This window comes from Mesorhizobium sp. Arg314 (assembly GCF_053714275.1).
In genome coordinates this window covers 1-53,763 of the sequence record NZ_JBSKBP010000018.1, presented here as the reverse complement: position 1 = coordinate 53,763, position 53,763 = coordinate 1, and the positions used below count along the sequence as shown (strand labels likewise).

Sequence of the window (53,763 nt, the reverse complement as noted above, 5' to 3'; positions counted from 1 at the left end):
CGAAGATCCCGCCCGGCTGGCATGGCTGGATCCATCATCGCGTCGACGCGGCCCCCTCCAGCGAAGGCTACAAGCCGCGTGAATGGCAGAAGCCGCATCAGGCGAATCCGACCGGAACACCGTCGGCCTATCGGCCGAAGGGTTCGATCCTGACCAACCAGCATCGCCCGCAGGTGACTGGCGATTACGACGCCTGGACGCCCGGATCGTAGTCCCCGGATCATAATCTAAGGCGCCGCTTCGGTCCTTTATCGCCACAATTGGCATTTAGCTGCTTGCTGACTGCGCAGCCATGATTAGCCTTGGGCATTGAAGAATCACCCGGGCACAACCACCGGTATTTGCATGAGTTCTTTTGGCCAAATTTCAAAGGCGTTGATCGCGGCGACATCCATTCTGGTTGCCTCGACAGCGGTCTTCGCCGCCGCGCAGGCGCCGGCCGCGCCTCCGGCCGCCGAACGCATCACCAATCCGGTGGCCGAGTTCGCCGGCATCGACAAGATCACCGGCCGCATCATCACCTTCGATGTCTATGTCGACGAGACCGTGCAGTTCGGCGCTCTGCAGGTAACGCCGCGCGTCTGCTATTCGCGGCCCGATACGGAACAGCCCAAGACCGATTCCTTCGTCGAGGTCGACGAGATCACGCTTGACCGCAAGATCCGCCGCATCTTCACCGGCTGGATGTTTGCCGAAAGTCCCGGCCTCAACGCCGTCGAGCACGCCGTCTATGACGTCTGGCTCAAGGGCTGCAAGCAGAAGTCGGATGTGCCGCCGCCGACCGCGGCCAAGGCCGATACGGCCAAGCCGAAGACCGATGCCGCCAAGCCCAAGGCTCCGGCGCAACCGGCCGACGCAGCGCCCGAGCCGAGCGGCGACGAGCCCGCCACCGCCAACTGATCTCGGAACCTGCCCGCCCCTGAGCCGTTCCAATCGGCAAGGCGAGGAGGATTCCGCGATGACCACCAAGAAGCCGATTACCGCCAACACGGAGGAGCTTCTCGATATCGAGAGAGGCTTCTGGACCGGCGATTCTGCCTATTATGAAGCCAACGCCGATACGGAATGCCTGGTTGCTTTTCCGCAGATGGCCAAGGCGATGACCAATGCCGAATTGGCGGAGACGGCCAGCAAGCCCAACCGCTGGCGTGGTCTCAACATCAAGCTGAAGGGCATGGTCGAACCCGGCAGCGACATTGTCGTGCTGACCTACGAGGCGCGTGCGACGCGCGAGAAGGGCGAGCCCTATGCGGCGTTGGTCAGCACGGGCTATGTCCATCGCGCCGACGGCTGGAAGATGATGTTCCATGCTCAGACGCCGTTGGAGACTGAGGCTCAAGGGTAGAAGACGGCCTCGCCCTTCAGCGCCTCGGCCAGCAGCTTCTCATACTGGCCGCGCGGCACGTCGACGGCGCCGAAGCGCTTCAAATGCTCGGTGGTGAACTGCGTGTCGAGCAGCGCGAAGCCACGCGCCTTCAGCCGTTCGACGAGATGGTAAAGACAGGTCTTCGAAGCGTCGGTCTCCCTGGCGAACATGCTTTCGCCGAAGAACACGCGTCCGAGCGAGACGCCGTAAAGGCCGCCGACCAGCCGGTCCTCGCGCCAGGCTTCGACCGAATGGCAATGGCCCAGGCGATAGAGCTCGACATAGGCTTCGCGGATCGGCGCGTTGATCCAGGTCGAGCGGCGCTCCTCGCGCGTTTCGGCGCAGCCGTCGATTGTCGCCTCGAAATCGAAATCGTAGCGGATGTCGAACGGATGCTTGCGGATCGTCTTCTTGAGGCTGCGCGGTGTGTGGAACCCGTCCAGCGGAATGATGCCGCGCGTTTCCGGCCGCACCCAGAACACTTCCGGGTCGTTGGCGCTCTCGGCCATCGGGAAGACGCCCGAAGCGTAAGCCCTGAGCAGCAGGTCGGTCGGTATGCGATAGCCTGGCGCGTAGGGGCGGGTCATCGCATCCCCGTGCTATTCACCCTTGGCCAGGTATTTTTCCAGCCAGTGGATATCGTAGTCGCCATTGGCGATGTCGGGATTGCCGACAAGGTCCCGGAACAGCGGCAGCGTTGTCTTGATGCCGTCGACGACGAATTCGTCAAGCGCGCGGCGCAGCCGCATCATGCATTCGACGCGGTTGCGACCGTGCACGATCAGCTTGCCGATCAGGCTGTCATAATAGGGCGGGATCCTGTAGCCCGAATAGACGCCGGAATCGACGCGGATGCCAAGGCCGCCGGGCGTGTGGAAATGCGTGATCGTGCCGGGCGAGGGCGTGAAGGTGCGCGGATCCTCGGCGTTGATGCGGCACTCGATGGCATGACCGTTGAACTTGATGTCTTCCTGCCTGACCGACAGCCCGCCGCCCGAAGCGACGCGGATCTGCTCATGCACGAGGTCGATGCCGGTGATCGCCTCGGTCACCGGATGCTCGACCTGCAGGCGCGTGTTCATTTCGATGAAATAGAACTCGCCATTCTCATAGAGGAATTCGATCGTGCCGGCACCCGAATAACCGAGATCGGCAATCGCCGTGGCGCAGATGCCGCCGATGCGCGAACGCTCCTCGGCATTGAGCGCTGGTGAATTGGCTTCCTCCCAGACCTTCTGGTGACGACGCTGCAGTGAGCAGTCGCGCTCGCCGAAATGCACGCCGCGACCGGCGCCGTCGCCGAACACCTGCACCTCGATATGGCGCGGCTTCTCCAGATACTTCTCGATATAGACGGCGTCGTCACCGAAGGCAGCGCCCGCTTCCGATTTGGCGGTCTGCAACGCGACTTCAAGATCGGCTTCGGTGCGCGCCACCTTCATGCCGCGGCCACCGCCGCCGGCGGAGGCCTTGATGATCACCGGATAGCCGATATCGGCGGCGACGCGCTTGGCTTCCTTCTCGTCGCTGATCGCGCCGTCGGATCCGGGCACCACGGGGATGCCGAGCCGCTTTGCCGTGCGCTTGGCCTCGATCTTGTCGCCCATGATGCGGATATGGTCACCCGACGGGCCGATGAAGGTGATGTTGTGGGCGGCGAGGATGTCGGCGAACTTGGCGTTTTCCGACAAGAAGCCGTAACCCGGATGCACGGCGTCGGCGCCGGTGATCTCGCAGGCAGCGACGATCTGGTGGATGTTGAGGTAGCTTTCACGCGAGGGCGGCGGGCCGATGCAGACGCTCTCGTCGGCAAGCCGCACATGCATGGCGTCGGAATCCGCCGTCGAATGGACCACCACCGTCTGGATGCCGAGCTCCTTGCAGGCGCGCAGCACCCTCAGGGCGATTTCGCCGCGATTGGCGATGAGGATCTTCTGGAACATCTCTTGGCTGTTACCGGCTTTACTCAAGGACCACCAGCGGCATGCCGTACTCGACCGGTTGGGCATCCTCGATGAGGATCGCCGTCACCGTGCCTGCGCGCGGCGAGGGGATCGGGTTCATCGTCTTCATCGCTTCGATGATGAGCAGCGTCTGGCCTTCCTTCACCTTCTGGCCGATCTCGACGAATGGCTTGGCGTCGGGCGAGGGCGCCAGATAGGCCGTGCCGACCATCGGCGAGGGCACGGCGTTCTTGGACGGATCGGCGGCCGCGGCCGGCTGAACCGCCGCGCCTACGGGACCGGCGGCGATCGCGGGCAGCGGCGCGGCAACCGCATGGATGGCCTGCGCCTGACGCGAGACGCGCACCTTGAGATCGCCGAGTTCGACCTCGATCTCGGTCAGGTTGGTGTCGTTCAGAATGCCCGCCAGGTCGCGGATCAACTGCTGGTCAACACCGGTCTTTTTTATCGACATTTTCGAGCCTTCTGTTTGGGGGCCGGTCACAGGCGTGCCGCCAGTGCCTGCAGCGCAAGCGTATAGCCTAGCGGCCCGAACCCGCAGATCATGCCGACAGCGACCGGCGAGACCATGGAGACGTGGCGAAAGGGCTCCCGCGCGTGGATGTTGGAAAGGTGGACTTCCGCGACGGGCAGCGGCGCGATGGCGCGGATGGCGTCATGGATGGCGATCGAGGTATGGCTGTAGGCACCGGGGTTGATGACGATGCCTGCCGCCTTGTCGCCGGCTTCCTGGATCCAGTCGACCAGGTCGCCCTCATGATTGGACTGGCGAAAATCGATCTCCAGCCCGAGCGCGGCGCCCGCCGCCTTGCAATCCTCGGCAATGGCCGCAAGCGTCTTGCCGCCATAAATCCCCGGCTCGCGCTTGCCGAGCGCATTGAGATTGGGACCGTTGAGGACGAAAATCGTTTTCAATATGCCGACCTTGTTCTACGCCGACCCCAAGCCGGCGCACTGGGCCTCTATAATGGGCATAGCCGCCCGCGAAAAGAGCGCAAGTGCGTTCTTTCGCTGTCCACAGCGGCCGGCTTTTGCACTCGCATTCGCCTAGAGCGCGCTCTTTGCCTCTTCGATCTTTTCCGCCAGGACCTGCTTGCCGAGCGCTCCGAAGATCACCTCGTTGCCGACCACATAGGACGGCGTGCCGGTGATCGACAGTTTCGTCGCAAGGTCATAGGTGCGCGAAAGCGTTTCGGCGATGCGGGGATCCTTCATCTTCTCGCGCAGCGTCGCTTCGTCGGCGCCCAGCGAGAGCGCTACCTTGATCGCGGTCGCTTCGGTGGCGCGGCCTTGGCCCCCGAGCAGCGCGGTATGGAATTCGCCGTATTTCTCCGGCTTCATCAGATGGAACGCCATGGAGACGACGCTGGCCTTCTGCGAATCCGGGCTGAGGATCGGGAATTCCTTGAGCACGAAGCGCAGGTCTGAGTCGGACTTGGTCAGCGCCTGCATGTCCTCGATGGCGCGTTTGCAGAAGCCGCAATTGTAGTCGTAGAACTCGACGATCGTGACCTTGCCCTTCGGATTTCCGACCACCCCGTCGAAGGTGGAGTTGAAGATCTCGTTCTTGGAATCCTTGATGACGCCGAGCGCGGCGAGCCGCTGCTCCTCTTTCTGCTTGGCCTCGAGCGCGTCCTGCACCTCGAGCAGAACTTCCGGATTCTTCAAGAGATAATCGCGGATGATGCCTTCGACCTCCTTTCGATCAATCTTGGTGTCGGCGGAGGCCTTGGTGTCGGTCGAGGACGTGACTTGAGCCACTTGCACGGTATCGGCCTTCGCTGCCTGCGGATTTCCCGCCACGAAACCGAAGGCCAACATGCCGAGCGCCACCGCCAGACCGCCAGCACTGCCAAGCAGGATTGCCTTGTTCATGATCGTCGTTCCTTTTGCCTGTTCCGGTCCGCCTTTGTCGCCGCCAACGTCCGGGAGGTTCATTTCAGTTTGTTCGATGGCGTGTAGTTTATGATATCCTGAGCGCGGACCCAGCGGGGTTCGCCGCGCTTCAATTTCTGTTGAGCGCGCATGGCAAAGATCTTCGCGTTCTTGTAGTCGCCCGCATAGTAATGGCCCTCGGCTGTGGCAAGATCGGCGGCCGGAATGTCGCCGAGTTCGCCATATGCCTGCGCCAGAAAGCGATAAGGTTCGGGATTCTCCTTGTCCCGCCCGACGCCATTGTTGAGCTGGACCACTGCCTTCTTGATCGAATCGGGCGTGCCCACCGCCATCAGAGCCTGGCCTAGAGAAACCAAAAGCAGTCCGGAGCGCGCGGAATCGAGGCTTGCCGCCTTGGCATAGGCGTCCGCGGCGTCCTTCGGCTTGTTGATCTTCATCAGGATATCGCCGCGCAACTCCTGGAAATAGGGGGTCTTCGGCTGCTCCTTGATCAGCGCCGCCGTCTTGATCAGCGCGGCGCCCGGATTGCCATAGAGATAGGTCTGCTGGGCGTCGCCATAGCGCGAGGCGAGGCTGGTCGGGTTCTTGCGCATCAGCCGCGCAACGGCCGCCTGGCCCTGCATATAGGCGGCGATCTTGATGCGCATCATGTCATGCCGCTGCTGCAGCGCCGGCGGGTCGACAGCGTTGACGAAGGGGCTTTGCTTGACGAGCACTTCGAGGTTGGCGATGCGCTCCTGCGGCATCGGATGGCTGATCCGGTAGGGGTCGACCTGGGTGCCGGCCAGCGACAACGCGCTCTGGAAGCGGGCGAAGGTCTTCAGCATGCCCATGCCGGACTGGCCGGTGGCGTTCAGATAGGCGATCGCCGAGCGGTCGGCGGTGATTTCTTCGGTACGCTGATAGGCGAGGATTGAGCGCTGCGCCATCTCGCCGCCGCCGGCGGCGACGCCCATGCCGGCACCTGCCAGGCTCCTGCTGTTGGTGGTGGCACCGGCGACCATGGCGCCGGCGCCGAGCAGCGTGGCGATGATGGCCATGGTCTTGGCGCGGTCGAGCTGGTCACGCAATTTCTGCTGGTGCCCGCCGGCGATATGGCCGGCCTCGTGCGCGATGACGCCGATGATCTCGTTCGGCGTTTCGGCGGTCACCAACGCCCCGGTGTTGATGAACAGGCGCCGTCCGGTGACGAAGGCGTTGAAACTCTGATCGTTGACCAGAACAATGTCGATGCCGTCATTGGCAAGCCCCGCCGCCTTGAAGATCGGCCGGGCATAGTCGCGCACCAGCGCCTCGATCTCGGCGTCGCGCACCACCGGCACGCTCTGCGCGAAGGCGCTGACCGAGCTTGAGACGGCAACGGTGGCGGCAAGCAGAAGCGTCGCGAAGCCGCGCGCGGTTCGGCCGAGGGAGGTCGATTCGCCAATCAATGGTCGGGGTCGGCTCAACATAAGGTCCACTGGTAGACGAGCGGGCGAAAGATGAAAAGTCGGCGCCGGTAACTTCCTGCGCGCTTGTGGTCTCCACATCAATCGGGCATTTGTGCGGCGCTGTCCTCCAACCCGGACAGTTCACGGGCAGGTTTGAGACGGATTCGGTCCGGAACTTCGCCGGATAAGGGCAGAAGAGGTCAAATGGTCGTTTCGCTTTCGCGCCGAGGGGAAGTCGAGCCGTTCCACGCCATGGACATCCTGGCCGAAGCCAACCGGCTTAAGGCTACCGGCGTGTCCGTGGTGTCGATGGCCGTCGGCCAGCCGTCCGATCCCGCGCCGGCCGGCGTCCGCGAGGCCGCGGCCGCGGCTCTGAGGCATGGCCGCATCGGCTACACCGACGCTTTGGGTCTGGCCGATCTGCGCGAGGCGATCGCTGCCCATTATGGCGAGCATTACGGGATTGATGTCGCGCCGTCGCGCATCGCCGTCACGACCGGCTCGTCAGCCGCCTTCAACCTTGCCTTCCTGGCAATGTTCGATCCGGGCGACCGCGTCGCTATCGCCGCGCCCGGCTATCCCGCCTACCGCAACATCATGGCCGCGCTCGGCATCGAGGTCGTCGAAATCGAGCTCGGTTCGGATGCCTACCTGCATGCCGAGCATCTGAAGGCCGCGCATCGCGAGAAGGCGCTGAAGGGCGTGCTGTTCGCCAGCCCCGCCAATCCGACCGGCGCGGTCATTCCGGCGGCTGAACTTGCAGCGCTGGTGAAGACGGCCGAGGAACTCGGCATCGCCGTGATCTCGGACGAAATCTATCACAGGCTGGCCTATGCGGCGCCGGATGTAACCGCGCTGGCGCACGGCGCCGGCGTCACCGCGATCAACTCCTTCTCGAAATACTATTGCATGACCGGCTGGCGCATCGGCTGGATGGTGCTGCCCGAAGAACTGGTGCGGCCGGTCGAGCGCGTCGCCCAGAGCCTCTACATCTCGCCGCCGGAACTGTCGCAGATCGCCGCGATCGAGGCGTTCAAGGCGACCGAGGAACTGGAAAAGGTGAAGGCGCGCTATGCCTGGAACCGCGACCTTCTGATGAAGCGTCTGCCGGAGCTTGGTTTCGCGCTCGCAGCGCCGATGGACGGCGCCTTCTATGCCTTCTGCGACGTCACCCGCCACACCAATGACAGCATGGCTTTTGCGCGAAAAATGCTTGCCGAAGCGCATGTCGCGGCAACGCCCGGCCGCGATTTCGACCCGCTGCAGGGGCATCGCACCATGCGCTTTTCCTATGCCGGCAGCCATGACGACATGGTCGAGGCGCTGGCGCGCATCGAACGCTGGCTGAAATAGAAACCATGCCCGAACTCGAGCAAGCATTGGCCGAGGTGGCCGCCGAAATGGCCGAGCGCACAGATCGCGGCGAGGTGGCGACCTACATTCCGCAACTCGGCAAGGTCGATCCGGGGAAATTCGGCATCGCCGCCGTCACCAATGATGGCCGCGTCATCCTTGCCGGCGATGCGGATCAACCCTTTTCGATCCAGAGCGTCTCGAAAGTCTTCACGCTGACGCTGGCGCTGGGCAAGGTCGGCGATGCGCTTTGGCACCGCGTCGGCCGCGAGCCGTCCGGCAATCCGTTCAACTCGATCGTTCAGCTCGAGCATGAGAACGGCATCCCGCGCAATCCGTTCATCAATGCCGGCGCCATCGTCGTCTCCGATGTGTTGCTCGCCGGCCATCAGCCGCGCGAGGCGATCGGCGAAATCCTGCGCTTCATCCAGTTCCTCGCCGATGACGAGACGATCATCATCGACCGCGAAGTGGCGGCATCCGAGCGGGCCACTGGCTACCGCAACTTCGCCCTGGCCAACTACATGAAATCTTTCGGCAATCTCCATCACGCGCCGGAACTCGCGCTGGGTGTCTATTTCCATCATTGCGCGATTGCCATGAGTTGCCGCCAGCTTGCCATGGCGGGCCGGTTCCTCGCCAATGGCGGCAGGAACCCTGCGACGGGACATACCGTCGTATCGCCCGAGCGGGCGCGTCGCATCGGCGCGCTGATGCTGACTTGCGGCCACTATGACGGCTCTGGCGATTTCGCCTTCCGCGTCGGCATTCCCGGCAAAAGCGGTGTCGGTGGCGGCATTCTCGGCATCGTGCCTGGCGTGGCTTCGCTGGCGGTGTGGTCGCCCGGCCTCAACGAGAACGGCAACTCCAAACTGGGCTCCATCGCCCTGGAGAAGCTCGCCCGGATGATGAACTGGTCGATCTTCGCGCCTTAAAAGCAATTCCAGGAAAAGTGCGCAGCGGTTGAGCTCGGCGACTTCGCCGTAGCCTTCCGTCCGGAATTGCGGAGGCAAAAAAGCAATTCCAGGAAAAGTGCGCATCGGTTGAGCCCTGCGACCTCGCCGTCGCCTTCCGTCCGGAATTGCGGAGGCAAAAAAGCAATTCCAGGAAAAGTGCGCAGCGGTTTTCCGTTAAAGGCTGCCGACGGAATGAAAAATCCCGCGCCGGATCCGGCGCGGGATTTTTCTAAAAGGTCAGTCTAACGATCTGAAAGGTTTAGAAAAAACCCTTGCGCTGCCACCAGCCGGCGCGCTTCGGCTTGTCTTCGGCCTTGGCCTCGTCGCTTACAGTCGAAGATACGACGGGCACAGCCGGCGCATCGACCGACTGCGGCTTGCGCCGCGTCGGATGGGCGGCGGCGGACTCCGCCTCGGGCGCCCCGGCAGCAGCTGCCACGGGCTCGGGCTCGGCAGCCACGGATGCGACCTGGGCTTCCGCCACAGGTTCGGACACCGTCTCGGCCACGGTTTCCTCGGCCGCCTTCTTGGCCCTCGAACGGCGGGGCTTCTTCGGCTTCTCTACCGCCCCGGCATCGTCATTGGCCGCCGCCGGAGCGGAAGGTTCTTCAGCCGGGGCTGCGGCTGATGGCGCAATGGCAGCGTCCTCGCCTTGCGCCGCTTGGTCCTCGATGTCGCCGCCGGCTTCGCCGGCGACGGCGTCCGAAGCCTCGTCGTCGTGGCGGTTGCGCTTGCCGCCGCGCTTCCCGCGCCGGCGCTTCTTGCCGGAACCGTCCTCGGCAGCGGCCACCACGGCCTCGCCACCGGCGGTCACCTCCTCGCCACCGGCTGTCACCTCCTCGGCGGCCTCATCTGTTGCATCGTCATCGGCTTCGCCAGCTTCCGTCGATGCAGCCGCGGCATCTCCATTTTGCTCGCGGTCGCGATCCCTGCCGCCACGCCGCCGCCGGCGCTTGCGGCGCTTGCGATCCCGACCTTCGCCGTCCTCGGACCGCTGCTGCTGGCCCTGCTGCGGGTGGCGCGGCTGTTCGGCCTGGACCGAAACTTCCTCTTCCTCCTCGATGACGATCTCGTCCTCGGGCTCCTCCGGCTCGACATAGGCCGGCAGGCTGCGCACCTCGACAAAGCCCTCCGGCTTCTCGGCAACGGCACCGCGGAAGATCGCGTAGTGCTGGGTGCCGAGCGTTTCATCGGCCTCGATCGTGATCGTCAGGCCGAAGCGAGCTTCGAGCTCCACCAGGTTCGCGCGCTTGTGGTTGAGCACATAAAGCGCGGTCGCGGCCGGCGTGCGCACGATGATGTGGCTGCGCGAATCCTTGAGCAGGAATTCCTCGATCGCCCGCACCACCATCAGCGCCACGGAGGAATCGGAGCGCACATGGCCGGTGCCGCCGCAATGCGGGCAGGGCTTCATGGTCGATTCCAGCACGCTGGCGCGGATGCGCTGGCGCGACATTTCCATCAGGCCGAAATGCGAGATGCGGCCGACCTGGATACGGGCGCGGTCGTTCTTGAGGTGATCCTTCAGCCGCTTCTCGACGGAGCGGTTGTTGCGGTTCTCCTCCATGTCGATGAAGTCGATGACGATGAGGCCGGCAAGGTCGCGCAGTCGCAACTGGCGCGCGACTTCCTCGGCCGCTTCCAGATTGGTGTGGAGCGCGGTCTCCTCGATCGAATGCTCCTTGGTGGAGCGGCCGGAGTTGACGTCGATCGAAACCAGCGCCTCGGTCTGGTTGATGATGATGTAACCGCCGCTCTTCAGCGTCACCTGCGGTTGCAGCATGCGGTCGAGCTGTGCCTCGATGCCGTTGCGCACGAAAATCGGCGTGGTGTCGCGGAACGGCTGAACCACCTTGGCGTGGCTCGGCATCAGCATGCGCATGAAGTCCTTGGCCTCGCGGTAGCCGTCTTCGCCGGAGACCAGGATTTCGTCGATATCCTTGTTGTAGAGGTCGCGCACCGAGCGCTTGATCAGGCTGCCTTCCTCATAGACCAGGGCAGGCGCCGACGACTGGAGCGTCAGGTTGCGGACGTTTTCCCAAAGCCGCATCAGATATTCGTAGTCGCGCTTGATCTCGGCCTTGGTGCGGCTTTCGCCGGCGGTGCGCAGGATGACGCCCATGCCCTGCGGCACTTCGAGGTCGGCCACGACCTCCTTCAGGCGCTTGCGGTCCTGGGCGTTGGTGATCTTGCGCGAGATGCCGCCACCGCGCGCGGTGTTGGGCATCAGCACCGAATAGCGGCCGGCAAGCGAAAGATAGGTGGTGAGCGCCGCGCCCTTGTTGCCGCGCTCTTCCTTGACCACCTGCACCAGCAGGATTTGGCGGCGCTTGATGACTTCCTGGATCTTGTACTGACGACGAACCGGCTTGCGGCGGTTGCGGATCTCCTCGAGCGCGTCTTCGGCGCCGACCGATTCGACCTCGTGCTCGTCCGAATGCGAGGCCGAGACCTCCTCCAGCATGCCGCGATCATTGTCGCTGGCGGCGGCCTCGCCGGTCTGCTCGGGCTGATCCGCCTGCGCGACCGCCTCGGAAATCACATCGGCTCCGACGCTCGCGGCAATCGAGGTGGGGCCACCGTCGGATGGCTTGTCATCCTCGTCGTGCGTGGCGTCGTCGCCGCCAGTCTCGGCGGCGGGTTCTTCAGCCGTTTCCGATGCGGCCTCGACGGCCTCGGAGACTGTTTCGGTATTCTCTGCCGCGGCATCGGCCGTCTCGCCGCCGGCTTCCTCGGCAATCTCGGCGGCGGTTTCGGCTACGGCCTCGATCGGGCCTTCCTCATTTTCCGAGGCAGCGTGCTTGTGCTCGCCGCGGTCGCGGTTCTTGCCGCCGCGCCGACGGTTGCGCCGGCCGCCGCGATCGCGCGCCTGCTGCTCTTCGCCGCTCTCGGCTTCCTCGTCGTCTTCGTCCTCGGCCTCCTGCGCTTCGGCGCGCAGCAGAGCCTGACGGTCGGCAACCGGGATCTGGTAGTAGTCGGGGTGAATTTCACTGAAGGCGAGAAAACCGTGACGGTTGCCGCCATATTCGACAAAGGCTGCCTGGAGGGAAGGTTCGACCCGGGTTACCCGGGCCAGGTAGATGTTTCCTTTGAGCTGCTTCTTGTCCTGAGATTCAAAGTCGAATTCTTCGATGCGGTTACCGCGAACGACAACAACGCGTGTTTCCTCCGGGTGGGAGGCGTCTATCAGCATCTTGTTGGGCATTATTTTGTTTCCTTCCGGCAGCCGACAGCCGCAGCTGGCGTGGCAGAGCCCGCCGCTGTGCGCCTGTATGTGTGTGCATGCCGGATAATTGAATGTCCGCCGGCCGCCGCTTGAGCGCAATGGCGGTGCCGCCCGCAGCCATTATGGCGCGGTTTGATGCGGACCTTTCCATGATTGCGCTTGAAGCCATCGGCACCAGCAGAACCTTTTGAACCAAAGCCCGGGCAGAGCCGGACCAGCTTGTTTGCTCACAAAGAGCCGGCGCGGGGCAAACCCGGCCGTTTTCCTCACGCAAGCGATTCCCCCGCCACGAGGGCACGCCTGCGAAAATCGTCGCGACCACCTGAGCCCGGAACGGTAAGGAGCCGCCTTTGCATCCGACCTATGGCAGGAAACTGCTGAGGCGAGCGGTTCCAGGATTGCAGTGATCCAACGTCGCTTTTATGATTTGGCGGGATGGAAGGCAACCCCGATTTCGGATGCCGGCAAAAAGCGCTTCCGCAGGGGAAGGCGCCTCTCGTCTCGCTCGATGAAAGGCTTGGTTAACCTTCTCTGAATACCAATCGTTAATCGAATTGGCGGCCTGACAGGCACTCTGCGAGAAGACCGGGCGCAATGCGTCAAACCGGGAGCGACTGGAAAGAGATGGGACTGGCAGGCAGCGCAGACAAGAGGGGTGGGGCCGCGGCGCATTTCCCGCGCATGGCCTGGGCCGCCTTGCTGCTGGCGATCCTGTTCTGTTTCACGGCCGCCGCGCGCGCCGACGCCCCGCTTGGCGCGACCGGCTGCAAGATGGCCGGCGACGCCACCAAGATGCGCATCGTGGTGAATTTCGACCGCGAGCCGGACGTCAAATGGTTCCTGCTGCGCGGGCCCAATCGCCTGGTCGTCGACCTGCCGCGAACGCGATTCGCTCTTGACGCCAGGGATGTGAAGCCGCGCGGCCTAGTGCGGGCTGTCCGCTACGGCGATCAGGGACATGGTTCGCGTCTCATCCTCACCGGCAAGGGGCCCTTTACCGTCGACAAACTCGACGTGCTCAAGAACGACGACGGCAGCGGCTACCGCATCGCCATCGATATGTCGGCGGCCTCGGAGCGGGAGTTCGACAACGCTCTGGCCAACCAGTCGCTGACGACCGGTTCTACGGTTTCCACCGAAAAGGGCGAACGGGTCGGCACCGGACCGGTCTCGGCGCCCGGCCATCGCTTCACGGTGGTTATCGATCCGGGCCATGGCGGCGTCGACGGCGGCGCCGAAAGCAACGCCGGCACGGTCGAGAAGGACGTCACGCTCGCTTTTGCGAAGGGACTGCGCGACAAGCTGGCCGCGGTGGGCAAATACGATATCTACATGACACGCGAGAACGACGTGTACCTGCCGCTCGACGAGCGCGTGCGCATTGCCCGCCAGCACGAGGCCGACCTGCTGATCTCGATCCATGCCGATACGATCGCCGTCAAAGGTCTTCGCGGCGCCACCGTCTACACGCTGTCGGACAAGGCATCCGATCCGGAGGCCCAGGCGCTCGCCGATCGCGAAAACCTGTCCGACCAATTCGCCGGCATGAAGATCGAGGACGACAACAAGGAAGTCACCGACATCCTGATCGATCTGATCCGCCGTGAAACCCATGGTTTCTCGATGAGCTTCGCCCATACGCTGGTCGGCCAGTTGTCTACCAGCGTCGGCCTTATCAACAACCCGCAGCGCTCGGCCGGCTTCAGGGTGCTCAAGGCTCCGGACGTGCCGTCCGTCCTGGTCGAGCTTGGCTACCTCTCCAACGCCAAGGACGAGGCGCAACTGCTCAATGCCGACTGGCGCGGCAAGGCGGCGCAAAGCATAACCAACGCTGTTGCCCTGTTTGCCGCGGCCAAGGCCGGAACCGCGACGGGTGGCTGAGCGGCCGCGCCCGCTCACAACTGCCGAATGTCTGCAACCGCCAGCAGCGTTGCATGACGACAACACCCGGCGTTATTATCAAGGAACCGAGTCCTCAAATTTCGCGCTGCCGTATTTTGTCCACATGGTCGCGACATGGGTCTTTGATTGCGGATTGGGACCGCCTCGGGAAGCTTGCGCGACTGTCGGCTTCGTTTAGGAAATTCCCGAACCTCGGACTGGAGCGGGCATGATTCGTCTCATCGGCTATTTCTTTGGCATCGGCACGACGCTGGCGCTGCTGGTGGCTGCCGGTGTCGCCATCTATATCAGCCATGTGGCGAAGGACCTGCCCGACTATGAGGTGCTGGCCAAATACGAACCGCCGGTAACCACGCGCATTCACGCCTCGGACGGCTCGCTGATGGCCGAATATGCGCGCGAGCGGCGCCTCTATCTGCCGATCCAGGCGATCCCCGACCGCGTCAAGGCCGCTTTCATGTCGGCCGAGGACAAGAACTTCTACAACCACCCCGGCATCGACATCACCGGCCTCGGCCGCGCCATCATCGTCAACCTGCAGAATCTTGGCTCCGGCCGGCGCCAGGTCGGCGCTTCGACCATCACCCAGCAGGTGGCGAAGAACTTTCTGCTCACCTCGGACCAGACATATGAGCGCAAGATCAAGGAAATGATCCTGGCCTTCCGCATCGAGCAGGCCTATTCCAAGGACCGCATCCTCGAGCTCTATCTCAACGAAATCTTCTTCGGCTTCGGCGCCTATGGCGTCGCGGGTGCCGCGCTCACCTATTTCGACAAGTCGGTCAACGAGCTGACGGTCGCCGAAGCGGCCTATCTCGCCTCGCTGCCGAAGGGCCCGAACAATTATCATCCCTTCAAGCATGCCGACCGCGCGATCGAGCGCCGCAACTGGGTCATCGACCAGATGGTCGGGAATGGCTACGTCACGCGCGAGGAAGGCGACAAGGCCAAGGCCGAGCCGCTCGGCGTGACGCCGCGCCGCAACGGCTCCTACCTGTTCGCCGGCGAATACTTCACCGAGGAAGTCCGCCGTCAGATCATCGCCCGCTATGGCGAAAACGCGCTCTACGAGGGCGGCCTGTCGGTGCGCACCACGCTCGATCCGAATATCCAGCTTATTGCCCGCAAATCGTTGCAGAACGGACTGCTCAAATACGACATGCTGCGCGGCTATCGCGGGCCGGTGAAGCATATCGACGTCTCGGGAGACTGGGGCGTGCCGCTTGGCAATGTGAAGGGTCTCGAGGACGTGCCGGAATGGACGCTTGCCGTCGTGCTCGACAGCTCGGCTTCCGGCCTGACCATCGGCCTGCAGCCGGCGCGCCAGGCCTCTGGCGATCTCGTCAAGGAACGCGTCCAGGGCACCGTCAGCAAGGACGACATGGGCTTCGCCATGCGCCATTTCGTCAGCGGCAAGTCCGTCAGGGCAAAGTCTCCGGCGGAGGTGCTGGAGCCCGGCGACGTCGTCTTCGTGCAGAAGAATGACGGCTCCGACAACACCTATATGCTGCGCCAGGTGCCGGAGGTCGAGGGCGGCCTCGTCGCCATGGACCCGCATACCGGCCGCGTGCTCGCCATGGTCGGTGGCTTCTCCTACGCGCAGTCCGAATTCAACCGTGCGACCCAGGCGATGCGCCAGCCCGGCTCCTCGTTCAAGCCGATCGTCTATTCGGCGGCGCTCGACAACGGTTACACGCCGGCCTCGGTGATCATGGACGGCCCCATCACCATCCAGAGCGGCAACACCACCTGGACGCCGAAGAACTATGACGGCACGGTCGCGGGCCCGGCCACCCTGCGCTCCGGCATCGAGAAGTCGCGCAACCTGATGACGGTGCGGCTCGCCAACGACATGGGCATGAAGCTGGTCGTCGAATATGCCGAGCGCTTCGGCGTCTACGATCATCTGGCGCCCTATCTGCCGATGGCGCTGGGCTCCGGCGAAACGACCGTCATGCGCATGGTGTCGGCCTATTCGATCATGGCCAATGGCGGCAAGTCGATCAAACCGTCGCTCATCGACCGTATCCAGGACCGTTACGGCAAGACAGTGTTCAAGCAGGACGAGCGCGGCTGCGAAGGCTGCAACGCCACCGAATGGAAGAACCAGCCCGAGCCGGAGCTGGTCGACAATTCCGAGCAGGTGCTCGACCCGATGACGGCCTACCAGATCACCTCGATGATGGAAGGCGTCGTGCAGCGCGGCACCGGCGCCACCATCGGCGAGCTCGGCCGCCACATCGCCGGCAAGACCGGCACGACCAACGACGAGAAGGACGCGTGGTTCATCGGCTTCACCCCGAACCTCGTTGTCGGCCTCTATATGGGCTTCGACACGCCGAAGGGCCTTGGCAAGGGCGCCACTGGCGGCGGCCTGGCGGCCCCGATCTTCAAGGATTTCATGCGCGTTGCGCTTGACGGCAAGCCGAACACCGATTTCCAGGTTCCGGACGGCATGAAGCTGGTCGCGATCAACCGCAAGACCGGCATGCGCGCCGCCGAAGGCGATCCGAACACCATCATCGAAGCCTTCAAGCCTGGCACCGGCCCGGCCGACAGCTATTGGGTGATCGGCATGGGCGCGGATGGCTCGAACGGTTCCGGCGGGGCGCTGTCGCCGCAGGCCAACCAGGCCATCCAGGATGGCGGCGGCGGGCTTTACTGACGTCCTGCATTCTCGAATGAGCCGGCAAGAACCGCCGGCCCATTTCGCTTTACAGGCCGCGACGGCGTGCCTATGTATCGCGCCTATTCCGAAAAGACCGAGAAGAACAGGACGGAACGAAGAGCCATGCGCGCGGAAACGCTCAACATTGTCGACGAGATCAGGCAGGCGATAACCCTGCTGAGGAGGCATCTTTGACTGGGATCAGGCTGTAAAACGGCTTGAGTACCTGAATTCGCGCGCCGAGGATTCCAGCCTCTGGAATGACCCGATCGAAGCGCAGAAGCTGATGCGGGAACGCCAGGAGCTGGAAGAAGGTATCGCCGCCGTCAAGGGCATGACGCAGGCGCTGGAAGACAATATCGGCCTGATCGAGCTCGGCGAGGAAGAGGGCGACAACGGCGTCATCGCGGAAGCAGAGGCAGCGCTGCGCTCGATGCAGGGCGAGGCAAAGGCCCGTCAGGTCGAGACCCTGCTGTCGGGTGAAGCCGATGCCAACGACACCTATCTCGAAATCCACGCCGGCGCCGGCGGCACCGAGAGCCAGGACTGGGCCTCGATGCTCTTGCGCATGTACACGCGCTGGGCCGAGCGCCGCCGTTTCAAGGTCGAGGTGCTGGAAGTGCATGACGGCGAAGAAGCAGGCATCAAGTCCGCGACCGTGCTGATCAAGGGCCACAATGCCTATGGCTGGATGAAGACGGAATCCGGCGTCCACCGTCTGGTGCGCATTTCGCCCTATGACAGCAACGCGCGCCGGCACACGTCCTTCGCCAGCGTCTGGGTTTATCCGGTCATCGACGACACGATCGAGATCGACGTTTCCGAATCCGACGTCCGCATCGACACCTATCGCTCGTCCGGCTCGGGCGGCCAGCACGTCAACACCACCGATTCGGCCGTACGCATCACCCATATCGCAACGGGCATCGCGGTCGCCTGCCAGGCCGAGCGCTCGCAGCACAAGAACAAGGCCAAGGCCTGGGAGATGCTGCGCTCTCGGCTCTACGAGGAAGAGTTGAAGAAGCGCGAGGCTGTCGCCAATGCCACCGAAGCCTCAAAGAGCGATATCGGCTGGGGGCACCAGATCCGCTCCTACGTGCTGCAGCCCTACCAATTGGTCAAGGACTTGCGCACGGGCGTTGAAAGCACCTCGCCGTCGAGCGTGCTTGACGGCGACCTCGACGAGTTCATGGAAGCCTCGCTCTCCCATCGCATCGAGGGCGGCGCTGGCGAAGCGGTGGCGGACCTCGACTAATGCATGTCGCCCAGAAGTGTGCAGCGGTTCTGGGACAACGACATGCATCAAAACAAAGACCTAAAAAGCGCGTCGCCTGAATCCGTTTCAGCGCGACGCGCTTTAGGCCACATCCTTCGCCTCAGAGCGGCGGAGGAAGCCGATGACGCGACTGCTTGCGGGAAAATGCTTCTGCGGCGCCGTCCACTATGAGGTGGCGGACGAATTCGTTTACGCCGCGAACTGCCATTGCTCGAACTGCCGGCGCACGACAGGCTCCGCGTTCAAGCCTTTCGGCGGTATCGAGCGCGACAAGTTTCGTCTCAGCGCGGGCGGCGACAGGCTGCTGATCTTCGGCGACGAGAACGGTCTGACGCGCATTGCGGGCAATGCGGCTCGCTGCTCTTTTCGTTGGTCCGCGACGGCGCCTACGTCCACGTCGCCATGGGTACGCTGGTCGACGATCCGACCATACGGCCGACCGCGCACATCTTTGTCGGCTCCAAGGCGAAGTGGTTCACAATCGCCGACGACCTGCCGCAGTATGATGAGCACGTTCCCGGCTGAACGTCTGGAACCAGCTTGAGCCGAATCTCGTTGTCCGGCACCGGTTCAGCGTGGCTAACCGCTCGTTAACCAAGCCGGCGCACGATTCTGGATGGCAGAGGTTGGCGTGAAGCGCGGCATTGCCGATGCAAGCGGGTGCTTGCGCCAGCCATGGAATCAGCCCAGCTTTCAGGCTGGGGTTAAAAGCATTTATGGCCGGATGCGGCATATCTGCGACCGACGATCCGGCCACTGGGAAGACACGTTCCGGGAACGGGCAAGCGAAAACGCTTGATGCTCGAAAGGAACGCTTCGATGTCTGCTGCCAAATCAAGATCGGCCCAAGCCGTTCGACCGGCTGGCCGACTTTTGTTTTCCCTGTTCGCGACGGGGGCGATCGCGGTGCTGACCGCGCCTGCCTTCGCTCACGACGCCAAACCCACGGCGGTATTGCCGCAGGGCTGGAGCTACCCATTTGCCTGCTGCGCCAATTATGACTGCAAAGAGGTGCCGCAATCTTCGATCAGCGAGCGGCCCGAAGGCTACGTCATAAAAGGTACGGGCGAGGTGGTGGCCTATGCCGACAAGCGGGTTAAGAACTCGCCCGATGGCGAGTTTCACTGGTGCGCGCATCAGGCTGGGCTCGACGCCGGCAAGACCATCTGCCTGTTTGTGCCGCCGCCTTCTTACTAGAACAATTCCAGGAAAAGTGCGTAACGGTTTTCCGTCCGGAATTGCGTCTAAACTAAGAGATAGAGCGCGTCGCCTGAATCCGGTTCAGCGCGACGCGCTTTAGACTCCGCGGCTCAAACGCGGAGCGCGAGGGTCTTCGCGCACGGCGGGATATCTGCCGAGGTTGCTGACAGACAGTTGTCAGGATCGCTTCTTTATGTTGCCCTGCCGCAAAGGGGAATTCCGGCGTGGCGGCAGATAACGGAGAGGTGATTTTGATGGCGATCAAGGGAAGCTGCCACTGCAAGGCGACGACATTCGAGGTTTCGGAAGCGCCGCAAACCGTGACGCAATGCACATGCTCCTTCTGCTCCAAGCGCGGGTCGCTTTGGGCCTACTATGTTCCGTCGCAATTCAAGCTTACCAGCCCGCCTGAAAACGTGACCTTCTACAAATGGGGTTCGAGAACAGTCAAACACGGCTTCTGCGCCACCTGCGGATGCGGCACCTTCACTGAAACGCCGGACTGGTCGACCGGCGAGCCTGATTTCGACAATCCCAAGATCAGCGTCAATTCCCGTCTGTTCGACGATTTCGATCTGGACAAGGTCGAGGTGGTGGTCATCGACGGCAAGAATTTGTGGTAGGGGCGAAGCGGGAACGACCGCCGAACTTTGCCGGCCGTATTCCCGTTCCGTTTTTCGCCGCATTTCATGCTACAAGGCTGCGGAAGGGCTGATTTGGCGCGGCCGCAAAGGCCGCGAATTGGAGAGGGACCAATCTCATGAAGAAGACTGTGCTCGTCGCCGTGGCGACGGCTGTGCTGGTGAGCGCCTGCACCACCACCGATCCGTATACCGGCGACCAGAAGATCTCCAACACGGCGGCCGGTGCCGGCCTTGGCGCGCTGGCAGGCGCCAGCCTTGGTCTGCTCGCCGGCGGCAATGACCGCCGCAACGCCCTGATCGGTGCCGGCATCGGCGCGCTCGCCGGCGGCGCGATCGGCGCGACGATGGATCAGAACGAGGCCGAGCTTCGCCGTCAGTTGCAGGGCACCGGCGTTAGCGTCACCCGCAGCGGCGACCAGATCATTCTCAACATGCCGTCCGACATCACCTTCAACGTCGACCAGGACGCGGTGAAGCCCGGCTTCTATCCGGTGCTGAATTCGGTCGCGCTGGTGCTGAAGAAATTCCGCCAGACCACCGTGGACGTCTTCGGTCACACCGATTCGACCGGCGGCGACCAGCATAATTTCGATCTGTCGCAGCGCCGCGCGCTTGCCGTCGCCAATTATCTGTCCGGCCAGGGCGTCGATCAGCGCCGCTTCGCCGTCACCGGCTTCGGCAAGACACGCCCGATCGCATCCAATGCGACCGCCGCAGGCCGCGAGCAGAACCGCCGCGTCGAAATCCAGCTGTCGCCGCTCACCTGAGCGAAAACGGCGCGCAGGGCGCAACTCCATGAAGGCAAAACGGCCCCCGACGGGGCCGTTTTTGTTTGGCGTGGTCCAAAGATAGGTCGAAGGTCTTAGGACATTAGCTTACCCTAATTGATACTTTTCCAGGACCACGGAAGAGACTACCATTCTCCTGTTCCAGAGGGGATGGGGTGGTCAATCGGCCGCGCAATCAACATCTGCCGCCCCGGTCTTGCACGGCCAGATCAAAGGGAATCTGGGAGGAATGCATGACAAGAACAGCTCGTCTCGGGCGCTGCGGCGTCCTTGTTTTGGCGGGTCTTATCGGCACATGGTTCGGCGCCGCCTCGGCCCGGGCCGAGGACGCCAACAAGGCCGACATCGAAGCCCTGAAGAAATCGCTGGCGAAATATGAAGACTATACGGCCGCCGTCCGCGACCTCTATTTGTCTACCGTCGGCTGCGTCCACTATAGCGGGGAGAAGATAGCCGGTGCGATGTACTATCCGAAGGGCGCGATGGGCATCCATTTCGTCAACGTCCCGAGTATCGGCCGGCCGCTCGACCCGATGAAACCCAATGTCCTGATCTACGAGCCAACCAAAAAGGGCTTGAAGCTGGTCGGCGTGGAATGGCTGGTGCCGCTGACCCCGGACACCAAGGAGGTTCCGATACTGTTTGGCCAGAAATTCATGGGGCCGATGGAAGGACATTACCCGCTCATCCCGAGGGAATTCGTCCACTACGACCTGCATGCATGGTTGTTCAGGGACAATCCGAACGGCATGTTCACCCCGACGAACCCGAACGTGAAATGCACCAAGGCTGAGTTCCCGATGCTGGAAAAGCCGACCAAGATGATGCCGGGCCCGATGTAAGGCACCGTCCTCGGCTGGATTGCTTCAGGCGAGGCGGTCGCAAGAAAGGAAACGGCCCCGCTCGGGGGCCGTTTTTATTTCAGGCTATGCTGCTATCGACTTCAGACCTTCGCGACGATCCGCATGAAGGCCGGCACATCGTCGCCGAAGCCGACTGTCGCGTCGTCTTCTTCCTGACGATGGCGGCCAGGGCGGTCGCGCTGCGGACGGGCGTCGCCGCGCTGCTCGTGACGGTTGCCCGGGCTTTTGCGCTCGTTCTCCGAGCGGATCGCGTCCTTGCGGGCGCGGCGCTCGGCGATGTCGGCCACTTCGGCGACAGGCTGCTCGTCGCGCGCGGTGTCGGGCGTCTCGTCGCGCTTGGCGTGACGGTCTTTCTTGCGCTCGCCCCGATCCTTGCGGTCTTCGTCCTTGCGGCCGGCACGACGCGGGGCGCCGCGGCCACGGCGCGGCGATTCCTCGCCCTCGCTTTCGGTCACGGTCGACAGGTCGCCGTCATGCCATTCGATCTTCGTGCCGATCAGCCTTTCGATGGCGTCGACATATTTGGTGTCGGCGCGGGTGGCGATGGTGAAGGATTTGCCGGAACGTCCGGCCCGGCCGGTGCGGCCGATGCGGTGGACATAGTCCTCGGCATGGATCGGCACATCGTAGTTGAAGACGTGACTGACATCGGGAATGTCGAGACCGCGCGCGGCGACGTCCGAGGCAACCAGATAACGCAGCTTGCCGTCCCGGAAATTGGCAAGCATCTGCATGCGGGCGCGCTGGTCCATATCGCCATGCAGGGCGCCGGCGTCGAAATCATGCTTGAGCAGCGAGCGGAACAGCTCCGACACCTCGACCTTGCGGTTGCAGAAGATGATGGCGTTCTTCAGCTCGGCGTCTTCGGCCTTCATCAGATTGCGCAGCGTCTCGCGCTTGTCCCACGGCTTCGAGCCGGACTTGACCAGGCGCTGGACAATGCTGGTGGCGGTCGATGCGGCCTTGGAGACCTCGACGCGCACCGGCGCATGCAGGAATTTTTCGGTGAGCTTGGTGATCTCGGGCGGCATGGTCGCCGAGAAGAACAGCGTCTGCCTGGTGAACGGGATCATCTCGCAGATGCGCTCGATGTCGGGGATGAAGCCCATGTCGAGCATGCGGTCGGCCTCGTCGATGACGAGGATTTCGACACCATTGAGCAGAAGCTTGCCGCGCTCGCGGTGATCGAGCAGGCGGCCTGGCGTGGCGATCAGCACATCGGCGCCGCGCTCGAGCTTCTTGTCCTGCTCGTCGAAGGAGACGCCGCCGATCAGGAGTGCGATGTTGAGCTTGTGGTTCTTGCCGTATTTGACGAAGTTTTCCTCGACCTGGGCGGCAAGCTCGCGCGTCGGCTCGAGGATCAAGGTGCGCGGCATGCGGGCGCGGGCGCGGCCCTTTTCCAGTCGGGTCAGCATCGGCAGCACGAAGGAAGCCGTCTTGCCGGTGCCGGTCTGGGCGATGCCAAGCACATCCTTGCCGAGAAGCGCATGCGGGATGGCGCCGGCCTGGATCGGCGTCGGCTGGGTGTAGCCGGCATCGGTGACTGCGGAAAGGACCTTCGGCGACAGGCCGAGGTCTGAAAAGGTCAACGCTTCTGGAGCGGTCGTGGTGTCTGAGGACAAGTGTTTGTTGTCTTTGGCTGGTTCGGAAAAAATCGCAACACGCGTTGCGTCAGGCGCCGCGCACCTGCAAGATCGCGGTTGCAGTTAGGCGCAAGTCCGCGATTTGTCAACAGAAACGGGCGGGAATCCGGCGATTGTGAAGACGTAACCTTAATCGCGATGCTTAAAGCGCGTTGCGTCGAAACGGAATCAGGCTTCGCGCTTCAAATCTTTGTTTGATGCATGCCGTTCTCCCAAAACCGCTGCGCACTTTTGGGCGGCATGATTAATCGAAACAATATCGTTGCGCCGGCTCAGTAGCGGAATTGCTCGGCAAGGATACGTTCGTTCCAAGAATGGTTCGGATCGAACAGCAAAGTTGCCGTCGCTGTCGGCGATTCCCGCACGGTGATGGAGGCCACCGCCTTGACCTCTGTATGGTCGGCTGCGGCATTCACCGGACGCTTTTCGGCTTCCAGGATGTCGAAGCGTATGGTCGCCTTGTTGGAGAGCAGCGCCCCGCGCCAGCGGCGCGGCCGGAAGGGGCTGACTGGCGTCAGCGCCAGAAGCGGCGCATCGAGCGGCAGGATCGGCCCGTGCGCCGAAAGATTGTAGGCGGTGGAACCGGCGGGCGTGGCGATCATCACGCCGTCGCAGTTCAGCTCCTCCAGCCGCACCTGGCCGTCGACGGTGATCCGGATCTTCGCCGTCTGGTAGGACTGGCGCCACAGCGCCACCTCGTTGATCGCCGGCGCCGAGACGGATTCGCCATCACGCGTGACCGCCACCATTTCGAGCGGCCGGATGGTCTCGGCGACCGCGGCGGCGATGCGTTCCTCAAGGCCACCGGCGCGATACTCGTTCATCAGGAAGCCGATGGTGCCACGGTTCATGCCGTAGACTTTCTTGCCCGTGCTCATCGTGTCGCGCAGCGTCTGCAGAAGAAAGCCGTCGCCGCCAAGCGCGATGATGATCTCGGCCTCGGCGACAGGCACCTGCCCATAGCGCGCCGACAGGCTTTCCAGCGCGGCGCGGGCGTCGTCGGTGTCGGAAGAGACGAAGGCGAAACGGCTGGCGGCTTTGCTCATGGCTCCCGGAGGGCGACCATCTGCGGGGCCGCGCCGGCGACGGCGTAGCATGCGCCGCCCATATCTGTGAAGGGCGGCGTGCCCTGCCGGTCGAAGGGATGTCGGGGATGATTATCGCGCTTCATGACAAAGGCGCAACGAATGTGATGGCTGCAATGGTTAAGACGGAGCTTAAACACTCGTAAAGCCGGATCGATCATGTTAGCCGAAAGTGGATGGGTTGGCGGGGGCTGGCCAGTAGAGAGACCTGTCTATTGCCGGTAACGCGTCTGATCATAGTCTTCCTGATGATGGGAAGTTTCGCGCTGATGTTCGCCGAACTGGTGCGACATTCGGAAGAGATGAGCCAGCGGCCGCAGCCGACGGCTTCCCGTTGTGGCGACGCCACGGGAACCCCCTGTCCGCAAAGGGCGCTTTAGGCTTCGCTTCCGTGATCGCTCAGCCGCCGTGCAAGTGGCAGCCGGCCTTGCGCTTGCCCGCGACATACTCGTCGATGAGTTGCCGGTAGCGCACCTTGCCGAACCTCGGGCCGCCATGCACGACCGACACGTCGAGCTCCGCATGGCAAGCATCGTCCCGACATAGTCCTCGATATCGGAGTGATAGACGTCGTCGATCAACGGCCCGTCATAGACGATGTCGCCGGATAGCAGGATGCCGGTCTTTTTCTCGTAGAGCGCGATGCCGCCGGGCCGACAGCCCTTTCGGCCAGGCCTATACCGGCCTCGACCGCGCGCTGACCGATGAGATATGTGCGCTGATCGCCCGCCTTCAGCAGATCGGCCTCGTGCGGCCGGACATAGACGGACCGGCGGTGGGGGAACTGATCTTCAACGACATGAACATGGATGCTCATCGAGTTCGTGAAGCGCGACGAAGCGAAGATACCGGACCTGCGCGCAGCGAAACGAAGGCAGAACCGGATTTTGGTGGCGGCGATCGGGGTTTGAGGGAGCCAGGAGGAACAGTCGTTCAGGCCACTAACAAGGTGGTCGCCTGCTATGCGCCTCTCGAGTTGAGATTTGAAATCCTCTGCAACGAAGCTCGAAGAGCGAAGGATGGTGCCCCCGGCAGGAATCGAACCCGCGACCTTCGGTTTACAAAACCTGTCACCAGCCCTAACGAGCCGCTACAAAACCGAACATCTTTCGGCCTGAAACCCTTGCAGCCCCTTTATTTCAGCGATGTGTTGGCATATGTTGCCATCATTGGGTAACGGCGCATAACATGCCTCATCCGTTACCCTACTGTTACCCAGAGGGGGGGGGGGAAGAAATGGCCAAGGCGCTCACCGCAGCATCACTCCTGAAGCTCAAGACCGACGATAAGCGACGTGAGATTCCCGACGGCGTCTTGAGCGGGCTCTACTTCGTCATCCAGCCCACCGGCCGGAAGTCGTGGGCAGTCCGATATCGCGCCTCAGGCGCACCGAAAAAGGTGACGCTCGGCAATTCCCTGTTTGGCGATGATGTGGACGCGGCCGGCGCTGAGCTGACCCGCATGCGCCAAGAGGCTGCAAGCATCCTGGAGCGGGTCAGAAAGGGCGAGGATCCCGGTGCAGAAAAGCAAGCCGCCAAGCGGGCGCCGAAGGCTGATACCGATCGGGATTTGTTTCTGAACGTCGTCACCCGCTACCTGAAAGAGTACGCTGCGAAGCGCCGGAACTTTCCAGAGAAGGCACGGCTTCTTGGCATGCGCCAGGATGGGGACGAATGGCAGACCAATGCCGATCGAGCCGCTGGGCTATGGGGCGCTAAGCGCATCCAAGACATCACCCGCCGCGATATTCGCGAGCATCTGGAAACGCTCGCCACGACAGCGCCGATCGGTGCCAACAGGACGTTCGCAGAGCTCCGAAAGTTCTTCAACTGGACCGTCGGCAAGGACATCCTCGACGCTTCACCGATGGCCGATCTCCAGGCGCCATCAGAAGAGAACGATAGTCGCAATCGTGTCCTGATCCGTCGCAAGGAAGTGCCAGGCTCGAGCGACGACGAGTTGCGGTGGCTGTGGCAGGCGAGCAAATCCTACGACGAGACGGGGCGAGGGCCGTTCGGCTCTTTCCTGCAGCTGTTGATGCTGACCGGCCAGCGACGTTCAGAGGTGGCCGAAATGACATGGCCAGAGGTCGACCTCGACGCCCGCGAATGGGTTATCCCGGCCGCGCGCTCGAAGAACGGTGAGCCCCACGTTGTCCCGCTCTCCAAGCAGGCGCTGGCGGTCCTGAAAGCCGTTCCGAGGATCAAAGGGAAGGCAGGCTATGTCTTCACCACGGACGGCGAGCATCCTGTGAGCGGCTTTTCCAGAATGAAGCAACGCATTGACAAGCTCATGGCTGGATATGCAGCCGAGGCCGACGTCGAGATACCCGATTGGACGCTGCACGACATCCGCCGCACTGTGGCCGCCGGCATGCAGCGCATCGGCATCAAAATGGAGGTCACTGAAAAGGTCTTGAACCACAAGTCTGGCTCGTTCCGCGGCATCGCCGGAATCTACCAGGTGCATGACTATGCAGACGAAAAGCGAGCTGCGCTAGACGCGTGGGCTTCGTTCCTGATGACGCTGGTCGAGAAGAAAAAGGACTCCAACGTTGTCCCGATGAAGGCGGGCAGCAAATGACCGCGCCTATCGGAAAGACATCAACCGTCCAAGCCTTACGCCCCCGTCGTAGAGCAGAAGTCGAGAGCCTGGTGCGGTCGTTCCGGTACGACGAGCAGTCGCGGGGCGAGATCGTTGAGATGCTGCAGCCGCTCTACATGTCAACGGTAGAAGCTGAGAGGTGTGGCAAGCCGGCCGAAGAGATTGTTATCGAACAGCTGGAATGGGAAGCGCGGGGCCTGCTGCGCGCCTATCTAAACCACGTTTCTCCGGAACAGCGCCGCAAGCATTATGAAAAAGTTTCCCGCGCAGCGTCCAAGCTTTTAGAACTTGTTAATTCCGGGGAGCTCGAAGGCGGCAGCGCCGCCTATCTGATTTACAACTTCGGACAGTCCAATCAGTCGGATGAGTACTACAGTTTCCTGCCCTTGTTCATAGGAGCGCTTGCCCAGCTTTCGTCCAAAGCTGCTCAGGCTGGCAAGGCCAAGAGACCGCCTTATCCGGGGTATGAAGTGCCATATCCCGGCAAGCGCGATATTAAAAAAATCGGTTTTGCTCAAAGCGTTCTCATGAAATATTCAATCGAAACAAACAGGAGACCGGGCAAGTCTTCGACCGGGCCTGCGGCGGCGCTTCTGATCGCAGTAATCGACCCAGTTATCCGGTTCGCGCGCTCCATCGGGATCGACAAAGCAAGCCTGATCGGCACCGGCGACAACGCGAAGACCCTCATCGGGGATGTCCGCGCGGCGATGCCTATAGGGGAAAATCTGCCCGAGATTTGAGGCGATTTTCTTCCTACCAATAGTTCACGCCGATGGCCATTCTTTCGCCAACGTAGCGAAACAGGGCCTAACTCTTATGGATAACTCTTACCTTACCGCCAAGCAGGTGCTTGCCCGGTATCACGTCACCGACATGACTCTCTGGCGCTGGCTGAACGATGAGGCTTTGGCGTTTCCGAAGCCAATGATCGTCAACCGGCGAAGATACTTTCTCGAAGCCGATCTTATCGCTTGGGAGCGCGGCCGTGCCGTGAAAGCCGCATGAGCAATGTCGAAACGGCGCTGGCCGACGAGCTTGTGCTGGCGGCCAACTGGCTTGCCGAGACGCCGCGCGCGCAGCGCGGCGCCGCAATCCCGGAACTGAGGCGCCGGTTTGGCATCGACCTGGATCAGGCGCTGGTCGTCGTCCGCCAAAACAACATGAGGCTTGCGAAGGCGACCTAATGAGCGCGGGTATCTCGTTCGCTGCGAATGACAGGATCGAGCGCGCCGCTCGGTGGCTGGTCGAGCATCCAGTTTCACAGCATCCTGCAGCCGAGATCTTCGCGTCAGTGATGCGCGACCACTTCAAGCTGAGCACCGTCGAGCTGATCGCCGCCGTCAAGGAAGCCGACCGGTTGCGCCACGAAGGTGCTGGCGCATGAGCGTCGAGGCGACCGCGGACGAGGTCGAGTATCGCGGCCAGGTGTATCGCCGGGTCGGGCGCCAACCCTACGTTCGGAAGCGGGATGGGACGGCGACGACACTATCGGTATGGCTCACGAACTGCCCGACCTGCGGCGCTGAGTTTGAAGCCACGACGGGAGATGAGGTCCAGGCCTTCCACCCCGCGCGCCACTGCCCAGCCCATCGCCGACAGGGGTCGCGCTCGTGGCGCAACCGCGTCGCTGTGACCGATCCCGCCACGATAGCACCGGTCACCTGGCCGCAGCGCGAGTTCGTGCCGGTTGAGGCCTACGACGACCTGGTGCGGAAATGACGGTCATGGCGCGGAAACGGCAAGCCTTGGGCTCCGGCATAGACCAAAAGACAGGCGCCGCCGTCGCCATTGCCGTTGGCACCGTGAGAATTCGTGAGCGCGCCAAGCCCGCATCGAACAAAGCATTTGGAGCCGAAGCGTTCGGGAGGAAGAGGGTGATCGAAATCAACATGCTGATCGAACACCGCCATCCTCGAGGCATCCCCGAGCATGACGATGACGACGACGGCTACCTCTTTCCTGTCGCGCATGCTCTTCACTGCGGCCGCCGGAACGATGGCGAATTCGTAACCAAGCTGACTTGCTGGATTCGGGAACGCATGCCCTGGGCGGCCGGCCGCGCACAACGCATCGTCGACGCGCTGAAGGTTAAACTGCACCCCCGCGCTGACCACATGACCGCGGCCGGGGTTGCGGGGTACCTTCGAACCACTGAAGCTGAAAAGCGCGACCTGAAACTTTCCACGATCGGCATCTACGGCATGACGGCCGTCGCATACGACGTCTGGCTCGCAGACGAGAAACGACGCCGAGATCGCGAACGGAAGGCTCGCAAAAGGCTGGGCGCGCCATCGCGGTCGGAATGGCTCTCGGCAAATCGCAAGAACCGCGAGAAGCAATGGAAAGAACTCGGGATCTCACGCGCCGAGTGGTATCGACGCCTCAAAAAAGCACGTGAGACAGGTTGTTCCGTCCACGACGAGACCACGGATGAGACAGGTTGTTCCGCGCACGGTGAGACAGGTTGTTCCACCCCTATAGTTATAAGACTGGCAGCGGAACAACCTGTCTCAAACGTCCCAATCGAGCCTTCCGTGGATGACCTAGCGCCCGGCGGCGGCGCGGAGCGACCGTCCGCCGAGCGTGTCCCGCAGACCGATCCGAAAACCATCGATGGCAGCGGGGCAGAGACGACCGGACGCTCCCGCGCCGGTCTCACCCACACACAGGGCGATCTCTTCACTCCGGACACCGAAAAATGACCCAGCAACTCGATCTCTTCGACACCCGGGCCGGCCGTACCGGTGAGGTCGTTGCGTTCCCTGCCGATCGTCTCCGCGGCTTCATCCTTGAGACCGTCGCCACCATCCGAGCGAAGCCGGCCTCGAAGCGGGAATGGCATTTCCGGCACAACATAGGTCGCGTCTGGACTTACTTGACCATCGCCGGCGTCGCTCGCCATGAAGTTGAGTTGGAGGTCAAAAGGTTTGCGGAGGCTGTGGCAACCGAACTGCGTAGGCAAGCCGTCATCGCCAAACTCCACGGCCTGGACGACGAGGATGTAGCATGAGCAGCAGGCGTACGCCTATACGCTTGGAATTTTCCCCTGCGGCGAATCGAACGGCGTTTCGGTCCTTCGAAAATCGGCAAAGCAGCGGTGTGGAAGCTGGTCATCTGATAACCAATCAGATGCCCTCGTTTGTAATTGTTATGTGTTGTTAAGGTTTTAGCGGAAATCGAGTTCGGCTATCATCAGCCTCGGGTAACGGTCGGGTAACAAACCAGCTGTTTTCCCTTGCTAGAGCAGGGCGGATGAGATGCTAACTGACAACGCCACCGAAGACACGCCGCTGCCGGCCCGAAACGTCGCCGGCCTGCCGACGAAAGGTCGCCGTTCACGCGGCAGAAGGCCCGGCGAGCCGATGGCGGCGCTCTTCCTCGATCGGCGGACATCGGAATGGACCAGGCGCGCCGAGCTGATCGCGCTTTTCACGAAAGCGCTGGGGGGGCCGGTGGCTCCGCTCCTCGCCTCTCGGATCGAGAAGGCCGCCGAGCTCGCTGTCGTCGCGGAACGGACGAGGGCGCGCCTGCTCGCCGGCGAGGCTGGCATAACCGTCGACGACGTCGTTCGGGCCGAGAGGGTTGCAGCGCTCGCCGAGAGGGCTCTCAACATCGGCAAGGCGCCTCCGTCGAAGCCGCGGCCATCACTGCGCGAGCAACTCGCCCATGAGCAGCTCGCCAATGAGGCGCGACCAGCGGCATGAGCGCTCCATCCATCCTCCAGGCGATGACGTCGCCGCTGGCGTTCGGCGAGCTCTATGCGGCGCCGTCGTGGCGTTCATGGATGGCGATCCTGAAGGCGGCCTATGCGTTGCCACTGGACGATGCGGAACTCGCAATCTTTGCTGATCTCGCCGGCGGAAGAGCGCCGCCGAAGCGTCGGGTGCGCGAGCTTTGGGTCGCCGCTGGCCGCCGGAGTGGCAAGGACAGCGTTGCCGCGCTGATCGCCGCATACGCCGGTGGGATCGAGGAAGCCCACATTGGGCGCTTGCGGCCCGGCGAGAAAGCATCGGTGCTTTGCCTCGCCAGTGACCGGGATCAAGCCAGGCTGGTGCTGAACTACACCAAAGCCCTGATCGCGGAGACCGAGGGTCTCGCCACAAAGGTGCGGCGCGAGACCGCGCACGGCGTCGACCTCGACAACGACGTCGAGATCGTGGTGACGACGAACAGCTATCGCGCCGCGCGCGGCAGAGCGGTCCTGCTGGCGATCCTCGACGAAGTCGCATTCTACCGCGATGAGAATTCGGCATCGCCCGACCTCGAGCTCTATCGCTCCCTGGTGCCTGGCCTCGCCACGCTTTCCCCGGAATCGATGATCGTGGCGATCTCGTCGCCGCATAAGGCTGCAGGACTGCTCTACAGCAAGTACGTCAAGCATTTCGGCAAGGACGGTGACGACGTGCTGTTCATCCAGGCGCCGACGCTGAAACTCAATCCGACGATCGATCCCGCCATCATCGAAGCCGCGCTCGAGGAAGATCCGGAGGCCGCAAAGGCGGAATGGCTTGGGCAGTTCCGATCCGACCTGTCCGACTTCATCAGCCGAGAACTCGTCGAGGCAGCGGTCGACCATGGCGTCGTCGCAAGGGAGCGGCTGCCGGGCGTCCATTACACGGGGTTCTGCGACGTCGCCGGCGGTACCGGCAAAGACAGTTTCGCCGCCGCGGTCGCCCACCGTGAGGGCAACAGCATCGTCCTCGACGCCTGCCTCGAGATCAGACCGCTGTTCAATCCGCAGACGGCGACGCAACAGGCGGCCGAACTGTTCAAGAGCTACGGGATCTCGACAGTCGTCGCCGACCGTTACGCGGTCGGCTTCGTCATCGATGCCTTCAAGAAACAGGGCATCAGCTATCGAGCCTCCGAGCGAGACCGCTCGACGATCTACATCGAGAGCTTGCCCTTGTTCACCGCGGGCAGGGCTCGGTTGCTCGATATCAAGCGGTTGGTGACGCAGATCGCGTCGCTTGAACGACGCACCGTGGCGAGCGGCCGCGATCGCGTCGACGCCCCTCGCGAACAGCACGAGGACCTCGCCAACGCGGTTTGCGGCGCCCTTGTCGAGGTCCGCGCCGCACGCGCCCCGCTCGTGATCACCGATGACATTCTTCGCCGCGCCGCGATGCCGGCCGTCAACCCGCTTTGAGAGGAGACCCACGCCTATGTACCGTATGTTGACCGACCGCGAATTGAAGAACTTTGCCCGGTTCATCCGTCCAAATCCGCAGGGAGGATTCGACAGCTCGCCGTCATCGAAGCCGGCGCATGTCGCCCGACTGCGAAATGGCGTTGCCATTCGCGAGTTCGGCCCGGGCGGGGCCTTCGACAGCGAAATCTCCGCCCCGGATCGTGCCGTCCTCGTCAAGCTTGCGAGTGAACTGAGCGACGTCGAGTGGTTGGCGCTGAAACGGACGCTCCTCGGCGAGCCCGAGGACGACGAGACCGACTCGGAGAGCTCGGCGCCCGCGATGGATGCCGCGCGATCCAACCTGGGCAAGCTCGCTTTGGGGGTCCGGCAAGATCGCTATCCAACACATCACAACAGGCCGGCGCCGGCGGTGTCGCCGGGCGCATCGGCGAGCTTCTTCGGGATGTTTCCCGAGGCGCGGCGAGGCTGATGACCATGGTCGGAGGAAAAGCCAAGGCCGGATTCCGCGAAGCGCGCCAACGGCTTGCCGAGGCGATCGCTGTCGCCGCAGAGGCGCAAGCTGTTCGAGCCGCGGAGGATGCCGCAGTGGCGCGCGCAAAAGACATGGTGCGAGCTGCTGAAAGCGATCTCGCCGCCGCTGTCACCGCCGTCGCGAAGGCCCGCGAGGCTTTGACCGATGGAATGGTCGCCGCCGCGAAGAGTGGCGGCTCGGCGCCGTCCGACGGCAATCTGGTAGCGGCACGCCGGCGCCATGACCAGGCCCAAGATGTGCTCGACGCCGCTCAGGCAGCTCTTGCCGCCATGGGCAGGAGGCATCTCATCCCGCAGATGGCCGGCGACGACTATAACCTGGTCGAAGGCATCAACGCTGTTGCGATTTTCCATGGTGCGGATAACCATTTCGTCCCAAGGCAGCGCCGCCCCGTCCAGACGCGGAACCCCGCGGAGGAGCGCGTTCAAGCCGCTGCAGCCGATGTCATCCGCCCCTTGATCGAACCGACGATCGAGGCCGCGATGCGAGCGCATCGTGAATGGATCGAAGCACGCGCGAAGCTTCGTTTTCTGCACGGTATATGTTTTCCCGAAGTTATCTCGACGCCTGAGGGCCGTCGTGTTCTAGACGTTGCGGACTGCGACCTATTCGACGTTGACCCCAGCTCGGAGGACGAAGAACGGTGGCAGCACGCCTTCGAGGCGCTCAAGCGCGATGCCTCGGCGCCGCTGCCTTGGGAGGCCTGAGATGGGCATCCTGGCCATGGATCGCCAGACCGTTCGTGCGTTCGACCAGGACGGTCATCTGCGCGTCGAGATGACGCCGATCTCAAAGGCTAACGTCTGCCCCTACTATGGCCGTGAAATCCCGGATTTCGAGGCGCTGGGCCTCGATCCGGATCGCCTTTATCGCCTCTATCGCGACGCGGACGAGCTGGCGAAAGCCGCCGCGACCTTCATCGGCAAGCCGCTGCTGCTCGAGCACGTCCAGATCAGCGCCGATGATCATCCCCGCCAATTGGTGGTTGGCGCGGTCGGCGATGGCGTCGAATTCATCGCGCCCTACCTGATGGCTCCCCTCAGCATCTGGGACGGCGCCGCCATCGCCTTCATCAAATCGGGGCGCCAGAAAGAACTTTCGAGCAGCTATCGCTACCAGGCCGATATGACGCCCGGCACGCTCAATGGAGAATCCTACGACGGGGTGATGCGGGAGATCTCCGCAAATCACGTCGCCATCGTTTCGGAAGGGAGGGCCGGGCCAGATGTCCATGTCCTTCCCTAAAGAACTTCACGCCTCGGATACCTCCGAGTGGAACGATTTCGCGCCGCCGCGGTGTTTGCTGACGCGGCGGCCGATCAGCGGGCCCGACATCACCCGCTATCGCGCGCCGCGGAAAATCTCCTCCCCGCGGCGCGCGACCTCTTTTCCGTCGCCAATGAGATGGGACTTCTTCAGATGACAACGGACACGAAAAGCGAGAACACGGCCGATCCGACATTCGGCTTCTGCTTCAACCAAGCATCGTTCTATGCAGGCTCGCCCGAGGGGGCGATGACCGCCTTTGCGTTTCCGCCGACCCCCATCGAACTCGAAATCATGAAGAATTCCGGCGATTTGCCGAAGCCCGGAGGCGTCGGCCCCGGCGATCATCATCCGAGGAAGACACCATGAAGATTTCTGCGCTACCGACGAAATTCACCATCCCTTTCGCAGCGTCGGCGAACCCCAGCTTTATCCGCAACGTTCCAGTCGCTTCGCAGATCGGGATCGTGAACGGCGCGGCCTCGCTGACCGATGGCTTTCCGCCGCTGAACTTCCTGCCGGTGGGTTCGGGTGGTGTGCCACCCTTCGGCCAGGACATGAATGGCATCCTGAAGCAGATCACGCAATGGTCGCAATGGGCGGGCGCCGGCGGCCTCGTCCCTTATGACTCCGTCTTCTCATCGGCGATCGGCGGCTACCCCCAGGGCGCACTGCTCGCCGGCGCCACGGCCGGCGTGGTTTGGCTCAGCACGGTCGACGACAACACGTCCGACCCGGATACCGGCGGTGCGCACTGGATCAATATCGGGGCGCAAGCCTCGTCGATCATGGTGGGCGTCGACACCGGTTCGGCGAACGTCCTCACCGCCACCGTTACGCCGGTGCCCAGCGCCTATGCCGATGGCCAGATCTTCGTCATCCAGAAGGCCGCCGCGGCAAACAACGGCGCCATGACCGGCAACATCGCGGGGATCGGCACCCATCCGGTCGTCAACATGGATGGTAGCGCGCTGACTCCCGGGCAATGGCCGGCGAGCGCCACCGGCATCCTCGAATATAATCTCGCGACGACCTCGTTCCGCCTGCTCAACCCCGCCGTCACGGTGGCGGCCAATGCCGGTCTTGCCGTGACCGCCGAGCAAGTTCTTTCGCTCAGCATCCCGAGCCTGCTCGCGCCGGTTGGCGCTCTTTCCCTCTCCGATACCATCGCTCAGCATGTCCTCTCAGATGGGTTGGACCGCGAGGTCACTGCTTCACAGTTTGCCGCCCTGATTGCACCCGCGTTGCCGAACTCGCTGACCAATATGCGCGTCATCACGTCGAGCGGCAGCTATACGCCGACGACGGGCGCAAAGAACATGATCGTCTTTGCTACGGGTGGCGGCGGCGCAGGTGGTGGCAACGCCACTGGATCTGGCTTCACTGGCGGCGGCGGAAATTCTGGCGGTACGGCGATCTATTTCGGCGCGGTATCCTCCCAGACGATAACTATCGGCGCCGGTGGCGTTCCCAATCCGTCAAGTGGCAGCGACCTGGTCGGAGGTTCCGGAGGAACAACTTCTTTCGGCTCTCTTGCCATCGCTACCGGCGGCGGAGGCGGTTCTTCCTCGGGCTCGAACTCATATGGCGCGGGCGGTCAGTCGGTGGGAGTTGGAACCGCTGGAACCTTCTTGATCCCCGGAAATGGCGGCTCGCCTGGTTCGGGCCATGACGGTGGTTGCGGCGGTGCGGCATTCTGGGGTGGAGGTGGCTTCGGCGGCGCAACTCCTTCGACCGGCGTCCAAATACCCGGCGGTCCCGGTTCTCTCGGCGGCGGTGGTGGCGGCGGCGATGGAGGGGGTGCCGGTGGCGCCGGCGGCGCCGGTGTCGTCGTCATCTTCGAATTCGATTGAGGGCTAAAATGATCCGTGTTGCACATCTCAGCGACGATCGTCGCACTGTCTTGGACGTTTCAATCCAGCCGCTCGATTGGATCGGCGATGATCACTCAGTGGCGTCCGAAACAGCGAATATCGGCGATATCTTCGATGGCGGAGCCTTCGCGCCGCCGTCGGTCGCTGCGCTCAGCCAGGAACAATGGATGGCCTTGGCGCATAACCAGATCGAGACGGCCTATGCGGGGAAGCGCGCCTCGCTGGCGTCGTATTACACATCGCTCGACCGGTTGGAGCGGAGGGAGGCTCTCTCAGCAGACCAGCAGGCCGACCTCGCCACTCTCGACGCCATCCAGCAATGGGAACAGTCCATGCTCGACGCCGGCGCGAAGGCGGCGGCGCGCAAGGCCGACCCGTCCTCTAGCAAGTGGCCGGCGCCCCCGGCCGGCATGCCCAAGCTCGTCGCTCTCTCGTGAGCATTTGCTGAAGAAGGACGCGCGCCAATGCCGACCCTGATCGACGAACTTATTGTCCGCCTCGACTTGGACCCCGCCAATTTCGAGAAGGGCCAGAAGAAGCAGGCTGAGGCCTGGCTTAAGACGCGCGACGGATTCCGCAAGGGCGGCAAGGAGATCGAGGAAAGCTCGAAGAAGGCCGCGGAGACCGTCAACCTGATCACGCGGCGCGTGCTCGAGCTCTTCGCTGTTGGGCTCCCAGCTGCGGCGAGCACGCTCCGGTCCCGGCCTTTTGTCGCGATCTTAACCTCATCGAACGGAACATGAGATGGCGTTCAGTCAGAAGAAAATCACCGTCCAATTCGAGCTGGCCAACGGCGAGTTTCAAGGCGGCGGCAACACCGCCACGGTGTCCGGCCTACGCGTCTCGTGTAAGATCGTAAGCACAGGCAACGGTTCGGGGCAGGCCGAAATATCGATCTGGGGCTTGCCGCTCGAACTGATGAACCAGCTTTCTACGCTGGGCTCCCAGCTCTATCAAACCTACCACAACGGAATCTCGGTGCTCGCTGGCGATGACGAAACCGGCCAGAATTTGGTTTTCGTAGGCGACATCATCTACGCCTATGTCGAAGCCCAGGCGATGCCAGACGTTTGCTTTCGCATAAGCGCTAGACCTGGTCACTTTTCGGCAATGAAGCCGATCCCTCCGATCAGCATCAGAGGCTCGGGGGATGTCGCTCAGATGATGAAAGGCCTGGCCGGACAAATGGGCTTCGGCTTCGAGAACGCAGGGGTCAATGTCAAGTTGGCGAACCCCTATTATCCGGGCACCGCGATGCAGCAAGCGATCGCCATCGCGCGACACGGTAATTTCACGATTGGCTTTGATCGGGGCACCATGGTGATAGTCCAGCCCGGCAAGGCGCGGGACGGCGATGCGGTCCTGATCTCACCGCAGACGAGCATGATCGGTTACCCGATGTTCCAAGAGGCCGGAATTATGGTCCGGGCTCTCTACGATCCGGCTGTGAAGTATCAGGGCCTGATAGAGGTCAAAAGCGATCTCACGCCGGCGTGCGGAATCTGGAACGTGATCAGCCTTGTGTATCAACTGGAGGCGATGATGCCGCACGGAAAATGGGAGATGGTGATGGACTGCGTGGCTCAAGACGCGGTATCGCCAGCATGAGCGCGGAGGGATTTTACGGTCAACAGGGCCTGTCATCCGCATCGACCCACCTCGATACCTTGCGCTTCCTCATCCGCCAGGAAATCGCCCAGGTTCGCACCGGCATCCCGGTCAAGATCGTCGCGGTGCATGGCGGCGGCGTCGGCGCGCCGCCCACCGTCGACGTGATACCGCTGATCAACCAGACCGACGGCGTGGGCAACCAAACGCCCCACGGCGTTATCTATGGCCTCGCCACGATGCGAAATCAGGGCGGTACCAATGGCATCATCAACGACCCAAAGGTGGGCGACATCGGTCACATGTCGATCATGGACCGCGATATCTCGGCGCTGAAGGCCAATTCCGGGGCGCAATCGAACCCGGGCAGCTTTCGACGCCATGATCTCGCCGACGGCGTCTATATGGGCACCATCGTCAATCCGGCCAATCAGGATCAGGCGGTGCAGTTCACCGAAGGCGGCATCAAGGTCTTCGACAAGAATGGCCAGATCATCGAGTTCGCCGCCGGCTCGATCACCATCACGACGGCGGAGCTGCGGGTGACGGGCGACGTCATCGCGGGCGCCGGCGGCACCAACATCAGCCTCCTCAATCACATCCATACCGGGGTCGTGCCTGGTGGCGGAACCTCTGGCCCACCGGAGCCGGGAACGTAATACGCTGTCGTGCGGTCCACCGTATCGCCGAGGAGATCCGCAATGCGCCCCCGTTGGGACTCGATTTAATGCCAGCGACGTTGACGCCACCATGGCGCGCGACCTTCTGCGTCGCCGCCGTAACTTCTCCTGGTCGGCTCCTCGATCCTTCGACGGTTCCGCGATGCCACCGGCAACGGACATGAGTTTTGCATGATGACGCCAGATCGAACCGCTCCCTTTCCCTGTGATATCTTTAAGGTGGCCGAGCAATGCGGCGTGAAAATCCTGAAGCCTGACATGAAGCGGCCCGGAGAACAGCCCAAGATCTGTTTCGCGCCCAAGACCCTGAAATACATCGGCAGAGCACATGGCGAGGATCACCTCCGCTTGGTGCTCCGCCTCATCGTCGAGAGTGACGGCAACGCCGGTGAGCTGCAAATGGAAACCATCACCGCGGTTTCGAACGTGGTACTGTCCAATCTGGTCTCGATCCGTGCCGACCTTTTCGACGACATCGACCTCGGCGAGATCCGCGCCTGGTCGGCCGCGGTGAAGCCGCGGCATTGCTCGACGGTGGCCGCGATGACGAGCGCGCTGCTGCTGATCTTCGCCGGACCCGATATCGTGCTGCCGGCGCCGGCGGAGCCAGATCCCGCCGAGTTGCGCCGGCGCGAGATCATGCGGAAGAGCAGGGCGAATGCGAAGCGGCGGCGGTTGCGACGGTATTCGGGCGCCGAGGCCGTCTCAGCGGATCTCTAAATGCGCCTCAATTCGTTGGCGTGGATGATGTTAGCGAGCTGCTGTGGATTGCTGACGTTTAAGGCGATCTTGAAGCGCTCGGCAATTGCCTTGCGCTCTTTCCAGATCGGCCTGGCGACCGTCATGACGTCACGGAAGTAATTGTACGGCCACGTATCCGGGTTGTCCGGCTCGATCAAGCCAAGCCTGTACAGTTTCTCCAGACTTCTCGTAGCACCATTCGGGTCAAAGCGAGGTTGGCCTTGTTCCAGTATAGCCCAGAGCACGATCACGGCATCAGAGTCGAGCAAGTCCAGATTGCTCAACAGCTTGGCCCCCTTCGTTCTTCTGGCGAGGAATTTGGCGGGTAGGCTGCGTAGGTTGTAGGCCAGGGCCCCAAGCTGCCAGAGGATCGATACGACGACCATGCTGAGGCCCAAAACCCAGGCTGGTCTCGCAAGCGCCGCGGCGAACCCGAAGGCCGCGTTTGGTGGCATCATCAGGTCATACCGAAGCCCCAAATCGAACGCCGCACCGGCCACGAGCAGCAGCACGCCGGTTCGGGTTATGAACACCGGCAGCCTTTCGAGAAAGGCCGTTATCTCTTTGAACATGGAGCCTCCGCCGACCGAAGCAGGCTGAGTCCAATGTGCGTCGTCAAGAGATTTTTCGCGTTTGGGCGGGTACATCAGGGGACAAACCTGAAAGTTGGTGATCCAGCGCAGCGCGTTGCCGATATCGCGGCCGATGTGATCGAAGCCGACGACCTCCACGCCGAACTGGCGATGATCGAACTGCCGGGCCGAGCTGTCGCCGGCCGACCGGGCAGTTTGGACCGCGCGGCGCAAGGCGATTTATCTGGAATTGCACCCTGAGACCGCGCATGGCGGAGATCGCAAGAGCGATCAAGTGGCAAACTCTGCCACTCGATCCTTTACCGATGAGACGGCAACCGTTACAGGGGCGGCGCCTCGTACGGTTCGCCTCGACGCAGAACGTGGCGAAAAGGTCATTGAAGAAGCCAGCTGTCCCCGCCTGTACAAAAAGGGGGGCGCACAGAGGGTACATTCGGGACAAATGACGGCGTGCCTGTGTTCAATCGACGTTGACCATACGTTGTGAAAAACGGGGACGGGCGAGAGATGATCCGGTCGGCGTGGTGGCACCGAGGGAGAATTTCTGACGTTTTTGTGCCGGGCGGGAACCAAAAATATCGAAGGTTCCCAATGAACGATATTGCTTATCATGCTAAAAATTTGGCTTCAGCTGGACGGCTTATGAAATGGCGACATCGCAACGACGATAGTCTTTGGACAGATGCCGAGGATGACGTCTGCCGCCGCCAATATCCTGACTACAAGGCCCTCCTAAAGGCTCTGCCCGAGCGAACGATGGGTAGCCTCAAATGGCGATGTCGCAAGCTAGGCATCACGCCCAAGTTGCATATCTGGACTTGCGCTGAAAACAGCCGATTCAGGAAAATGTGGCGGCGTTCTGCGACCATGGAAGAATTGCTACAAGCGTTCCCCTTTGCAACCAAGCGGATGATAAGAAGCCGAGCCTGCGATCTTCGGCTTGGACCCCGCCCGCGCGTCGCGTACAAGCCAACTGGCATCGGGCTGCTGGATGCTCTTCGGGCCGAGTGCGTTCGGAGGAACATGGTCATGGCTGACTTGGACGAGTTCACGGGATCGAACGGCTATTTTCAAGGACATCACTGGTCCGGTCACTTTGGCCGCGTCAACCATCAGATGATTGAGAAGGCAATAGCGATCCTTGGGGGAACCGTCACAGTCGAGTGGCGCGGCGACGAGTAGCCGCCGCGCCAAGCGCACTTAGATCTTGTCTTTGACCTCTTCCCATACTTGCTGAGCGCCTTCGATATACCAAGTCAATTGCGCGTAGCTAATGGGTGTTCGACTATCACCCGTAAGCGCCTCGGTGAGCTCGTTGAGCTGATGCGCATCGGGATCAGGATCATTGTAAACCGCACGGCAAAGCTCTTTGAGGAGCCAATCGCCATTTAAATCGAGAGCCTCGTACGCCTTTGGAACTATTTCTGCCACGCGAGCGAGCTGATCGTAATCAGCGTCGTCGCTAGCCCAGGTGGCGCCTTCTTCAGTCCATTTCGGTTGCTGCTGCTGTTCAAGCATTGCTTTTGAAGCGCGCAGCCGCTCAACTACGGCGTTCATGTCGCCTTTTCCTTTCCTTCGACTTGACACCTCTGTTTCGAATGCCCTCTGCGCGACCGACGACCAATTGACGACATCATTCAGGGGACGCATTCGCTCTTGGAGGTCTTCCGAGATTGAAATGTTCATACGTGGCATTGTTGCGCAAAACTCCGCTAGCGATCAAAATCTTACACAACGAAATGGCGTGGTCAACAGTGTTGTGTATCTAGACCGCCAAATAAAAAACATGCGCAAAACCCCCGCGGGGGAATTGACAGAATCGGTGGCGAGGGCAAGGCTGTCCGTGGGCGTGATAACCCGGACCAGTGACGACCGAAAATCGTTGGCGCGATCTTAAGTCGTTTGTCCCGCATTGCGGGATAACGCGCAGCTTGGCGGCTGCCGCGAACGGCCTTTCTATAGGCCGGGGGCGGTGGTGCTGTCCAGACCTCGCGGTTAAAAGCCATCGGCTCGTCTCACTGGCGAGTTATCACCCTCCGGCTTTGGCGCCGATCGCCATTTGTGGGGCCGTGATAAGCCCCAAAACCAGTGAGCACCAAATGAACCAGGCAATCAATCGACGTTTCCTACTCGGCGCGATGGCAACCCTCCCGGCCGCCGCGGGCCCAGGACGCGCGCGGAGCGTTCCGGAGGCACCAGACGCCGGCCAAGGGACATCGCGCGCGCTGGCGGCGCCCCTGACGGACGAGCAGCGCCTGGCGCGGCTCCACGAAGTCGCCGGCGAGCTCGCCGATTTGCTTGACGGCTTCAGAGGCAGCGATCAATGGTTCGCCGAGGTGCACCCACGGAGCCGATTCGCTCCAAGGCGGCCGGTCACCTTCCGCCGATACACTGATCTTCGCGGGATCCGGATTGCGTGAGACAATGGCTTTGGCCCATCGCTCCAAAGCGATGGGCTTCTGCGCGAAGCCAGAGGCGGTGCTCCTCGTCCGGTCGCCGGAAAACTACTACGACGAAGGCGAGGTTGTCGTCGTTGAACGGCTTGCGGCTACCGGATCGCCAGACGCCTCTCTCTAAAGTAAGGGTGCGCGATCAACCCATGGCCTCGTCGGCGCGGACAAGGGCCGCTATTCTGTCCGCGTCACGGGCAACTACCGCATCACATTTGGATGGGACGGCGAGGATGCCGTCGACGTCGAACTTGAGGATTACCACTGATGAACACGACAGCCATCAAGCGCGGCCTGCCCGCGATGCACCCCGGCGAACTCCTGCGCGAAGACGTCATCCCGGCGCTCGACAAGTCGAAGACCGAGATTGCCAAGCTGCTCGGCATTTCGCGCCGCACGCTCTACGACATCCTGGACGAGAAGCAGCCCGTCACCGTCGCCATGGCGCTTCGCCTCGGCAAGTTGGTCGGCAACGGCCCGGTATTCTGGCTCAACCTCCAGCGCAACTATGATCTGGAGCATGCTGAAAAGGCGCTCAGCATCGAGATCGAGGCCATCCCGACGCTGCACGCGGCGTGACGCATGGCAACCGATCCGTTGGACCGCCTTGCTATTTTTCTTGCGGCAGGGACGGGAGGTTTCTGCCTCGGTGAATGGCTGGCGCCGGCGATGCTGAACCAGCGAATTCAATGGGAAACTCTCGCGACCGGCGTCCTGGCCATTGCTGCTGCGGCGTGGTCCGTTCGCGCGGCTATGAGGCTGGACCGTGAGCAGGAGCGCCGTCACAACGATACTCAACGGTTGACGTTGCGGGCAGATCGAGCGAGCGCGGCACGAGCAGCGTATCTCGCCGGAGACTTCTTTGACCTAACGTACTTGGTAGAAGTTGATGAGCTTCCCGCCGATGCTGGACCAGAATGGGCTATGGCGTCGACCAGGAAACTCATGAACCAGGCTCTAGACTGGACAAAAGATATCGAGGGCAAGTTGAAATCGGTTATCATCACCGAGGCCAGACCGTTATTCGACCCGCTTACAGCGGTGCACTACGAAACCCTTGAACGGTTATTGATCGAGATCGACGATCTTCTGAACACGCTTCGTGGCGCGAGCCTGGCTGGACATGTCGAGCGCATGCTTCAACTGCGCAGTGCCGTCGTAACGTTGATGGACGATATCCGAAACTTCCTCCAAATGTTCGCTGACGACCTTGCGGAACTTGGGGAGGCCTATTTGTAGGTCACGAAAACCCCTTGATGACTGGCTTCCCAACACAACGGCAACCGGGCTCCTCGCCGGGCCGAATGAAGCGTTTTACGGCCGGATCGTACCAGCCGGTCGAAATCTTGTAGCGGACCTTCTCGCACGAAAAAGAGGAAAACATTTCCACTCTTACTTTCGCTGCCGACAGCCTTGCAAGGTTTGCACCAATGGCCCCTATGTGGCGCTCGATAGTTGCAGGAAAGACTTGGTGCCGCAATTGCCCCGGCGGCTTCGGCTACCGGGCCTTTTCGTTGCAGCATCACGTTTCTGTTACCCGATACGTTACCCGGAGCCGAAAAGTGGCCAGGTTGGCGACATTCTAAAGTAAGGTAACCTATTGATTTTTCTGGTGCCCCCGGCAGGAATCGAACCCGCGACCTTCGGTTTACAAAACCGCTGCTCTACCAGCTGAGCTACAAGGGCACGGCGCTCCGGTAGCACATTTCGTGCGCCAGTAAAGACAAAACTCCGTTTTGGGTTTGCCAATGGACGGCATGGCTTAGCCGGCATGCTGAAAAGCGGCGCGCCGCTTCCTACATCCTGTTCAGGTGCAATCGCATCGAACGGGGTGTCGCATGATCAGATTCGTCATCATCCTGCCGCTTATCGTCGTGACCTGGCTTCTCCTGGTGAAGGTCGTCAGCGATCTGAGGAAGGCCAACATCGACTGGACCGGCGTCGCCACCTTCGTCGGCTTCATCGTGCTCGCCTTCTGGCTGCGCCATGTCACCGGGATGGGGTGAAAAGAGGCAGTAGGCGGTAGGCGGTAGGCAGTAGGCAGTAGTGAGTGGAGGGATGGCCGGTCGCGACGGCTGCCTCGCCACTATTGACTACTCACCACTCACTCAATCTCTAGCGAGAGGGATCTATTGCCTTCGAAGGGCAGCCCACCGGCCGCCCCTTTTTGCATTCGAAAACAATGAACTGGCCGGCGGCCATCGCCCGGAAAAATCGCCGGCGAAAGAATCTCCAAGGAACTTCGAACCTTTTTCTTTGCCGTGACGACCCATGTTCAAGAGGCGGATGGTTCGCCTCTCCACTGAAACCAGGAGATCGTCATGTTCAAGCGCACCATCGTTTCCGGCCTCATCGCCACCACCGTCGCAGCCGCCTCGCTCGTCGGCACCGTCCAGCCTTCGGCCGCTCACAACCATCACAATCGCGAACTCGGCATCGGTATTGCCGCGGGCGTCGGCGGCTTCGTCCTCGGAAGCATGCTCGCCCAGCAGCCCCGCCCGGTCTATGTCGAGGAAGACGGCTACGACGGTTCCTGGCACGTTCGCCGCTGCATGGCCCGCTACGGCAGCTATGATCCGGGTTCGAACACTTACATCGGCTACGACGGCTACCCGCACTATTGCCATCTGTAAGAGGAGGCGGACCAACGACAGGAAACAGGGGCTGCACGCAGCCCCTCTTCTTGCGTTTGAACGTTAGAGCGTCCGCTGGATCGGCTAATTGAAGCGAGGAGATGCTTCACGCCGGTAACCCTAAGGGTGAGGCTTCGTATTGGCCTCGGGCATCGCCAATCCCGCCATGCGGCAGGCGCCGCCAACTGAAGCCTCGTCGCCTATCGCCACCAGTTCGAAACTGTTCCCGGGATCTGGGTAGATCTTGACAATGAAAGGTTCGTTGCCGTCGGAACCGCCGGGAGAACTCTTGTCGTCGACATAACCGCACACCATGATCTCGTGGCGGCCGCTCATTGTGCGCTCTCCGGCGAGCATCGTTCCGAACTTTGCGGCGATAGGGTTCCTCAAGTGCTGGCGGACGCCGGCGGTGATGATCTCCTCCAGGGCCAGCGAGATCGGAATGGGATCGACGCGTTGGGTGCCGTTGGGTTCAAGCGGTGGCGGCGCCGCCGCCACGCATCCGCAAAGTGACGCGGCAGATAAAAGCCGAACTGTTTTCCGCATCCGTGCCCTTTCGCACGCATTGGAACGCTCCGGCAAGGCGACCAAGTCCATGCACGCGAAGGTGTACAGCGATTTGGCGAGCGTCTAGTCTGGCAGGAACGGCGGGGAGCGTGGCTTGGACGAGCAGGACCCGAAGGAAGAAGTGGTGGAGACGGTTTTCCGCAATGGCACCGTCACCACGGTCGGTATCCTGCTGGCCTTTTCGCTCGGTTTCATCACCCATTGGGCCGCAAATCCGATACCCTGGCAGACCTACCATCTGGTCGCGGTCCTGCCGATCCTGGTCGGCATTGCGCTGCAGATGCGGGCGCTTGCCATGCTGCTGGACATAAAATCGCTGCAGCGTCGCGTCTTCGAGCGCGCCAACCGCATCTTCATCACCGGCCTTATCTTCACGGCTTGCGGCGTCGGCGCCGCGATCCTGCTCGATTTCTTCGACATCGCGGTGAAAAGCGCCTTGCCGGGGGCATGACTTGAGAAATCGCGGACCGATTTCTCGGAAGGATCATGGGCAAGGAGAAATTCGATTGATCAGCCCGCTTTGGCGCCGCCGATCATCTTCGTCACCTCGGCCGCGGCGTCGCGCACCAGCGGACCGATCTCGGCCAGCCGCTCGGGCGTGACGCGCACGGTCGGGCCGGACACCGAAACGCCGCCGATCGGCTCGCCATATTCGTCGAAGATGGCGGCGGCGACGCAGCGCATGCCCGGGTGGCGTTCCTCGTCGTCGACCGACCAGCCGCGATGCTTGATGGTCGCAAGGTCGTGGGCCAGCGCAGAAATGTCGGACAGCGTCTTGGCGGTGTAGCGCTGCAGGCCTGCCTTGCGCAGGATAGCGGCGACCCGTTCCGGCTCGAGATGCGCCAGCACCGCCTTGCCGATGCCCGAGGCATGGAAGGGGCTGCGCGTGCCCGGCCGGAAGAAGGCGCGGATCGCCTGGTGCGTCTCGACCTGGTTGACGAAAACCACGCAATCATCCTCGGCGACACCGAGATTGGCGGTCTCGCCGGTCTTTTCCATCAATTCCTGCATGACGATGCGGGCGCGGTCGACGAGTTTGCGCCGGCGCAGGAAAGCCGAGCCCATGCGATAGGTCTCGACGCCGACCGACCACAACTGGTCGGTCGTGTCGAACTCGACCATGCCGTGGTTTTCCAGGGTCGTCAGCATGCGATAGGCGGTGGAAGCGGCAATGCCGCTTTGCGCCGCGATTTCGCTGAGCGACAGGCCGCTGGCCTCTGCGACGATCGCCAGGATGCGGAGCGCCCGGTCGAGCGACTGCACCGATGCCGCTTCGGGCGGGCCGTTGAAGGCGCGCGGCCGGCCGCGCTGGCGTTTTTCCGTCGTATCCATGGGGCGCCATTTTCGCCAATTTGGGTTTGGATGCAATGAAAAAGTTTTTCAGTGCTTTCCGCGGTCGTTTTTTTGGAAAACGAAAAGTGAAGGAAAATCAGACCATAAGAGCCGCTTCCTAGAAATGGAAAAATATTCTGAAAAAGTTGAAAAATCGAAGTCGCGCTGGCATTCTCAAGCCAACCAACGAAGTGGAGGCTTGCTATGGCCAGGATGCGCGCTGTCGACGCAGCGGTTCTCGTTCTTGAAAAGGAAGGCATCACCAATGCCTTCGGCGTACCGGGCGCGGCGATCAACCCGCTCTATTCGGCGCTGAAGGCGAGGGCTACCATCCGCCACGTGCTTGCCCGCCACGTCGAGGGCGCCTCGCACATGGCCGAAGGCTATACGCGGGCCAAGGCCGGCAATATCGGCCTCTGCATCGGCACTTCCGGCCCGGCCGGCACCGATATGATCACCGGCCTCTATTCGGCCTCGGCGGATTCCATCCCGATCCTCTGCATCACCGGGCAGGCGCCCCGCGCCCGCCTCAACAAGGAGGATTTCCAGGCCGTCGACATCGCGTCGATCGCGGCACCCGTCGCCAAATGGGCGATCACCGTCATGGAGCCCTATCTGGTCCCGATGGCGCTGCAGAAGGCGTTCCACCTGATGCGCTCCTCGCGGCCGGGTCCTGTGCTGATCGACCTGCCTGTCGACGTCCAGCTCGCCGAGATCGAATTCGACATCGACGCCTATGAGCCGCTCGCTCCCTTCAAACCGGCGATGACGCGCGCCCAGGCCGAGAAGGCTCTGGCGATGCTCAACGAAGCGGAAAGGCCGCTGATCGTCGCCGGCGGCGGTATCATCAACGCCGATGCCTCCGATCTGCTGATCGAATTCGCCGAGATCACCGGCGTGCCGGTCATCCCGACGCTGATGGGCTGGGGCGCGATCCCCGACGATCACCGCTTGATGGCCGGCATGTGCGGCCTGCAGACCTCACACCGCTACGGCAATGCGACGATGCTGGCGTCAGACTTCGTCTTCGGCATCGGCAACCGCTGGGCCAATCGCCATACCGGTTCGGTCGACGTCTACACCAAGGGGAAGAAGTTCATCCATGTCGACATCGAGCCGACCCAGATCGGCCGCGTCTTCGCGCCGGATCTCGGCGTCGTCTCGGACGCGGGCGCGGCGCTGAAGATCCTGCTCGACGTCGCCACCGAATGGCGCACGGCCGGCAGGCTGCGCGACTGGCAGGGCTGGGCCAAGGAATGCCAGCAGCGCAAGAAGACCATGAAGCGCAAGACGCATTTCGAGCAGGTGCCGCTGAAGCCGCAGCGCATCTATGAGGAGATGAACAAGGCTTTCGCCCGCGACACCACCTATGTCACCACGATCGGCCTGTCGCAGATCGCCGGCGCGCAGTTCCTGCATGTCTACAAGCCGCGCAACTGGATCAATTGCGGCCAGGCCGGCCCGCTCGGCTGGACGCTGCCGGCAGCACTTGGCGTGCGCGCCGCCGATCCGGACCGCGACATCGTCGCGCTCTCCGGCGACTATGATTTCCAGTTCATGATCGAGGAGCTGGCCGTCGGCGCGCAGCACAAGCTGCCTTACATCCACGTTGTCGTGAACAACGCCTATCTCGGCCTGATACGCCAGGCGCAGCGCGGCTTTTCGATGGATTACGAGGTGAGCCTCGCCTTCGAGAACATCAACCGGGCGGGCGATCCGGAGGCGGGCTACGGCGTCGACCATGTCGCGGTCGCCGAGGCGATGGGCTGCAAAGCGGTCCGCGTGCGCAAGCCCGAGGAATTCGCCGGCGCCTTCAAGGAGGCGCAGCGGCTGATGAAGGAGCATCAGGTTCCGGTCGTCCTCGAATTCATCCTCGAGCGCGTCACCAACATTTCCATGGGCACGGAAATCGACAAGATCACCGAATTCGAGGAACTTGCCGAGAGCCATGAGGATGCCCCCACAGCGATTGTGATGCTCGACTAATGCATGTCGCCCAGAAGTGTGCAGCGGTTCTGGGACAACGACATGCATCAAAACAAAGACTTAAAGCGCGTCGCCTGAATCCGGTTCAGCGCGACGCGCTTTAGGGCACAGCGGAAAGAAGGAGAAAAAGAATGCCGCGTTTTTCAGCCAATCTTTCGATGCTCTTCGGCGAGCATGAGTTCCTCGACCGCTTCGATGCGGCAGCCCGCGCCGGCTTCAAGGGCGTCGAATATATCGGCCCCTACGATCATGCGCCGGATGTCGTCGCGGCGCGCCTGAAGAAGAACGGCCTGACACAGGTTCTCTTCAACCTGCCGGCCGGCGACTGGGCAAAGGGCGAGCGCGGCATCGCCGTGCTGCCTGACCGCGTGCCGGAATTCCGCCAGGGCATCGCCAAGGCGATCAGCTATGCGCATGCGCTGGGCTGCGAGCAGATCAACTGCCTTGCCGGCATCGCGCCGCAGGGCTCGGATCGCGCCGTGCTGGAGAACGTCTTTGCCGAAAACCTCGCCTTCGCGGCGGAGAAGCTGGAGCAGGCCGGCATCAAATTGCTGATCGAACCGATCAACACCCGCGACATCCCGGGCTTCTTCCTGAATTATTCCGACCATGCGCTGGCGCTGATCGACCGCATCGGCTCGAAGAATCTGTTCCTGCAATACGACATCTACCACATGCAGATCATGGAGGGGGATCTCGCCCGTACCATCGAGGCGAACCTCGGCCGCATCGCGCATATCCAGCTTGCGGACAATCCCGGCCGTCACGAGCCGGGGACGGGCGAGATCAACTACCCTTTCCTCTACGACCACATCGACCGCCTCGGCTATCCCGGCTGGATCGGCGCCGAATACAAGCCGAAGGCCGGCACGGAAGCAGGGCTCGGCTGGTTCAGCGAGTTCGCCGGGCAGGGGAGCGCGGCAGCTTAAGCGCCGTGCGCTGAAGCAGCTAATCTCCCCCCAAGAGAGGGAGATGTCCGGCAGGACAGAGAGGGGCGCGAAGGAACGCGGCCTAACAAAAGACGGAGAACATCAATGGAAACAATCGGCTTCATCGGCCTCGGCATCATGGGCGCGCCGATGGCGGGGCATCTGCTCGACGCCGGCTATCCGGTCATCGCCAGCGACCATCGTTCCAAACCGCCGGCCGATCTCGTCGCCAAGGGGCTGAAGACCGTGACCGGCCACAACGCGGCGGCCAAGGCCGCCGACATCATCATCACCATGGTGCCGGACACCCCGCAGGTGGCCGACGTGCTGTTCGGCGAGAACGGTGTCGCCGGCGGCGTGTCGAAGGGCAAGCTCGTCATCGACATGAGCTCGATCTCGCCGATCGCCACCAAGGAATTCGCCAAAAAGATCAATGATCTCGGCTGCGATTATCTCGATGCGCCGGTGTCGGGCGGCGAGGTCGGCGCCAAGGCGGCTTCGCTCACCATCATGGTCGGCGGCGAGGACAAGGCCTTCGAGCGCGCCAGGCCGATCTTCGAGAAGATGGGCAAGAACATCACGCTGGTCGGCCCGAACGGCGTCGGCCAGACCACCAAGGTCGCCAACCAGATCGTCGTGGCGCTCACCATCGAAGCCGTCGGCGAAGCTCTTGTCTTTGCCTCGAAGGCCGGCGCCGATCCGGCAAAGGTCAGGCAGGCGCTGATGGGCGGGCTCGCCGCCTCCCGCATCCTCGAAGTGCATGGCGAGCGCATGATCAAGCGCACCTTCGCGCCGGGCTTCCGCATCGAGCTGCACCAGAAGGATCTGAACCTCGCGCTGGAAGGAGCAAAGGCACTGGGCGTGTCGCTGCCCAACACCTCGACGACGCAGCAACTGTTCAATTCCTGCGCGGCCAATGGCGGCGCCAAGGAGGATCACTCGGCGCTGGTTCGGGCGCTGGAGCGGATGGCGGGACACGAAGTAGGTAGTGAATAGTGAGTGGTGAGTAGTTTTGTAATGGCTGGCTGCGAAAACCACTCACTACTCACTACTCACGAGGAATTTCCTCGCCGCGTAGAGGCTCACCGCCGCCGCGTTCGACACGTTGAGCGAGTGGATGGCGCCGGGCATGTCGAGGCGGGCGAGCGCGGTCACCGTCTCGCGCGTCTTCTGACGCAGGCCTTTGCCTTCCGCGCCCAGCACCAGCGCGATTTTCTCGCCGCCGAAGGTTTTTTCCAGCTCGGCAGGCCCTTCGGAATCGAGCCCGATGGTCTGGAAGCCGGCCTCGTGCAACTGTCCGAGCGCATCGGCGAGGTTCTTCACCTCGATCTGGTCGATATGCTCCAGCGCGCCGGAGGCGGATTTCGCCAGCACGCCGGATTCCTGCGGGCTGTGACGGGCGGTCGTGATCAGCGCGCCGGCGCCGAAAGCGACCGCGGAGCGCAGGATCGCGCCGACATTGTGCGGGTCGGTCACCTGGTCGAGCACCAGCACCAGCCTGGTGCCGCCAAGCGCGTCGAGACGCTTCGGCTTGAGCGGTTCGGCTTCGATCAGCACGCCCTGATGCACCGCATCGGAGCCCGTGATCCTGTCGATGTCCTTCGGCTCGACCAGCTCGGCCTTGAAGGGCAGGGCGGCAAGATCGCCGATGGAAAGCCGCTCGGCGGCGTTGCGCGTCACCATCATTTTCCCGATCTTGCGCCTCGGATTGTCGAGCGCCGCCCGCACCGTGTGCAGGCCATAGAGCCGCACCAGCCCGTCGGCCGCGCCCTCGCCAGGCGGCACCGGCTGGCGCGGTCGGAACGCCGGCGCGCCGCCGGCCTTCTGGTCGCGATGCGCACGCCTGAGTTTGGCGTAATGGGTATCCTTTGGGGTGCCCGGCTTGTTGCTTTTATCGTCGCTCATGCGGCCTCTATAGCGGCCCCGTCCGGCTAAGGATATGGCCTGCGGCGATGAATGCCGAACATCCTCGAAAAACCCTGGCCACGGCGGTTGACACCCATCGGCCTTGCCGCCATAAGGCGCTTCGCTGATTTCGGAGAAGATCTTACTCGGGCTCCGGATCGGCGAAAATGCCTCGTTGCATGGCTCCGGCGGCAGACTGGAGAGGTGCCCGAGTGGTTAAAGGGGACGGACTGTAAATCCGTTGGCTTAGCCTACGTTGGTTCGAATCCAACCCTCTCCACCACTGCCGGCCCGGAAGCCCTGAAACGAAAAGTCTCGGACCGAAAGTGCATGGCGCTTTTCGGGTGAATCCGGTACTTCAGTGTAAGGCGCGGGTATAGCTCAGTGGTAGAGCAGCAGCCTTCCAAGCTGAATATGCGGGTTCGATTCCCGCTACCCGCTCCAGATCTCCTGCCTGCCGGATTTTCCTCTTGACCGCCATTCGGACGGAACCGCCGCGCGCCGTAGCGCGCAGCGCATTCCGCTTCATCACGCCGCTTAGCTGTTGAAGGCCGAAGCGACCTGATGGTTCTGCGGGATCTGGCCGTTCGGCGTCAGCTTGTCGACGATGCCGGGCAGCGCCGTGGAGAGTTGCTGCAGCAGTTCCTGCTCGTTCATGCCGGTGCGCTGGGCGATCTCGCGGATGACCTGTGGGCCGATCGCGGCGCCGAGGTCATTGGCATTGATCGGCTGGTTCTGGCCGGTGCCGACCCAGGAATCGGCGACGTTGCCGTGGCCGGCGCCCTTCAGCTTGTCGAGCAGGCCGCCGAGGCCGCCGAGCAGGCCGCCATCGGCGGATGTGTCGGCTCCCGTCGGAGCCGGTACCGGCGCTTGCGGCGCGGCCGGCTCTTCGCTTCTGCCGCTCAGCATCTTGCCGACCAAAAGCGCGCCGAGCGCGATCATCAGGGGTTTGGTGATATTGCCGCCCGGAACGGCATTGTCGAAAAGGCCCATCGTGGATCTCCTGTTATCCAGCCAAGTCCGCCCGGCGCCAGAATGGCGCAAACGGGTGGAATTTCAAGCTGTCTTGAGCTTTTGACAATCATATGACCATGATGGCGCGGCGGGGGATTTTGGAGGGAACTATGGGCATCATCAGCTGGATCATTCTCGGCATCGTCGCTGGGTTCATCGGCAGCAAGATCGTCAACAAGACCGGCCAGGGCATGATCATGGATATCGTGCTCGGCATCGTCGGCGCCATCGTCGGCGGCGTGATCTTCAGCGCCTTCGGTGCGTCGGGCGTCACCGGCCTCAACATCTGGAGCCTGATTGTGGCCGTGATCGGCTCGGTCGTCGTGCTCTGGGCCTACCATCAGATTTCCGGCAAGCGCACGCTGTAGAGGTAGAGAAAGCCGCATTCGATCGGCTGCTGGTGGTCGACCCTTCGGATCGGCCCGTACTGGCTTTGCGCTTTCAGGCGACCATGGCCAGCCGGCGCTTTCTTTCGTCGAGCGAGACGATCGCCAGGCCGCTGGCCATCACCAGCAGGATGCCGCAGACGGCGAGCGCGTTCGGGAACTGCCCAAACACCAGCAGTCCCGAAATGACCGCCCAGACGGTGAAACAGTAATAGAAGGGCGCGACCGCGCTTGTCGGTCCGACGCGGTAGGCCATGAAGATGAAGAAATGGCCGAAGATCAGGAACAGGCCGGCGCCCGCGATCAGGAGCAGATGACGTTCCGCGGGCATCACCCACTGCTCGGAGACAAGGTGCGCCGCGCCTGAGCCGACCAGCACCACCACGACCGCGGAGATGGCGACAATCATGCCCGGCACCTCGGCGCCCACCTTGCGGCCGGCGAGGTCGCGTACCGCCGCGAAGGCCGCATTGCCGAGCGCCAGCAGGGCATAGACCGAAATGCCCTGCATGGTCGGCTGCGCCACCATAAGCGCCCCGACAAAGCCAAGGCCGATCAGCGCCATGCGCACGGCGCCGATCTTTTCGCCGAACAGCATCGAGGAGCCGACCAGCACGATGAGCGGCGTGACTTGGCCGAGCGCCGTTGAATCCGCGATCTGCATGTTGGCTAAGGCCACGACGTAGCACAGGATCGCCAGCAGCTCGAACAGGTTCCGGCGCAGCACCTTGCGCTCGAAGAGCAGCCGGATCTGCCTCGCATAGCCCAGCATCAGAAGCAGCGGCACACCCCACAGCATTGCCGCCGCGCCGCGCAGCAAGAGCACTTCATAGGGCGGCAGTCCGGTGGTCGCGAGCTTCATCATCGTGTCGTTGACGAGGTAGGAGCCCGTCGAAACGATCATGAACAGCGGGCCGCGGATGTTTGCCGGTATGAACTGCATCCAGCGAACAAGATCAGAGCGGCGTCGTGGCGGCAATGGGCCAGCCCGGAGCCTTTGACTTTATGTCCGGCGTCCCTATATCCGCGCCATATCCCGCTGAAATCGACCATTGGTACGGGTCGAGCGAGAATCCGCTCAGCCACAAGGCACTTGTGTTTTTCAGCCGTTGTCGCTAATCGCCCCGCATTCGACTGAACTGAAGGTCAAGGCCGTCCAAGGAAAGAGACTATGGCAAAAGGTAAATTCGAGCGCACCAAGCCGCATGTGAACATTGGCACGATCGGCCACGTCGATCATGGCAAGAC

At 62.4% G+C, this 53,763-nt stretch carries 58 protein-coding genes, 3 tRNA genes and 4 pseudogenes (1 of these 65 only partly in view); 47 read left to right on the top strand and 18 right to left on the bottom strand.

Translation table 11 applies throughout. The features are described from left to right. The 3 genes from ACWGS9_RS20065 to ACWGS9_RS20055 all read left to right on the top strand — a co-directional run. Nucleotides 1-212: the 3' portion of an NADH:ubiquinone oxidoreductase subunit NDUFA12 gene (locus ACWGS9_RS20065; RefSeq protein WP_454506868.1), read on the top strand. It extends 187 nt beyond the left edge of the window; 212 of the gene's 399 nt are visible here — the last part of the coding sequence; its start codon lies beyond the left edge, outside the window; the stop codon is at nt 210-212. Between the two features lie 133 nt (nt 213-345). Further along, entirely contained in the window at nt 346-900 is a 555-nt protein-coding gene (locus tag ACWGS9_RS20060; protein WP_454506867.1) for a DUF2155 domain-containing protein, read from the top strand. A gap of 58 nt (nt 901-958) precedes the next feature. Next, nucleotides 959-1,345 carry a hypothetical protein gene (locus ACWGS9_RS20055; RefSeq protein ID WP_454506866.1) on the top strand — a complete coding sequence of 129 codons (387 nt, stop codon included), beginning with the start codon at nt 959-961 and terminating at the stop codon, nt 1,343-1,345. On the opposite strand, the gene aat is transcribed toward ACWGS9_RS20055, so the two are convergent. The 6 genes from aat to ACWGS9_RS20025 all read right to left on the bottom strand — a co-directional run bounded on the left by aat (nt 1,336) and on the right by ACWGS9_RS20025 (nt 6,677). After that, nucleotides 1,336-1,953: a leucyl/phenylalanyl-tRNA--protein transferase gene (aat, locus tag ACWGS9_RS20050; RefSeq protein WP_454506865.1), complete on the bottom strand. Its 618-nt coding sequence runs from the start codon at nt 1,951-1,953 to the stop codon at nt 1,336-1,338. The genes ACWGS9_RS20055 and aat overlap by 10 nt on opposite strands. Before the next feature lie 12 nt (nt 1,954-1,965). Further along, nucleotides 1,966-3,309: an acetyl-CoA carboxylase biotin carboxylase subunit gene (gene accC / locus ACWGS9_RS20045; protein WP_454506864.1), complete on the bottom strand. Its 1,344-nt coding sequence runs from the start codon at nt 3,307-3,309 to the stop codon at nt 1,966-1,968. Nucleotides 3,310-3,328: 19 nt separating this feature from the next. Then, nucleotides 3,329-3,784, bottom strand: a complete 456-nt coding sequence (accB, locus tag ACWGS9_RS20040; protein WP_454506863.1) for an acetyl-CoA carboxylase biotin carboxyl carrier protein — start codon at nt 3,782-3,784, stop codon at nt 3,329-3,331. A 26-nt stretch (nt 3,785-3,810) separates the two neighbouring features. Beyond that, a complete protein-coding gene (gene aroQ, locus ACWGS9_RS20035; protein ID WP_149801995.1) occupies nt 3,811-4,245 on the bottom strand; it encodes a type II 3-dehydroquinate dehydratase in 435 nt (144 codons plus the stop codon). 132 nt (nt 4,246-4,377) lie between these two features. Continuing rightward, the gene (locus ACWGS9_RS20030; RefSeq protein ID WP_454506862.1) at nt 4,378-5,205 is read right to left on the bottom strand and encodes a DsbA family protein; all 828 of its coding nucleotides are present in this window, start codon (nt 5,203-5,205) and stop codon (nt 4,378-4,380) included. Nucleotides 5,206-5,264: 59 nt separating this feature from the next. Continuing rightward, the gene (locus tag ACWGS9_RS20025; RefSeq protein WP_454506861.1) at nt 5,265-6,677 is read right to left on the bottom strand and encodes a M48 family metalloprotease; all 1,413 of its coding nucleotides are present in this window, start codon (nt 6,675-6,677) and stop codon (nt 5,265-5,267) included. 183 nt (nt 6,678-6,860) lie between these two features. On the opposite strand from ACWGS9_RS20025, the gene ACWGS9_RS20020 reads away from it, so the two are divergent. Continuing rightward, entirely contained in the window at nt 6,861-8,009 is a 1,149-nt protein-coding gene (locus ACWGS9_RS20020) for a pyridoxal phosphate-dependent aminotransferase (protein WP_454506860.1), read from the top strand. A 5-nt stretch (nt 8,010-8,014) separates the two neighbouring features. After that, nucleotides 8,015-8,944 carry a glutaminase gene (locus ACWGS9_RS20015; protein ID WP_454506859.1) on the top strand — a complete coding sequence of 310 codons (930 nt, stop codon included), beginning with the start codon at nt 8,015-8,017 and terminating at the stop codon, nt 8,942-8,944. A gap of 280 nt (nt 8,945-9,224) precedes the next feature. On the opposite strand, the gene ACWGS9_RS20010 is transcribed toward ACWGS9_RS20015, so the two are convergent. Beyond that, the gene (locus ACWGS9_RS20010) at nt 9,225-12,170 is read right to left on the bottom strand and encodes an Rne/Rng family ribonuclease (RefSeq protein WP_454506858.1); all 2,946 of its coding nucleotides are present in this window, start codon (nt 12,168-12,170) and stop codon (nt 9,225-9,227) included. A 702-nt stretch (nt 12,171-12,872) separates the two neighbouring features. On the opposite strand from ACWGS9_RS20010, the gene ACWGS9_RS20005 reads away from it, so the two are divergent. The 8 genes and pseudogenes from ACWGS9_RS20005 (at nt 12,873) to ACWGS9_RS19970 (ending at nt 21,511) form a co-directional block, all read left to right on the top strand. Further along, a complete protein-coding gene (locus ACWGS9_RS20005; RefSeq protein ID WP_454506916.1) occupies nt 12,873-14,072 on the top strand; it encodes an N-acetylmuramoyl-L-alanine amidase in 1,200 nt (399 codons plus the stop codon). A gap of 229 nt (nt 14,073-14,301) precedes the next feature. Further along, on the top strand, nt 14,302-16,758 hold the full coding sequence (locus ACWGS9_RS20000; RefSeq protein ID WP_454506857.1) for a penicillin-binding protein 1A: 2,457 nt from the start codon (nt 14,302-14,304) through the stop codon (nt 16,756-16,758). A gap of 126 nt (nt 16,759-16,884) precedes the next feature. Next, nucleotides 16,885-18,016 (top strand): peptide chain release factor 2 gene (prfB, locus tag ACWGS9_RS19995; protein WP_454506856.1). Its coding sequence is split into 2 segments (ribosomal slippage): nt 16,885-16,950 and nt 16,952-18,016, totalling 1,131 coding nucleotides; the frame shifts between segments, so codons are not numbered across the junction. 142 nt (nt 18,017-18,158) lie between these two features. Then, nucleotides 18,159-18,562, top strand: a pseudogene (locus ACWGS9_RS19990) (GFA family protein). Nucleotides 18,563-18,856: 294 nt separating this feature from the next. Then, nucleotides 18,857-19,234: a hypothetical protein gene (locus tag ACWGS9_RS19985; protein ID WP_320214025.1), complete on the top strand. Its 378-nt coding sequence runs from the start codon at nt 18,857-18,859 to the stop codon at nt 19,232-19,234. Between the two features lie 257 nt (nt 19,235-19,491). Beyond that, nucleotides 19,492-19,860, top strand: coding sequence for a GFA family protein (locus ACWGS9_RS19980; RefSeq protein ID WP_454506915.1), 369 nt, complete (start codon nt 19,492-19,494; stop codon nt 19,858-19,860). 137 nt (nt 19,861-19,997) lie between these two features. Further along, nucleotides 19,998-20,648 (top strand): OmpA family protein, encoded by a 651-nt coding sequence (locus tag ACWGS9_RS19975; RefSeq protein ID WP_454506855.1) that lies wholly within the window; start codon nt 19,998-20,000, stop codon nt 20,646-20,648. 254 nt (nt 20,649-20,902) lie between these two features. Then, the gene (locus ACWGS9_RS19970) at nt 20,903-21,511 is read left to right on the top strand and encodes a hypothetical protein (RefSeq protein WP_454506854.1); all 609 of its coding nucleotides are present in this window, start codon (nt 20,903-20,905) and stop codon (nt 21,509-21,511) included. Between the two features lie 101 nt (nt 21,512-21,612). Here the strand turns inward: ACWGS9_RS19970 and ACWGS9_RS19965 are convergent, their stop codons facing one another. The 3 genes and pseudogenes from ACWGS9_RS19965 to ACWGS9_RS19955 all read right to left on the bottom strand — a co-directional run. Then, nucleotides 21,613-23,154 carry a DEAD/DEAH box helicase gene (locus ACWGS9_RS19965; RefSeq protein ID WP_454506853.1) on the bottom strand — a complete coding sequence of 514 codons (1,542 nt, stop codon included), beginning with the start codon at nt 23,152-23,154 and terminating at the stop codon, nt 21,613-21,615. A 293-nt stretch (nt 23,155-23,447) separates the two neighbouring features. Then, nucleotides 23,448-24,221 (bottom strand): NAD kinase, encoded by a 774-nt coding sequence (locus ACWGS9_RS19960; RefSeq protein WP_320214030.1) that lies wholly within the window; start codon nt 24,219-24,221, stop codon nt 23,448-23,450. 438 nt (nt 24,222-24,659) lie between these two features. After that, a pseudogene (locus ACWGS9_RS19955) lies at nt 24,660-24,913 on the bottom strand (MBL fold metallo-hydrolase); the annotation flags it as partial. Nucleotides 24,914-25,035: 122 nt separating this feature from the next. Here ACWGS9_RS19955 and ACWGS9_RS19950 point away from each other — a divergent pair. The 21 genes from ACWGS9_RS19950 (at nt 25,036) to ACWGS9_RS19850 (ending at nt 38,699) form a co-directional block, all read left to right on the top strand. Then, nucleotides 25,036-25,437 carry a hypothetical protein gene (locus ACWGS9_RS19950; RefSeq protein ID WP_454506852.1) on the top strand — a complete coding sequence of 134 codons (402 nt, stop codon included), beginning with the start codon at nt 25,036-25,038 and terminating at the stop codon, nt 25,435-25,437. A gap of 59 nt (nt 25,438-25,496) precedes the next feature. After that, a complete protein-coding gene (locus ACWGS9_RS19945; RefSeq protein WP_454506851.1) occupies nt 25,497-26,843 on the top strand; it encodes a tyrosine-type recombinase/integrase in 1,347 nt (448 codons plus the stop codon). After that, nucleotides 26,840-27,607, top strand: a complete 768-nt coding sequence (locus tag ACWGS9_RS19940) for a hypothetical protein (RefSeq protein WP_454506850.1) — start codon at nt 26,840-26,842, stop codon at nt 27,605-27,607. The genes ACWGS9_RS19945 and ACWGS9_RS19940 overlap by 4 nt, the downstream gene beginning before the upstream one ends. Nucleotides 27,608-27,683: 76 nt before the next feature. Further along, complete coding sequence (locus ACWGS9_RS19935; protein WP_454506849.1) at nt 27,684-27,872, top strand: helix-turn-helix transcriptional regulator; 189 nt, start codon at nt 27,684-27,686, stop codon at nt 27,870-27,872. Continuing rightward, nucleotides 27,869-28,051 carry a hypothetical protein gene (locus ACWGS9_RS19930; protein ID WP_454506848.1) on the top strand — a complete coding sequence of 61 codons (183 nt, stop codon included), beginning with the start codon at nt 27,869-27,871 and terminating at the stop codon, nt 28,049-28,051. Before ACWGS9_RS19935 ends, ACWGS9_RS19930 begins: the two co-directional genes overlap by 4 nt. Continuing rightward, complete coding sequence (locus ACWGS9_RS19925; RefSeq protein WP_454506847.1) at nt 28,051-28,251, top strand: hypothetical protein; 201 nt, start codon at nt 28,051-28,053, stop codon at nt 28,249-28,251. Before ACWGS9_RS19930 ends, ACWGS9_RS19925 begins: the two co-directional genes overlap by 1 nt. Then, entirely contained in the window at nt 28,248-28,586 is a 339-nt protein-coding gene (locus ACWGS9_RS19920; RefSeq protein ID WP_454506846.1) for a hypothetical protein, read from the top strand. Before ACWGS9_RS19925 ends, ACWGS9_RS19920 begins: the two co-directional genes overlap by 4 nt. Then, the gene (locus ACWGS9_RS19915) at nt 28,583-29,569 is read left to right on the top strand and encodes a hypothetical protein (RefSeq protein ID WP_454506845.1); all 987 of its coding nucleotides are present in this window, start codon (nt 28,583-28,585) and stop codon (nt 29,567-29,569) included. The genes ACWGS9_RS19920 and ACWGS9_RS19915 overlap by 4 nt, the downstream gene beginning before the upstream one ends. After that, nucleotides 29,566-29,877 (top strand): DUF6074 family protein, encoded by a 312-nt coding sequence (locus tag ACWGS9_RS19910; RefSeq protein WP_454506844.1) that lies wholly within the window; start codon nt 29,566-29,568, stop codon nt 29,875-29,877. The genes ACWGS9_RS19915 and ACWGS9_RS19910 overlap by 4 nt, the downstream gene beginning before the upstream one ends. A gap of 247 nt (nt 29,878-30,124) precedes the next feature. Continuing rightward, a complete protein-coding gene (locus ACWGS9_RS19905; protein WP_454506843.1) occupies nt 30,125-30,571 on the top strand; it encodes a hypothetical protein in 447 nt (148 codons plus the stop codon). After that, the gene (locus tag ACWGS9_RS19900) at nt 30,568-32,016 is read left to right on the top strand and encodes a terminase (protein ID WP_454506842.1); all 1,449 of its coding nucleotides are present in this window, start codon (nt 30,568-30,570) and stop codon (nt 32,014-32,016) included. The genes ACWGS9_RS19905 and ACWGS9_RS19900 overlap by 4 nt, the downstream gene beginning before the upstream one ends. A 28-nt stretch (nt 32,017-32,044) precedes the next feature. Beyond that, nucleotides 32,045-32,488 carry a hypothetical protein gene (locus tag ACWGS9_RS19895; RefSeq protein WP_454506841.1) on the top strand — a complete coding sequence of 148 codons (444 nt, stop codon included), beginning with the start codon at nt 32,045-32,047 and terminating at the stop codon, nt 32,486-32,488. Beyond that, nucleotides 32,488-33,258, top strand: coding sequence for a hypothetical protein (locus ACWGS9_RS19890; RefSeq protein WP_454506840.1), 771 nt, complete (start codon nt 32,488-32,490; stop codon nt 33,256-33,258). The genes ACWGS9_RS19895 and ACWGS9_RS19890 overlap by 1 nt, the downstream gene beginning before the upstream one ends. Before the next feature lies 1 nt (nt 33,259). Then, nucleotides 33,260-33,796 carry a DUF2213 domain-containing protein gene (locus ACWGS9_RS19885; RefSeq protein WP_454506839.1) on the top strand — a complete coding sequence of 179 codons (537 nt, stop codon included), beginning with the start codon at nt 33,260-33,262 and terminating at the stop codon, nt 33,794-33,796. Nucleotides 33,797-33,823: 27 nt separating this feature from the next. After that, nucleotides 33,824-34,186, top strand: coding sequence for a hypothetical protein (locus ACWGS9_RS19880; protein ID WP_454506838.1), 363 nt, complete (start codon nt 33,824-33,826; stop codon nt 34,184-34,186). Beyond that, a complete protein-coding gene (locus tag ACWGS9_RS19875) occupies nt 34,183-35,670 on the top strand; it encodes a hypothetical protein (RefSeq protein WP_454506837.1) in 1,488 nt (495 codons plus the stop codon). Before ACWGS9_RS19880 ends, ACWGS9_RS19875 begins: the two co-directional genes overlap by 4 nt. An 8-nt stretch (nt 35,671-35,678) precedes the next feature. Then, the gene (locus ACWGS9_RS19870) at nt 35,679-36,128 is read left to right on the top strand and encodes a hypothetical protein (protein ID WP_454506836.1); all 450 of its coding nucleotides are present in this window, start codon (nt 35,679-35,681) and stop codon (nt 36,126-36,128) included. Between the two features lie 27 nt (nt 36,129-36,155). Then, a complete protein-coding gene (locus ACWGS9_RS19865) occupies nt 36,156-36,434 on the top strand; it encodes a hypothetical protein (protein ID WP_454506835.1) in 279 nt (92 codons plus the stop codon). Nucleotide 36,435: 1 nt separating this feature from the next. Continuing rightward, on the top strand, nt 36,436-37,299 hold the full coding sequence (locus tag ACWGS9_RS19860; RefSeq protein WP_454506834.1) for a baseplate hub protein: 864 nt from the start codon (nt 36,436-36,438) through the stop codon (nt 37,297-37,299). After that, nucleotides 37,296-37,958: a hypothetical protein gene (locus tag ACWGS9_RS19855; RefSeq protein WP_454506833.1), complete on the top strand. Its 663-nt coding sequence runs from the start codon at nt 37,296-37,298 to the stop codon at nt 37,956-37,958. The genes ACWGS9_RS19860 and ACWGS9_RS19855 overlap by 4 nt, the downstream gene beginning before the upstream one ends. Nucleotides 37,959-38,216: 258 nt before the next feature. Continuing rightward, complete coding sequence (locus ACWGS9_RS19850) at nt 38,217-38,699, top strand: hypothetical protein (protein ID WP_454506832.1); 483 nt, start codon at nt 38,217-38,219, stop codon at nt 38,697-38,699. Here ACWGS9_RS19850 and ACWGS9_RS19845 read toward each other — a convergent pair. Then, on the bottom strand, nt 38,696-39,526 hold the full coding sequence (locus tag ACWGS9_RS19845; protein ID WP_454506831.1) for a hypothetical protein: 831 nt from the start codon (nt 39,524-39,526) through the stop codon (nt 38,696-38,698). The two genes, ACWGS9_RS19850 and ACWGS9_RS19845, sit on opposite strands and share 4 nt — an antisense overlap. A 378-nt stretch (nt 39,527-39,904) precedes the next feature. On the opposite strand from ACWGS9_RS19845, the gene ACWGS9_RS19840 reads away from it, so the two are divergent. Continuing rightward, nucleotides 39,905-40,495 carry a hypothetical protein gene (locus ACWGS9_RS19840; RefSeq protein WP_454506830.1) on the top strand — a complete coding sequence of 197 codons (591 nt, stop codon included), beginning with the start codon at nt 39,905-39,907 and terminating at the stop codon, nt 40,493-40,495. An 18-nt stretch (nt 40,496-40,513) separates the two neighbouring features. Here the strand turns inward: ACWGS9_RS19840 and ACWGS9_RS19835 are convergent, their stop codons facing one another. After that, nucleotides 40,514-40,870 carry a hypothetical protein gene (locus ACWGS9_RS19835; protein WP_454506829.1) on the bottom strand — a complete coding sequence of 119 codons (357 nt, stop codon included), beginning with the start codon at nt 40,868-40,870 and terminating at the stop codon, nt 40,514-40,516. A 1,160-nt stretch (nt 40,871-42,030) separates the two neighbouring features. Here ACWGS9_RS19835 and ACWGS9_RS19830 point away from each other — a divergent pair. Together ACWGS9_RS19830 and ACWGS9_RS19825 are read left to right on the top strand one after the other, a co-directional pair. Continuing rightward, on the top strand, nt 42,031-42,342 hold the full coding sequence (locus ACWGS9_RS19830; protein ID WP_454506828.1) for a HigA family addiction module antitoxin: 312 nt from the start codon (nt 42,031-42,033) through the stop codon (nt 42,340-42,342). Between the two features lie 3 nt (nt 42,343-42,345). Then, complete coding sequence (locus ACWGS9_RS19825) at nt 42,346-43,002, top strand: hypothetical protein (RefSeq protein ID WP_454506827.1); 657 nt, start codon at nt 42,346-42,348, stop codon at nt 43,000-43,002. A 371-nt stretch (nt 43,003-43,373) separates the two neighbouring features. Here ACWGS9_RS19825 and ACWGS9_RS19820 read toward each other — a convergent pair. Beyond that, nucleotides 43,374-43,449: transfer RNA gene (locus tag ACWGS9_RS19820), tRNA-Thr, on the bottom strand. Nucleotides 43,450-43,601: 152 nt separating this feature from the next. Between ACWGS9_RS19820 and ACWGS9_RS19815 the strand changes: the two genes are divergently transcribed. Together ACWGS9_RS19815 and ACWGS9_RS19810 are read left to right on the top strand one after the other, a co-directional pair. Beyond that, a complete protein-coding gene (locus tag ACWGS9_RS19815) occupies nt 43,602-43,769 on the top strand; it encodes a hypothetical protein (RefSeq protein WP_127235896.1) in 168 nt (55 codons plus the stop codon). Nucleotides 43,770-44,084: 315 nt separating this feature from the next. Beyond that, the gene (locus ACWGS9_RS19810) at nt 44,085-44,396 is read left to right on the top strand and encodes a BA14K family protein (protein ID WP_454506826.1); all 312 of its coding nucleotides are present in this window, start codon (nt 44,085-44,087) and stop codon (nt 44,394-44,396) included. Between the two features lie 120 nt (nt 44,397-44,516). Here the strand turns inward: ACWGS9_RS19810 and ACWGS9_RS19805 are convergent, their stop codons facing one another. After that, a complete protein-coding gene (locus tag ACWGS9_RS19805; RefSeq protein ID WP_454506825.1) occupies nt 44,517-44,993 on the bottom strand; it encodes a hypothetical protein in 477 nt (158 codons plus the stop codon). Nucleotides 44,994-45,057: 64 nt separating this feature from the next. On the opposite strand from ACWGS9_RS19805, the gene ACWGS9_RS19800 reads away from it, so the two are divergent. Beyond that, on the top strand, nt 45,058-45,414 hold the full coding sequence (locus ACWGS9_RS19800; RefSeq protein ID WP_454506824.1) for a hypothetical protein: 357 nt from the start codon (nt 45,058-45,060) through the stop codon (nt 45,412-45,414). Nucleotides 45,415-45,473: 59 nt separating this feature from the next. Here ACWGS9_RS19800 and bhcR read toward each other — a convergent pair whose 3' ends face one another. After that, a complete protein-coding gene (bhcR, locus tag ACWGS9_RS19795; protein WP_454506823.1) occupies nt 45,474-46,295 on the bottom strand; it encodes an HTH-type transcriptional regulator BhcR in 822 nt (273 codons plus the stop codon). A 204-nt stretch (nt 46,296-46,499) separates the two neighbouring features. Here bhcR and gcl point away from each other — a divergent pair, with 204 nt between their 5' ends. The 3 genes and pseudogenes from gcl to ACWGS9_RS19780 form a co-directional block, all read left to right on the top strand. Continuing rightward, nucleotides 46,500-48,281: a glyoxylate carboligase gene (gene gcl, locus ACWGS9_RS19790; RefSeq protein WP_454506822.1), complete on the top strand. Its 1,782-nt coding sequence runs from the start codon at nt 46,500-46,502 to the stop codon at nt 48,279-48,281. A gap of 131 nt (nt 48,282-48,412) precedes the next feature. After that, the gene (gene otnI, locus ACWGS9_RS19785) at nt 48,413-49,210 is read left to right on the top strand and encodes a 2-oxo-tetronate isomerase (RefSeq protein ID WP_454506821.1); all 798 of its coding nucleotides are present in this window, start codon (nt 48,413-48,415) and stop codon (nt 49,208-49,210) included. 84 nt (nt 49,211-49,294) lie between these two features. Continuing rightward, nucleotides 49,295-50,206: pseudogene (locus tag ACWGS9_RS19780) on the top strand (2-hydroxy-3-oxopropionate reductase); the annotation flags it as partial. 45 nt (nt 50,207-50,251) lie between these two features. On the opposite strand, the gene ACWGS9_RS19775 reads toward ACWGS9_RS19780, so the two are convergent. Next, entirely contained in the window at nt 50,252-51,115 is an 864-nt protein-coding gene (locus ACWGS9_RS19775; RefSeq protein ID WP_454506820.1) for a TrmH family RNA methyltransferase, read from the bottom strand. 198 nt (nt 51,116-51,313) lie between these two features. Here ACWGS9_RS19775 and ACWGS9_RS19770 point away from each other — a divergent pair. Both ACWGS9_RS19770 and ACWGS9_RS19765 read left to right on the top strand, forming a co-directional pair. Then, nucleotides 51,314-51,398: transfer RNA gene (locus ACWGS9_RS19770), tRNA-Tyr, on the top strand. A gap of 87 nt (nt 51,399-51,485) precedes the next feature. Continuing rightward, nucleotides 51,486-51,559: transfer RNA gene (locus ACWGS9_RS19765), tRNA-Gly, on the top strand. A gap of 93 nt (nt 51,560-51,652) precedes the next feature. Here the strand turns inward: ACWGS9_RS19765 and ACWGS9_RS19760 are convergent. Beyond that, a complete protein-coding gene (locus ACWGS9_RS19760) occupies nt 51,653-52,108 on the bottom strand; it encodes a YidB family protein (protein ID WP_454506819.1) in 456 nt (151 codons plus the stop codon). A gap of 131 nt (nt 52,109-52,239) precedes the next feature. Between ACWGS9_RS19760 and ACWGS9_RS19755 the strand changes: the two genes are divergently transcribed. Continuing rightward, nucleotides 52,240-52,497 carry a GlsB/YeaQ/YmgE family stress response membrane protein gene (locus ACWGS9_RS19755; RefSeq protein WP_027170387.1) on the top strand — a complete coding sequence of 86 codons (258 nt, stop codon included), beginning with the start codon at nt 52,240-52,242 and terminating at the stop codon, nt 52,495-52,497. Between the two features lie 73 nt (nt 52,498-52,570). Here the strand turns inward: ACWGS9_RS19755 and ACWGS9_RS19750 are convergent, their stop codons facing one another. Continuing rightward, complete coding sequence (locus ACWGS9_RS19750) at nt 52,571-53,458, bottom strand: DMT family transporter (RefSeq protein WP_454506818.1); 888 nt, start codon at nt 53,456-53,458, stop codon at nt 52,571-52,573. A gap of 228 nt (nt 53,459-53,686) precedes the next feature. Here ACWGS9_RS19750 and ACWGS9_RS19745 point away from each other — a divergent pair. Continuing rightward, nucleotides 53,687-53,763 (top strand): annotated as a pseudogene (locus ACWGS9_RS19745) (GTP-binding protein); the annotation flags it as partial.

What these genes read in the sequence shown, in the direction of transcription:
- ACWGS9_RS20060 (WP_454506867.1), top strand. Translation starts at nt 346, where the DNA reads ATGAGTTCTTTTGGCCAAATTTCAAAGGCGTTGATCGCGGCGACATCC.
- ACWGS9_RS20055 (WP_454506866.1), top strand. Translation starts at nt 959, where the DNA reads ATGACCACCAAGAAGCCGATTACCGCCAACACGGAGGAGCTTCTCGAT.
- aat (WP_454506865.1), bottom strand. Translation starts at nt 1,953, where the DNA reads ATGACCCGCCCCTACGCGCCAGGCTATCGCATACCGACCGACCTGCTG.
- accC (WP_454506864.1), bottom strand. Translation starts at nt 3,309, where the DNA reads ATGTTCCAGAAGATCCTCATCGCCAATCGCGGCGAAATCGCCCTGAGG.
- accB (WP_454506863.1), bottom strand. Translation starts at nt 3,784, where the DNA reads ATGTCGATAAAAAAGACCGGTGTTGACCAGCAGTTGATCCGCGACCTG.
- ACWGS9_RS20030 (WP_454506862.1), bottom strand. Translation starts at nt 5,205, where the DNA reads ATGAACAAGGCAATCCTGCTTGGCAGTGCTGGCGGTCTGGCGGTGGCG.
- ACWGS9_RS20025 (WP_454506861.1), bottom strand. Translation starts at nt 6,677, where the DNA reads ATGTTGAGCCGACCCCGACCATTGATTGGCGAATCGACCTCCCTCGGC.
- ACWGS9_RS20020 (WP_454506860.1), top strand. Translation starts at nt 6,861, where the DNA reads ATGGTCGTTTCGCTTTCGCGCCGAGGGGAAGTCGAGCCGTTCCACGCC.
- ACWGS9_RS20015 (WP_454506859.1), top strand. Translation starts at nt 8,015, where the DNA reads ATGCCCGAACTCGAGCAAGCATTGGCCGAGGTGGCCGCCGAAATGGCC.
- ACWGS9_RS20010 (WP_454506858.1), bottom strand. Translation starts at nt 12,170, where the DNA reads ATGCCCAACAAGATGCTGATAGACGCCTCCCACCCGGAGGAAACACGC.
- ACWGS9_RS20005 (WP_454506916.1), top strand. Translation starts at nt 12,873, where the DNA reads ATGGCCTGGGCCGCCTTGCTGCTGGCGATCCTGTTCTGTTTCACGGCC.
- ACWGS9_RS20000 (WP_454506857.1), top strand. Translation starts at nt 14,302, where the DNA reads ATGATTCGTCTCATCGGCTATTTCTTTGGCATCGGCACGACGCTGGCG.
- ACWGS9_RS19985 (WP_320214025.1), top strand. Translation starts at nt 18,857, where the DNA reads ATGTCTGCTGCCAAATCAAGATCGGCCCAAGCCGTTCGACCGGCTGGC.
- ACWGS9_RS19980 (WP_454506915.1), top strand. Translation starts at nt 19,492, where the DNA reads ATGGCGATCAAGGGAAGCTGCCACTGCAAGGCGACGACATTCGAGGTT.
- ACWGS9_RS19975 (WP_454506855.1), top strand. Translation starts at nt 19,998, where the DNA reads ATGAAGAAGACTGTGCTCGTCGCCGTGGCGACGGCTGTGCTGGTGAGC.
- ACWGS9_RS19970 (WP_454506854.1), top strand. Translation starts at nt 20,903, where the DNA reads ATGACAAGAACAGCTCGTCTCGGGCGCTGCGGCGTCCTTGTTTTGGCG.
- ACWGS9_RS19960 (WP_320214030.1), bottom strand. Translation starts at nt 24,221, where the DNA reads ATGAGCAAAGCCGCCAGCCGTTTCGCCTTCGTCTCTTCCGACACCGAC.
- ACWGS9_RS19945 (WP_454506851.1), top strand. Translation starts at nt 25,497, where the DNA reads ATGGCCAAGGCGCTCACCGCAGCATCACTCCTGAAGCTCAAGACCGAC.
- ACWGS9_RS19940 (WP_454506850.1), top strand. Translation starts at nt 26,840, where the DNA reads ATGACCGCGCCTATCGGAAAGACATCAACCGTCCAAGCCTTACGCCCC.
- ACWGS9_RS19935 (WP_454506849.1), top strand. Translation starts at nt 27,684, where the DNA reads ATGGATAACTCTTACCTTACCGCCAAGCAGGTGCTTGCCCGGTATCAC.
- ACWGS9_RS19930 (WP_454506848.1), top strand. Translation starts at nt 27,869, where the DNA reads ATGAGCAATGTCGAAACGGCGCTGGCCGACGAGCTTGTGCTGGCGGCC.
- ACWGS9_RS19925 (WP_454506847.1), top strand. Translation starts at nt 28,051, where the DNA reads ATGAGCGCGGGTATCTCGTTCGCTGCGAATGACAGGATCGAGCGCGCC.
- ACWGS9_RS19920 (WP_454506846.1), top strand. Translation starts at nt 28,248, where the DNA reads ATGAGCGTCGAGGCGACCGCGGACGAGGTCGAGTATCGCGGCCAGGTG.
- ACWGS9_RS19915 (WP_454506845.1), top strand. Translation starts at nt 28,583, where the DNA reads ATGACGGTCATGGCGCGGAAACGGCAAGCCTTGGGCTCCGGCATAGAC.
- ACWGS9_RS19910 (WP_454506844.1), top strand. Translation starts at nt 29,566, where the DNA reads ATGACCCAGCAACTCGATCTCTTCGACACCCGGGCCGGCCGTACCGGT.
- ACWGS9_RS19905 (WP_454506843.1), top strand. Translation starts at nt 30,125, where the DNA reads ATGCTAACTGACAACGCCACCGAAGACACGCCGCTGCCGGCCCGAAAC.
- ACWGS9_RS19900 (WP_454506842.1), top strand. Translation starts at nt 30,568, where the DNA reads ATGAGCGCTCCATCCATCCTCCAGGCGATGACGTCGCCGCTGGCGTTC.
- ACWGS9_RS19890 (WP_454506840.1), top strand. Translation starts at nt 32,488, where the DNA reads ATGACCATGGTCGGAGGAAAAGCCAAGGCCGGATTCCGCGAAGCGCGC.
- ACWGS9_RS19885 (WP_454506839.1), top strand. Translation starts at nt 33,260, where the DNA reads ATGGGCATCCTGGCCATGGATCGCCAGACCGTTCGTGCGTTCGACCAG.
- ACWGS9_RS19875 (WP_454506837.1), top strand. Translation starts at nt 34,183, where the DNA reads ATGAAGATTTCTGCGCTACCGACGAAATTCACCATCCCTTTCGCAGCG.
- ACWGS9_RS19870 (WP_454506836.1), top strand. Translation starts at nt 35,679, where the DNA reads ATGATCCGTGTTGCACATCTCAGCGACGATCGTCGCACTGTCTTGGAC.
- ACWGS9_RS19865 (WP_454506835.1), top strand. Translation starts at nt 36,156, where the DNA reads ATGCCGACCCTGATCGACGAACTTATTGTCCGCCTCGACTTGGACCCC.
- ACWGS9_RS19860 (WP_454506834.1), top strand. Translation starts at nt 36,436, where the DNA reads ATGGCGTTCAGTCAGAAGAAAATCACCGTCCAATTCGAGCTGGCCAAC.
- ACWGS9_RS19855 (WP_454506833.1), top strand. Translation starts at nt 37,296, where the DNA reads ATGAGCGCGGAGGGATTTTACGGTCAACAGGGCCTGTCATCCGCATCG.
- ACWGS9_RS19840 (WP_454506830.1), top strand. Translation starts at nt 39,905, where the DNA reads ATGAACGATATTGCTTATCATGCTAAAAATTTGGCTTCAGCTGGACGG.
- ACWGS9_RS19835 (WP_454506829.1), bottom strand. Translation starts at nt 40,870, where the DNA reads ATGAACGCCGTAGTTGAGCGGCTGCGCGCTTCAAAAGCAATGCTTGAA.
- ACWGS9_RS19830 (WP_454506828.1), top strand. Translation starts at nt 42,031, where the DNA reads ATGAACACGACAGCCATCAAGCGCGGCCTGCCCGCGATGCACCCCGGC.
- ACWGS9_RS19825 (WP_454506827.1), top strand. Translation starts at nt 42,346, where the DNA reads ATGGCAACCGATCCGTTGGACCGCCTTGCTATTTTTCTTGCGGCAGGG.
- ACWGS9_RS19815 (WP_127235896.1), top strand. Translation starts at nt 43,602, where the DNA reads ATGATCAGATTCGTCATCATCCTGCCGCTTATCGTCGTGACCTGGCTT.
- ACWGS9_RS19810 (WP_454506826.1), top strand. Translation starts at nt 44,085, where the DNA reads ATGTTCAAGCGCACCATCGTTTCCGGCCTCATCGCCACCACCGTCGCA.
- ACWGS9_RS19805 (WP_454506825.1), bottom strand. Translation starts at nt 44,993, where the DNA reads ATGGACTTGGTCGCCTTGCCGGAGCGTTCCAATGCGTGCGAAAGGGCA.
- bhcR (WP_454506823.1), bottom strand. Translation starts at nt 46,295, where the DNA reads ATGGATACGACGGAAAAACGCCAGCGCGGCCGGCCGCGCGCCTTCAAC.
- gcl (WP_454506822.1), top strand. Translation starts at nt 46,500, where the DNA reads ATGGCCAGGATGCGCGCTGTCGACGCAGCGGTTCTCGTTCTTGAAAAG.
- otnI (WP_454506821.1), top strand. Translation starts at nt 48,413, where the DNA reads ATGCCGCGTTTTTCAGCCAATCTTTCGATGCTCTTCGGCGAGCATGAG.
- ACWGS9_RS19775 (WP_454506820.1), bottom strand. Translation starts at nt 51,115, where the DNA reads ATGAGCGACGATAAAAGCAACAAGCCGGGCACCCCAAAGGATACCCAT.
- ACWGS9_RS19760 (WP_454506819.1), bottom strand. Translation starts at nt 52,108, where the DNA reads ATGGGCCTTTTCGACAATGCCGTTCCGGGCGGCAATATCACCAAACCC.
- ACWGS9_RS19755 (WP_027170387.1), top strand. Translation starts at nt 52,240, where the DNA reads ATGGGCATCATCAGCTGGATCATTCTCGGCATCGTCGCTGGGTTCATC.
- ACWGS9_RS19750 (WP_454506818.1), bottom strand. Translation starts at nt 53,458, where the DNA reads ATGCAGTTCATACCGGCAAACATCCGCGGCCCGCTGTTCATGATCGTT.